The organism is Bacillus sp. R86525 (assembly GCF_042466195.1).
Classification (GTDB): Bacteria; Bacillota; Bacilli; order Bacillales; family Bacillaceae_G; genus Bacillus_A; species Bacillus_A nitratireducens.
In genome coordinates, this window is sequence record NZ_JAXHPX010000010.1 from 288357 (window position 1) to 346027 (window position 57671).

Here is a 57671-nt window from a genome sequence, read left to right on the forward strand (position 1 = left end):
TTATTCATAATGCAATTATGTATTCTCCGAATAGTGAGAATGTATATATACAGCTAACTCAGGACTCAAAACAAAAATGTATCTTAATTCAAATTATCAATACAGGTGTACAAATTAAAGAAAATGATATACAACATGTCTTCGAACCATTTTATCGAATTGAAAAGTCAAGAAATCGAAATACTGGTGGGAGTGGCTTAGGATTATATATTGTAAAACAAATTTTTGAAGCACTAGGTATAGAGTACTGTATTAATAATGTAGAACAAGGTGTACAATTTGTTGTTAGTATTCCAATATCTGAACAATAAACAACCTCCCCTAACAATTGGGGAGGTTGTTTATTATTGCTTTTTAAAATACCCTTATACAATACTTACCCAGTATTAGATGTATCCACCCTACAAACCAAGCTAAGAGTTTTGACTTTACCAGTTCCAGATGAGCCTAAAATAGTTTGGACTAGAATTGAATTCGTGTGTATATGATCAAAAAAGGTTAAATCAATTTACAGGAGTGATCTGTTCAAAATCAGACTACTTTTGCTCTGTTAATTTCACCATTTTTGTTATTTTTTCACCATTGCGATAAACTGTCACTTTAATTGTATCCCCCGATTTTTTCTTTTCATATAAATACTTGCGGAATTGAACAACGTTTTCTATTTTTTGTTCATCCAATGCAATCACAACATCATGCTGCTGTAATCCTCCTTTTTCTGCTGGTGATTGATTCAATATACTCCCCAACACGACACCATTTATTATCTCTTTTGGCAGTTTTAATTGATTACGTGCAGAATTTGTAATTTCCTCCACATTAAATAACTGTATACCTATCATTGGACGTTTAACCACCCCATCTTTTTCCAATGATTCTAGAACTATTTTAGCTATATTAATTGGAATTGCGAATCCGATTCCTTCAACTGCTTGTTGTGCAATTTTACTTGAATTAATTCCAATGACCTCACCTTGCTCATTAAATAAAGCTCCTCCGCTATTCCCAGGGTTAATAGCTGCATCTGTTTGAATCACCTGTGCCTGCCAATCCACTTGTTGATTTCCAAGTGTGCTAACAGGTATTACTCGATCCTTACTACTAATAATCCCCTTTGTTACACTTCCTTCTAGCCCTAATGGATTCCCAATGGCTATTACCGTTTCCCCTGTACGATTTTTATCTGAGTCTCCAAGTGTTGCGACTCTTTTTACATCAGTTCCGTCAATTTCTAATACCGCTAAATCTAATAATGAATCTGTCCCTACTACCTTAGCGGGAACCTTTTTACCGTTATTCAATTTCACTTCTACTTTATTCGCACCGTCTATCACATGATTATTTGTAACAATGAAAGCCTTATTGCCGTTTTTTTTATATATGACCCCTGATCCCGAACCAGCTTCTTCTGATTGGTCTTGCGTATTAAATGAATCTGCATTTTGTTTATAGTTAATGACGCCTACTACAACTTCTTTTGCGTCTTCAATCATATTTTGAAGACTATTCACACCTTCTGGTTTGTGCGAGACAGGAGTAACCTGATTCACCTCGTTATTTTTAGTGGATTGACCTGTACCTCCTTTGATCTCATCTATATATGGAGTGGTCAAGCCAATAGTAATTGACCCGATCATTGCACCAATTATTCCGATAAAAAAATAACCAGTTTTTTTACCGTCTCTACTTATGTTCTTTCCTGTTTGTTTTGTATCATAGTGTCCCATTATGAACACTCCTTTCTCCTTTTATGTCACCTTGATATTCCCAACTTAATAGTTTCACTATAAGCCCTAAATCTGGAGTGTACATGGAGATAATCAGTAGTTTATCAAGAGTTGTAAATCTGGTTCTGGTGCAAAAGCTTCAAAATATCTAAAAAAAGTCTTTCAGACTTGGACATACTGATACTATTACTCTAAAATGGAACAATAAAAAAACAATCTCAGTACATCAAAGTTGATGTAGAGCACATTATGGATACCTTAAAACCAGGACAAGTTTATGAAATAAAAGATGCTTATATTGGAAAGGATAAAAAATTATTTACTCGAGTAATTATGTATCGATTAACAGAAAAACAACTTCGTGAGCGTATGAAAAAACAGGTGTACACAGAAAGTAAAAAGGGCATTACTTATTCGGAAAAAAGCAAGCGATTAGCTGGCATGAACCTATATGTTACCAATACACCTTGGGAGATCGTTCCGATGGAACAAATCCATAGTGTTTACTCTCTCCGTTGGCAAATTGAAATCATATTTAAAACTTGGATATCCTTATTTCAAATTCATCATTGGCAACATATTAAACAAGAGCGATTAGAATGCCATGTTTATGGAAAACTCATTGCTATTTTTCTATGTTCTTCTACTATGTTTAAGATGCGATAATTAATTTTACAAAAGAAGAAACAAGAATTAAGTGAATATAAAGCAATTGGAATGATTCAAGACCACTTATCCATGTTGTATCAAGCCATACAACAAAACACCCAAGAGCTATCAAGGGTGTTACTTCGCCTGTTCAACCTCCTACTGCAAAACGGGCGGAAATCTCATCGATATGAGAAAAAAACGGTCTTTGATAAATTAGGTGTCGTTTACAATTGTACCCTGTCTGATAATCAAGCCGCTTAATTCAAAAAATTGAAACCCGTTAGGGTTTATTTCGTATGCAAATCTTTCAATCACCTACACTTGCCCTTTAGAAAAAAGAAACAATCTCGTCTAAAATTGATTTTGCATAAGCTTAGCTTGATAGCGATGGGGTAGCACCACATTCCCATCAACTTAAGAATTTTATAACACCCCCAGGATGAAAATTTCGTGTATTTTTGACAGAAAATAGCTTATTTTTTCGTTTTTGGGGTATTTTCTTTTCTTAGCTTGATGGTGATGGGGCCCTACCCCTCTAACAAATTTGTAAGATGCAAAAGAAAAAACCGATGAATCATCTTTCTTTCATCGGTTAACGAAATGCATACGGGAATACCATTCTAACTTTTGTCCCCTTACATATCTAAGATTCTAGTTCAATCCTATAATTTAATTTCCCACAAACTTCTTTAACAGGTTTTGTTTTCACTAAACTTAGAATTCTTTGCAACGGAACCAAAAATCCTTATTTTCTTCCAATATATCCCCATACGCCATATCCATTCTACAGGTCCCATTCTGAAGTACTTTAACCATATATTACTATAAATAATTTGTAAAACAATAAGGAATAGACCGATACCTAAATAGGTTAAGAATGATAATTTTCCATTTTCTAAATAGAAATAAACAAACGATGTGTGCACAATAAAGTTTGACATAGACATTCTGCCAAATGCTATTAAAAATGAAAACGTACGTCTTACATTGATATTCATACTTAAAATGCTAAAGCAAACGATATAAAATAGGCTCATTACTAAAGAATTAAAATTATTCATCCAGTCATAAGAATAGTATGTTAAAAAGAATAGGAGGACTACACCTGTTACAAGTAATCCCTTACATCTTTGTAGGTGATTGAAAAAAGATACTTGTCCTAAAAATATCCCTAAAATAACCATTGAAAACCCGCTTAACATGCTTACTAAAGATACAACTTGATTATTAATTGATTCACCTTCAATTAAAACCATGTTACGTGTGAACCAAGTCAATATCGCAATAGCGATAAAAACGACAATGTTAATCATCGGTGGCATACGCTGAAATATAAATCCTATTAGTCCATAAATTGCATACATAATAAATAATGCACCGGCAGGAATCCCTACAAATGTACATGTAATACCAATTAATAACAGCGTACTAAAACGCCGGATATATATTAAATTTGCCTTTTCACCCCTCCTCTTTAAATTTGACATTAATAATGCAGAAGATAAGCCTAGAAGAAACATAAATATATAAATAAATTTTGATACCATGAAAGTGTAGATGAAAGAGCTAACAGAAGGATTGGCATCTGTACTCACCATGCTAATGTTTTGAAATATATTGGTAAAAGTAATACCTATAAACGCAAACCCTCGTATATAATCAATTATTTCAATACGTTGATTTTGTATCATAATTCTCTTCTCCTTTTAGTTTTGACCTACATACAATGTACATATTTCATACGATTTTTCCTATCGATTTCCCTAACATTTATCTAACAAGTTTGTAAGATTCCAAAGAAAAAACCGATGAATCATCTTCTTTTCATCGGTTAACGAGATGCATATAGGGTAGCACCACATGCCCATCAATTTAAGGTTTTGAAATACCCCCAAACGAAAATTTTATCCCTCCACAGTTGTCTATAAGAATTCAGCTCATTTTTTCTTTTTGGGAAACAACAGATTTTTTAACTTGATAGCAATGTGGAGGGACCCCATTAAAGAAAAGGTATATAAAGTTTATCAAATCCATATGAGAATAGTTTCTTGGTTTCTATAAAACGCTGAGAACCATTACTAGTACCCATTACAACAGAAATCATCCTTTTACCATCTAGTTTTGCTGTTCCTGTAAAACAGTATCCTGCTGCATCTGTAAATCCAGTTTTTAATCCATCAACTCCTTGAAAATATAATCTTCTATTAGATGGATAAAGCATTTTATTGGTTGTATTTACAGTGGTTCCACGTAAATTAAAAGATGTAAGTTTGGATATTTCTAATATATTCGGATAATTTTTTATCAAATGTTGTGCTAATTTTGCTGCATCTAATGCAGTCATTCGGGATTCTTCATTTTTTTCATTAGCAAGGCCCGTTGCATTAACAAAGCTCGTCTGATTTGATAATTGTAATTGCTTTGCTTTTTCATTCATAAGAAGTGTAAAATTCTTTTCACTCTTAGAAATATGTTCAGCTAATGCAATTGCAGCATTATTTGCTGATGATATTACCATCGCATGAAATAGTTCTCTAACAGTTAAACGATCTCCATCTTTCACATTAATTTTTACACCCTCGCTATTCACAGCATTTGAGCTAATCGTAACAGAATCATCCCATTTTAAGCTGCCATTTTCGATTTGCTCTAATACGATATACTCTGTCATCATTTTCGACATACTCGCTGGTGCAAAAGGTATATCTTCATTTTTTTTATATATGATTTTTCCTGATTCGGCATCCATTAAAATCGCAGCCTTCGCTTGAATATTCAGCTCATTATTATGTGTTTGAAAAAAATAGAGGAATATAATTGCTGAGATACATAGTATAGGAATATAAATCTGTTTCTTTAAAATCTTCATTTTCTAATCTCCTTTTTTCTTGTGTAAAATTAGTTTAAAATAAAATATTAAATTGGAAGAAAAGAAAAAATAAAGATTTAATAAAGAAAGAAGAAGCTTCTTATAAAGAAGCTTCCTTTGAAAATACATGTAACTTTACTGTGAAAGTTGTTTTTTCTACATCACTGTATACTTCAATTGTTCCATCATGCAATTCCACAATACTTTTGGTGATTGCTAAACCAAGTCCTGAACCACCTGTCTGAAGAGCGCGAGATTTTTCAACTCGATAAAAACGTTCAAATATATAAGGTAATTCTGTAGTTGGTATAGAGCTACCGTAATTTGTAATATCTATCACAACTAAATTATCCTCTTCACGTGCTACAATATCTATATATTTCCCATCACTTCCATATCTAATTGCATTTGTAATTAGATTTTCAAACACCCTTACTAATTTGTCACCATCTGCAAGCACACTTAATTTTTTTGATGATATAGATTTCCGAACATTCATGTTGGCCTGCTTTATTTCAAACCGAAATTGCACTACTAATTGTTCAAGCATTTCAATGATATCGATTTTAGTTTTTTCTAAGTGAGTCCCTTTGTTTTGGAAACGCGTATATTCAAATAGATCATTTATCAGATTAGTTAGTCTTAAAACCTTATCATATACAATCTCTATAAAATAACGTAATTCAATCTCATCCCTATATTTATCTTGATGAATATAGGTTAAATATCCTACAATTGAGGTCAACGGTGTCCGTAAATCATGTGAAACATTTGTAATCAAATCTTTTTTTGTCTGTTCTATTAAACGTTCTTCTTCAATAGATATTTTTAATTGCTTTACTATGTTATTAATTTCTTTAGCCAATTCCCCTAATGGAGTATCAGGTATAATGACAATTTCATGTTCAAGATTGATGTTCCCAATATGCTTGATCTCATTTAAAATTTGATTGAAATATTCTTTGAAATATTTTCTTTTTTCATACACATAACATAGCGAAATATAAAAAAGAATAAAAACAAAATTAAAGAGATAGTAAAGATTAGCATACAGCTTTTCTAAGTGCCTAGGTCCATAAGCTTGTGAAACTTCTATACGCACCGTACGAAATGTACTTGACGTAGCATCTAATCCCCAATAAAACACCTTAATAATATAAAGTGTTCCATAGGATAGACATATTGCAAGAAAAATATATATACATATTTTCCATATAGGAATGGATTTAAGAATTTGTAAAGAACTATTTTTCAATTTTGTATCCCACTCCCCATACATTTTGAATTATCCTCTCCCCTTCTAAAACATTTTCTAATTTCTCTCTGATATTACTAATATGAACCATAACGGTTTTATTTGAATCACACGCTACATTTTTCCAAACCCGCTCAAAAATCTCTTCAGAACTATAGACTCTTCCAGGGGTAGATGCTAATACATATAAAATTTCAAATTCAATAGGCGTTAATTTTATGATAGTATTTCCCATTGTAACAATATGATTTTCCTTATTAATTACAAGTGATCGGATTTGTATAATATTTTTTTTAACATTTTGATTGGAAGTATTTTTCAAAAAGGATCTTCTTAATAAAGCTTTTACTCGAGCAACTAATTCTAAAGGATTAAAAGGCTTGATCATGTAATCATCAGCCCCTGTCATTAATCCTATTATTTTATCCATATCTTCAGCTTTTGCACTTAACATAAGAATAGGAACATCACTAAATTTTCTTATTTGTTTACATACCTCTATGCCATCGATATGTGGCATCATAATATCTAGTATCATTAAATTTATTTGTTCATGTTTCATGATATCTAATGCTTCTATACCATTAGAAGCCGTATGAATCGTATACCCTTCATTTCGGAGGTATAAATCGATTAACTGTACAATATCAGCTTCATCATCAACAATTAAAATATTCGTCTTCACACAATTACACCCTTCCTGCAGCTTTTGTTTAATACAAATTGTTAATAGTTTAAAATCCTAAATCATGTGAAAGTTACTTCTACTGACAAATTTCATTCTATAAAATCGTGTATTCGTTTAGAAAACATTTTAAAACTGTTTTCTAAACCCTTGTTATAGTCTGTCTGTTTCTCTGTCCATTGAACACCCTTATTCCCAGGCCAACCTGAGGTATTAGCAACATGTTTTAATAGCTCTAGTCCTTTTAATTTTTGCTGTATACCACGGTTATATGCATTTGTCATATTAGATATTGCAATTCGTGTATTGGTTTCTGCATTTTTTAGCTCTTCGTCCGTTAAATCTTCAGGTGCTAATCCACCTCGATGGAGTTGAAATAGTCCAAATGATGTGTCCTGATCTCCGACTGCATTTGAATCAAACTTACTTTCATGAAATGCAATAGATAGGGGAATCCATGATGGTATACCATATTCTATTGATATTTGTTTAATCGTGGTTCTTACTTTAGCTAGATTGGTATGTTGGTCATATGCGTATTTAAAAATGTATATCCCTACTGTTAAAACTAAAATAAATACTCCAATTTTTATTAATGTTCCTCTCATCCAGATCACCTCGCTTGTCCGTATCAAATATTGTCACTAATAATCATATTTTTTGGGGATATTAACTCGTAATCGTTAATCATTTGATGGTTCTCATTTTCATTAATTACTGCTACCCCCAGCCGATTTTACATTACTATTTGTTATGACTTTATCCTAATCTCCTTCACCAAATAAATAGAGAGTCCTGTTAGCACAGAGCTTCTGTATTATTGTCAGCCTACAAGCGTGCGTCTTTTTGGAAATTCAGGTGAAAATGGTCAGCATCCTGGTAAACACCAAACTCATATCCTTTTTCTTTATAAAATTTGATGATTTCTGGAAGTGCTTGTAAAGTCTGCGGCTTTTCATGCACAAGAATGACCTCCACGTCATCTGTTGTTCCCTTTTTAATATTTTCTACAATTTGGTTAGGATTATCTTTTAGCTCCCAATCATGAGAATCAATTGTCCAATCCCAAACTTTAATACCAGCTTTTACAATTTGGTCCCGGATTTGTTGGTCTTTCAATCCCGGTGCTGAGCCATATGGAGGACGCACCAATGTAGGATTTGTTCCTGTAATATTACGGATAAGCGCTAATGCTTCTTTCATCTCTGGTACAAATTGTCCATCAGTGTATAACTTCTTACTATCATGTGTCATACTATGTCCACCGATATAATGACCTTCTTTTATCGCTCGTTTGACATTTTCCTGGAATCCCGCATTTTGTAGGTTTTTTCCTATCATAAAAAATGTTGCTTTGGCTTCTTGCTCTTTTAATACATCTAAAAATTGACCTGTCAATGTACTCGGCCCATCATCGAATGTTAAGTACACTACTTTTCCTTCTGGCTTTCCATCAGGTTTTTTCTTTTTTGTATGCTCTACTTTTCCTTTCTCTTTTGGCTGCTCTATAACTCGTTTACTATTTTCTTTAGCTCCCGCTTTTGCAGAATTAGAATTGAATTTACCTATTGTAAAGTACACTAAAAATGCTGTTGTTAGAAGAATTCCTAATGATAGTACGATTTTAAATATTCTCTTTTTATTATTTTTTAATAGTTTCATTATTTATCTCTCTCCATCGGTTATATATGCAATATATAAATTTAAATTTTCTAAGGTGGCAATGAAAAAACGCCGTTATTATTATATTAAGTAGCGGTTTTTAATTGTAATTATTCGAGGGTTTTTTCCATATAACATCCGCATTTACTTTTGTAAGGGAAAGTTTTCTCCATTTGGTACATCCATTAAAAGCACATTTTTTTCTCGAATACCTTGCTTTCTTTTATTCGATCGAAAATAAAGAATAACTATATACATAGGGATAAACGCAATAAAAAGGTACTTAAATTTCTTTAAAAAACTCATTTTCTAGCCTCCATTTCTTCATAAAATTACTTTAAAACAAAATATTTAAAAGGAAAGAAAGATAAAATAAAGATTTTATAAAGATTGATAAAAGAAAAGGTATAGGTACACAGAGAGTGATAATTGTATTAAAATATGATCGAATTAAAGCCTTTCAAATAACGAATAGCACAACTGATTTTATTAAAATTCACATGTACAAATTGATTTAGAAAATCCATGTATTAGCTTGATTACCTAGATTACGATTTTTATTGTCCACATGATGGGATAATGAATATTTTTTCATTTAAACTAGCTTTGCAATAAAATTCTAATCACTTATATAATAAAAAAGGAACCTACCTTTTTAGTAGATTCCCTTCATAATTAGAAGAATTTTCAAGTTAGGTGAATAAGGAAATTATGCTCTTTCTAATGCAGGCTGTTTTCATATATACTTTCGTTGTATAACAAGAAATTTTTATTTAATATAATTTTTTTAAACACGGCATTTTTTTACTAACAAACAATAATACTACTGAAAAAATGCATGTTCCCAATAATATAACTATAAAATACAAGAAAGAATCTATACGGTACAATTTTGAGAAAAGGATTAGAAATAATCCGTGTGACACATACATAAGAAAACTCAATGGTCGTAAAATTTGGTAACTCGAATGATTATCTAAATTCACATTCAATAATGTCATAAATAGAAAATAAACAGTTGGTACTAGCATAAACCACATACCATTTCCTTTAGTAAAGGCTAAATGTTGCACATTAAATGCTTCAAATGTTAGTAACACAAATGATAGAAATAAACAACCTAAATTATATTTTTGTGAAAGTTTCTTTTTCGAGTAAGCAATGTACATTCCTAGGCTTACAAAAAAACTACCAAAAAACAAGCCATTTCTTGTTGTTAAAAATAGAGTGTAGTACCAAGAAAATAAATCCTTTGAACCGAATATATCGAAATAAGATTGAAAAATGGTACCACAAACAAATAGTATGAGAGTGATTCCTAACACTACCTGAGGTTTACATAATTTAAACAATACAAATGAGAAAGCCATTGCAAAAATTAGGCCAGATAGATACCAAAGTGTATAGTAACTACCTTCTAACAATGTTTTTTGAACATATACTAACCAATACCTCCACGACTCTCCACTTTTAACCCAACTATACATTTGTAATGGGAAGTATATCAGTATCCATGCAAAATAAAGTGTTATGAGTCTACTTACCACTGATATTACTTGTGGTAAGTCATCTTTGATAGAATGGTTTAGGCGGATCTTTTGAGCGAAAAAAAATCCAGATGTTACAAAGAAAAATGGAACGGCTAAACGGGCTAATACCGAGACTAAAAAATAATTACCGTCCTGTGAGTAATGATAAAGTGGGTCTGTGTGAACAGTAATTACTAAAATTGCTGCAATAACTCGTGTTATATCAATTGCAACATACTGTTTCATTTATGCAGACCTTTTCTATATAGTTAGAAGCCATTCCTGATAAAACACCACTATATGAAATTATTTTAAAATCCACCCAATCGCCAACAATAAAGTTTTGTAAGCTATTTGTAACATCTATAATGCAATGATCACTACTTCCACCCTCAACAGTAATATTCTCATCAATAGCTTTTAAGCCATTGATATCTATATCTTGCTTTCCAATAGCAACAATTGCTCTTTTACGTAAACCTTTATCACTTGGAGAAATAAGCTTTCCAAATGCATTCATATAAGCGCGTTCTCCTCGGGGTAATGATGGCTTAGTTTGAAGTTCGATAATTTCTGCGCGAAGTCGGATGACATCTGTTTCCCAATTATCTAACTTTTGGCCGTACGCTATTTCTCTCCCTAAAAATACAGATTGGTTAATTCGTAAATTATTAATACCTTTTGGGATCATTCCATCATTTAGCATTTGTAAACTACTAGAATTTCCACCTGATACAATTGGTAATGGTATATTGTATTTATCACGAATTTTTTGTGCTAAATCCGCTATGAAGCCATAATTTTCTTCTGTCGGAATAATTCCACCAAAACAAGTTAAATTCGTCCCAATTCCAGTTAGATTAATCCCTTTCATTTGTAAAACTTTTGATATGGTATCATGAATCTCTTTTTCATCTTCATACCATATCCCTTCTCTAAGGTCACCGACGTCAATCATGAGGATAACAGCGTGTTTTTTGTTCTGTTGTTCGGCTACCTCTGAAAGCTTTTCTATTATTTTCAGCTCAGAGTTTAAACTGCAATGAGCATATTGTATAACCTCATCAATTTCACTATATTTTGGTGATCTTAATAGCATTTTTTCAATTGGCAAGTGACTAAGCTTTTTTAAATTTTCAATTCGAGAATCAGCTAACGAATCGACTCCAGCTTCCATTAATACTTTAGCAAAATCTTCATTACCGCAAACGCCTTTCGTAATACCTGCGATAGAGATATTATACCGGTTTGCCTTTTTTACCAATTCTGACATATTTTTCTTAACTTTACTTATATCTATTTGTAATTGAGGCTTCATAGGGTCACCCGCTGCTCTAACAGTTCAATTAATTTTTCAAATCGTAAATTTCTTGAAGCTTTAAATAAAATAGTACATGGTTCTTTTGTATACTCAATAATACCCTCAATTAATTCTGTTTCTTCTTTAAAATGTATGGCTTTGTTTGGTAGAAATTCCTTTTGCACCCTAGCAATCGTGTGAAAAGTTAATTCACCATATCCAAAAATTGTATCTAGCTTCGCTCTTTTTACATACTCACCAACTTGTTCATGTAGCATTCTATCCTGACTTCCCATATCTAACATATCACCCATCACAAAAAGCTTTCTAGAGCCAACATCTAATGAAGCAAGGGTATCTATAGCTACTCTTACACTTTCTGGATTGGATTTATACGTATCATTAATAATTGTTATGTTACCAATTTGAATTACTTCATTACGTTGTGAAGATAAAATTACATTATCTAACCCCTGTTGAATCCATTTATCTAGCATATTAAGATATTTTGCTACGCTAATGGCTACTAAACTATTAACTGCTTGATGTTCCCCTATAAGGGGTAAACGATACTGTGCACTACTATGTGAAGCTGTAAATGCTATGGAAGATGAGAATGTCTTACATGAAGTTAGATAGATGTCATTGATCTCGCCTACCCCAAAAGTACATTTTTTATGGGGATAATTTTTCGCCTCTTCAACTAGTAAAGAATGATCACCACTGAAAAAAAGTATGCCTTCTGGATCTAGTCCAATCATCATTTCCATTTTTTCTGATGCAATGTTCTTTAGTGATCCAAGATTACTTAGATGTGCATGACCAATATTCGTGATAATGCCGATATGTGGTTGGACCATTTTACTTAGAAATGTAATATCGCCTATACGCCCCATCCCCATCTCAATTACCGCCATTTCTACATCTTCTTTTAACTCCAGCAAGGTTAATGGTACACCAATTTCATTATTGTAATTCCCTTGAGTTTTCTGGGTTTTATAACTAGTAGATAAAATACTATGCAGAATATCTTTTGTAGATGTTTTTCCATTACTACCCGTTATGCCAATAAAAGTAGCTTTTATCTGTTGACGATAAGAAGCTGCTAATTGCTGTAGCGCTACTGTTGTATCCTCTACAAAAATAACAGATATGTTAGTAGGATAATTGGGCTCTCCCTTTTTCCATAATGTTGCTGCTGCTCCGTTTTTAATAGCTCCTTTAATAAAATGATGACCGTTACTATTTGAACCAATAATAGGGATAAATAAAGAACCTTCTACCAGATTCCGTGAATCAATTGAAACACCTTTAATTACAACATTTTCACCCGTGAAATAACTTTCTTTAATCATTTTAGTAACTTCTGATATGGTTCTTGTAATCATAATTCTGCTCTCCTAAATTGAATATTATTTTTATTACTGTGTTTTAATAAACCTAATTGAATTAAGTGGTCTAACAACTCGGAATATTTCATGCCATCAGTTTTATCAAATAATAGAGGGAACATGCTATGCTTTGTAAATCCCGGAAGTGTATTAACTTCATTTAAATAAATAGTATTACTCTCCGTAACAAAGAAATCTATTCTCATCAGTCCTGAACCCTCTAAAGCTGCATAGGCTTCTTTTGCATATTTACACAATTCTAAATATGTTGTATCTGGAATAAGTGCTGGAATTTGTGGTGTTAAATGCTCATCTTCATATTTATCCTCAAAATTAAAGAAAGTTTGTTTTCTTTTCCATTCTCCTGCTAAGGAGCAATGTATCTCCTCATTTCCTATCACGCCAACAATTACTTCTTTACCTACTACTTCTTTTTCAACAAGAATTTTTTTATCATATAATAAGGCTACTTCAATGGCTTGTACTAATTCTTCTTCATTTTTACAGTAGCCAATCCCTATGCTAGAACCCATGTTTGCAGGTTTTACATAACATGGGAATCCAATTTGTTTAATAACCTTTTTTATACAGTTCCTTTTACTGTAGTTATATTGATTTGTATTGAAATATACATACGGTGTTTGTGGGATTAGATGTTGAGTAAACACTTTTTTAGACCAGATTTTGTCCATTCCAACAGCAGATGTTAATACATCGTTTCCAACATATGCGATGTTTAACATTTCTAACATTCCTTGCAACTTCCCATCTTCTCCATAGGTACCGTGTAACACTGGGAACACAATGCTATTTTCGTCTAGTTCCTGTAAAAATCTGCACATTGATTGTCCCAAGTTGTCTTTTGTATCTATGATTAATTGAGATTTCAATATTTCCCCATTACATGTTAGTCTTGGTTTGCTCCAATTTCCTTCTGGCGTAATATATACAGCAAATACATCATACTGATTTTTATTTAATTCATTTAATACATTTAAGGCTGATTCTAAGGAAACCTCATGTTCGGCAGATTTGCCACCATACAGCACGAATACTTTATGTCTCATTTTATTACCTCCGTAAATTTAATAAGCCTAAAAAATCTATGTTTAAGCAATGATTTGTTCACATTGCTTAATCTTTTTAATAAATTCTTTGTCAGCCCTTCTTTCTTAATTCATCTTGAGTTTAAAGCAGATTATTTAAATTAAAAGAAAGATAAATTAAAGATTTTATAAAGAAATAGGAAACTTCTATATAAGAAATTTCCTATTAAAAAATCACCTCTATTTTTTAAAAAGTATATAGCACCTTAATAAGGTCTACTCGGTTCTGGTGCAAAATTTTCTAAACTACGCTATACTTCCAGAAAAGAAAATGAGGTGCAATCAAATGAAATTACCTAAGATTGGACTTGTGAAGTTTGCAAAGAGCCGTTTTACTAGATCCGCAGGATTTCAAAATCTTCGTCATGCTTCACGTACGATAAAAGGTATTGAGACCATTCATTCCTTATATAAACAAAGGCGAAGCCTTCAAATAGACTCCGCCTTTTCGACATACAATGACCTCCAACAATTACTAGCCACTTCCTAAACATTTCTCAACCTGTTTATGCTTTTTTCAAACTTAGCAACAGAACTATATTGTATATATCGTAAGAAAGAGCTCCCACAATGGGGAGCTCTTAAAATCAACCTTTTACTGAATCAACTACACTATTCCACATGCTGCTAAAGAAACGTGTAAACCAATTTGCTTGTTCTACATCTGATTTTGTTACAAGGTCTACTTGTAATGATTTACCTGATAAGAACCCAGGATCGTTACTATCTTTAGGCGATATAATCATTTGACTAATTGTTACACCTTTTTTAATAGGCGCTTCTTGTTCCTTATTCGATACTTTAAATTCTTTTTTATAAACGTCTTTGCTGCCCTTTGGCATTGGAAGTGAAACACCTTGCTTCGTTTGAACTGCTACATCTTTACCTTTTGCATTTTCTACCCGCACTGTTTCATGTCCTTTTACTGTCGAATCTTTTGCATAGGCCTTCTTCACTTCAAAATTCGCAAATCCATAATCATATAATTTCTTTGTTGCATCAAAACGTGCTGTATGAGAGTTTGCTTTAATCACTACAGAGATTAGACGCATACCGTTTCTTTCTACTGTGCCAGTGAAACAATCCCCAGCTTCTGGAGTTGTTCCAGTTTTCAAGCCATCTACACCTTCATATTGCTTAATTAAACCTTTTAACATCCAGTTCGAGTTCACCATATCAATTGGATACTTTCCGCCTTTTTGGAATGTTTTTTTCGAGATTTTTGCTGTATCTAATATTTGTGGGAAATCTTGAATGAGACGTTGTGCTAAAATCGCACAATCTCTTGCAGACATTTTATTTTTCTCGTCTGGAGTTGTCCCTTCAGGATGCTGTCCTTTTAAATCGTTGTTTGTTAAGCCTGTAGAGTTTACAAATTTATAATTTTTCAATCCAAATTCTTTTGACTTATCGTTCATCATTTTTACGAAATCGACTTCTTTTCCAGCAATTGCTTCAGCTAAAGCAATTGTCGCACCATTGGCAGAGCAAATTGCCATTGCCTCGTATAGTTCTCTTACCGTATAATAACCACCGTTTTCTAGGGGCACATTTGATAATGAGCGATCTTGTGAAATTTTGTGTGCGTATTCAGAAACTTTAATTTTCTGATCCCACTTAAGTTTCCCTTTAGCTATAGCTTCACTAACTAAGTACTCACTCATCATTTTTGTCATACTAGCAATCGCTAATAGTTCATCCGCATTTTTTTGATACAAAATTTTCCCGGAATCTGCTTCTACTAATATCGCTGCACCTGCTTCAATATTTAAAGCAGATCCTGTTTCTGCTGATACACTTCTATATGTAACAAACATGCTACAAGCGAGTGTAAGCACTGTTACTATCGCAATGAACCTCTTGTAAAAAATCCCTTTCACTTCTGTTACCCCCAATAGCTTTCTACTTACACAATTATTATTCTAATATATTAAAAATTAGATAGAGTTATCAAATCCTATTCACATATAAAACATTAGGATAACTTTCACTCCCATCCTTTTCTACGCAAACACACATTCCTATTTGTAGTATCCTTGTACTTTTCAAAATGATTATTCCTTTCCGACTTTTAATACATAGAATAAATTTTAAATTGGATACAAAGTATCCAGTTTTGACACTAGTTTTTACCATTACACTTAATAGACAATCTTGGTAACAATATTGTTCCATAACTAAAAAAAACAATTTAACCTTAAGATAATATATATGGTTCTGTTGCAAAGTTTTCTAAGCGAAGACGAAGTTTTTTCGGTGTACTAAGAATTACAACAACCATTAGTAATTCCCTAAACTATCCCAGATTCATAGACCTATTTAGGCCTGACATGACTAAAAAAGAGAATTGTACGTTTAAGAAATATATTCTAGAAAATCCGATTTTTAGTTACGTAAATTCCATGGTGTTCTTTATTTTCACGAGTGAACCATCCCAATAGGGTCTACTCTATTAGGGCATTTCTATAAGTCTGGTATAATGACATCTAGGAATATCCCATATATCATTCTCCTTATTATTTTTTGAAATTTTATTCAAATCCCAAAAACTACACAACAGAACTAAATTATGGATTCAATTAAATTAAGCTTTCATGATAGAAGCATCGACTAGTACATAATTGCTATTACCATTTTTAACGTATGAAATACCATTAACTTTATAGGTCGTATTTCTCGGCAATAACATCTCCATTTCCCATGGAGATGGGCTTAACGAAGCAAGATATGCTCCATGATTTCCCTTAGGTACCGTTAGGCGAATCAAAATAGGTCGCCCACTAAAGCTTTCTGAAGCATCTTTAAGAATAGATGTACTCATATACGTATAATCTGTTTGATATTTCCCTTAGAATTTATTTTTAAATTTTAAAAATTCTTGTTTATTCAGTTTATTACCCTTTATGAGCGTGCCTTGCTCTAAGCCAAACGCACTTTCATTACTCCTACGATATACCACTATGTTATCAGGTACACTGGACACACTAAATGCTCGATCTAAATGCTTTATTTTTTGTCCCATATTAATATCTTTTCCTGGTAATTGACCTTTATTATCCTGAAGATAAGCATTTAAATGAAAATAGCCTAGATCCGTATATGACACGAATTCTTTTCCCTCTGCACTACTAACGTTTGTAATCCACTTATTATAGAATTTGTTTCCCCATGCAGTAGCAAGAGGTTTATCGGCCGAACGATTAAAATCTAAGACCTTTGGGATATTTTTTTGTACTACAGGTTCTGTAGCCGCATGAACTGTTGAATTTAAAAATACTGTACTTCCAGTAACCATTGTACTGAGTGCTAGGACAACTGGTAAAAACTTTGTCTTGATTTTCATATACATCCTCCTTACTTCTTTCTAGTAAAAATAGACATCCTTATACACCGATTACTCATTATAGAGACTATTTATTAAATAAAAAGAAAGATAAAATAAAGATTGTATAAAGATTCTGATGGATAGGAATCGTGTGCTATAAGCAGAATGAAGCTAGGAACTTTCTATTTGAACTGTATCCTTTTTTGCACTAGGTCCTTGTATCCTCCGTGTACACTCATTGCGATTTTTTGGCTCTGTTGCAAATAATAAAACGTAAATTAAAGAGCAGAGATTCCTGTTGGAATCCGGATTTAAGCGGTGAAACCGAAAAGGGTATGAATCAGTTGTATCTGATTTTGGACAGACTTCTTTCCTTGGAGGGTCTGTCCTTTTTTGATCATATGCATCACTTCAATGCCCGCCAGCTTTTTTGTTTCTGTCTGAAAAGACTGAAATCCTAGCATGATTCGTACCCGTTTTTTATGAAACGATGATCTTGTTCCACCATATTATTCAAGTGTTTTTTCTTCCTCAACTCTACGTTTACTGGAAGAGGTCACCATATCAAAAAAAGAAAATTGTACGTTAAAGAAAGATTGCATATAAAAACCCCGATTCTCATGTATTTAAAGAATCGGGGTTTTATTACTTTCTTTTTATTTTAGTTTTCCGTAATGGACGTAAATTATTTATACTCAAATAGGCTATTTTATTAGATAGTGTTACTTTCTTATGGAAAATAGGATTAGTTAATCATCGTACATCCATCACCTTTGCTGTCATTAATAGTAATATTGTAGTATGGTAATGAACTCTCTTCAACCAGGACAAACATGTGAAATAGCTGATGCTTATGTAGGTATGATTGATAAAGTGCCAGCTCGTGTAATTGTTCATCGATTAACAAAACAACAGCAACAAAAACGATTACAAGATCAAGCTGTAAGAGAAAAATTGACGTTTTACACCTTCACATTTTTAAGAAATGAGTCTTTTGTCAGAAATCGATAAAATCGCTCCAATTCCTATTCATATAAACTTAGTAAAAAATATTTCCCTATACCTTGGAATTAAATGTATCATAAGGCAGTCCTGCTTTTTTCCATGCAAGAAATCCTCCCTTTAAATTAACTACTTCCTTTATACCGGCTCTTTGTAACATGCTAGCTGCTATAGCAGACCTTAACCCCGTTCGACATTGTAAAACTATTGGACAATCTTTCGGTACATCATCTAGCTTCTCAAATAGATTACCTAAAGTGATATGTATTGCATCATGAAGGTGTCCTTCCTCCCACTCTTTTTTACTACGCACATCGATAACCCTAACACTTCCACCTTTTATATGCGGATATAATTCAATCGATGTTTTTTCTTTGTAACTTTCTAATCTATCAAACCTTTGTATTACTTTTAAAGGTGCAAAAGTAATACTATTATCTAGCCCAATAGATTCAAATTCTCTAATAACTTCCTCCACTTTAACCTTTTCCTCATCTAGAATTATTAAAGTTTCTGTTTTATAATCTAGTAACCATCCACACCAAGTTGTGAAAGAATTGTTATAAGGTATGTTAATTGACTTCTCAATGTGACCAGCAGCAAAACCCTCTACATCCCTTATATCAACTATTTGCTGAACGCGCCTCATCACTTCTTGAAGTTCTTCTACTGTATTAATAACAGTAATCTCTCTCTTCTTACGAATTGGTGGACCATACTTATTTAAATGCTTCATTAATGAAAAATACTTTGGAGGCTCTGGCTGTCCCGTCAATAAAGTCGATACAAAATTATCTTCTTCATTACACTGAAACGCCCAATTAAACATCTTTTCATAGCCTAATGTGGAAGTTGGAATTGATCCTAATGCTTTTCCACATGCACTTCCTGCACCATGTGATGGCCATATTTGCAAATAATCGGGGAGTAATTTTATTTTTTGTATAGAATCAAATAATTGTTTCGCTCCTATTTTTGCGCTATCTTTAATACCGACAGCTGTTTCTAATAAATCAGGTCTTCCTATATCTCCTACAAATATAAAATCACCTGTGAATATTCCTATCGGTTTATCATTCGTATAATTATTTTGACTTGTATCAGTTACTAAAAAGGAAATACTTTCAGGCGTATGCCCTGGGGTATGCATTACATTGAATTTTATATGACCAACTTTATACTCTGTGCCCTCTCTAACCAAATTGTATCGGCCATCGTTAAGATATTGATATTTCCATTCAATATCTCCTTCATCAGATACATATAAATTTGCATTATAAAGATGGGAAAGTTCTCTAGACCCAGAAAGAAAATCTGCATGAATATGTGTCTCAGCCGCAGCAATTACTTCCATCCCTTCTTTCTTAGCAAATTCTATATATTGTTCTATATAGCGGCTGGGATCAACAACAATTGCTACGCCTTCCTTCTGACAACCGATTAAATAGGAAGCATGTGCTAATTTTTCATCATAAAAATATTTTAAAAGCATAGCTTATTCCCTCCAAATAGTTATTTCAAATTACTTTTCAGTTTTAACAACAACTTTCTAACTTCCCTTATAGAATCCCTTTCAACATTAAATTCCAATACATATATGGCAACATATATCTTTTAAGTAAAAACATACTATACCGTTCTTTCGCTTGATTAAACGGAAACGTTTCTTGAGGCTCATGTTCATAGTTAAATTCAGCGAGTATAAGACTTTTATATCCTGTAATAATCGGACAAGATGTATACCCGTCGTATTTAGCCTGCAAATCTCTTCCATTAAGTACGTCCATAATATTCTGTTTTAAGACAGGTATTTGTTTTCGAATTGCCGCTCCAGTTTTAGAGGTGGGTAAATTGGTACAATCTCCAAGCCCAAAAATATTCTTAAACTGTACATGCTGCAATGTATAAGGACTTATATCAACCCAGCCTTGATGATCACTTATCTCATTCTCTTTAATAAAATTAGGTGGCCCCATTGGTGGAACAACATGGATCATACTATATGGTACTGTTTCTCTTTTCAGTGTTTGCGTATCTTCAAAAATTGCTTCTCTTTTTTCAGCGATAATTTCTACTAAGTTTTTATTATAATTCGTTATAATTTGCTTTCTTTCTAGTACTTGTTCTAATGTATCTGCATAACGTGGAACTTGAAATATGTTAGCATTCGCAGAATAAAACATTACTTCACTTCTGTTTCTTACACCGTTATTACAAAAATACTCTTCTGCTAAATACATAATTTTTTGTGGAGCACCACCACATTTAATAGGAGTATTGGGGTGGGTGAAAATCGCATTCCCTTCTTTGAATTTTTCGATTTCTCTCCAAGTAGAATCAACATATGTATAAGAATAATTGCTACAAACCCCATTGGTCCCAATAGACTCCTTTAAGCCTTTAATACCGTCCCAATTTATTTGTATACCGGCTGCTACAATAAGAATTTCATATTCAAGCAGCATTCCATCATCTAAAATTATCTTATTTTCATCTGGGAACAACTTAACGACACTTTTTGGAATCCATGTTGCTCCTTTTGGAATAAGTGATTCTTGATCACGCATCGTACATTCCTTTGAAACAATTCCTCCTCCAACTAAACTCCATAGTGGTTGAAAGTAATGTTTTTTTGATGAATCAATAATCGCTATACTTTCTTTCAATAGAGGTACATTTCGTAACAAATGTGCAGTAGAAGATAGTCCTGCAGTCCCAGCACCAATTACAACAATTTTATAACTATCTCTGGTCTTCATTATCCTCTTCCTATCTGAAATTGATTTTTAAATTAACTAATTAGTGGCCGTATTTTCATCGTAGTAACATTATTATAAGTTATAAACACCATCATTTTATCTGATTCAAATGAATATTTTGTTAACTCTATCCATTGACATTACTATATGCGTAAATCTCTTATGTTACTTCTTTAATTTGTTTCAAACACTACAAACTTTACATTTTTCAATGTTATCCGTATACTATGTCACTTTATTAACATTAAATTTCTAAAGATAATGAAGTGCAAGTTCCTTTGGTATGGTTTGTCCATCCTCCTTTTCAGGGGAGGGACAAAAACAAACTTATTCCAATAGCTCTGATTTTCCGAACGGGAAAGCCCACTACGGTGCGATAGCACCCACTTTAGGGGTGGGATGACGCGTGAGGTCAAATGCGATGTACAGATAAAATACCGAAGGTTTGTTCTGCAAATCAAATATTAGAAATAGTATAATTTTCATAATAGACAAGTAAAAGTCTCTAGAACAATCTTGTTCTCTGAAAACAGAATACATATGAGGGTGGAGTAACAAATTCTTCTACTCCGAAAAAATGTATTGAGTCGTCAAGCACAAGACGCTAAAACACAATTGAGAACTCACAATCTGACTCGTTTGGTAATAGAACGAGTGCCGTGTCTGCTATATGCATTGGATTTGGAGTGGTGATGGCACACCGCAATCATGCACGTCAGCGATACTAGAAATAGACTTCGCCCTTTGGTAGCAAGAATCCCACTGAAGTTAGTCAGCTTGTGGCTTTGGCCGTGGGAGTGTCAAATATATGTGCTTTATTCTTTAATTTTGTTTACACACTTAAACGAAACGAGCATATGATATTATATACTAATCCAAAAACCATATTGTTTACTTTCTAAGAGCACTGATCTGTGTTCTTTTTTTTTAGATAACGCTTTTGTTCAACTTTTTGCTACATTTTCAAACATCCATTTGTTACCCTTAACAAGCCCTTTTAAGAACAGTTACATGTAAATAAGATTTTTTTAGTTTTCTAGTTGCTCGAAATTCCCATCAATAGTATCGAAAACTTAAGACCTATATTTCATCGTATTCAAATACCATTCAGCATGGCCCCATGTACTCGCTATCTCCACTTTATCATTCCAATTCATATCATTTGGATCTTGAAATAGCTAATCACTAAATTATGTAATATCTAATTCATAAACCTGCTTACCATATTTTTTCAACCTTCATACTGTAATATTTAATAGTTATCACATTGATCATAAAGGAATAAGAGCGGAAAGTGACTTCTATTAGTCCAAGCACTTCATATTTCTACCACATACACTATAAAATGTTTGGAATTTAAAACATTATTAAAACATTTAATTAGGAGGGTTTAATATGGCAGCATGTGAAGGTTTAGCTTGTGTTATATTCTCTATATGGCCAGTGGGAACAATTGTTACAGTTACTACTAGATCAGGTCAAATTATTGGGCCTGCTACTTTTTCTCAATTCATTCCGAATACTTGTGCGGTGATTTTAGTTGAAGAAGATGTGATTACCCCCTCTTCTACCAATATTATATTTATAAGTTGTGAAGATATAGAAAGTGTGACTTTAACCACTCCTTAAAATGATTCATATGGTTCTAGCTTACTCCATATTTAAGACAATCTAATGAATGTCTTTTTTCATGAAAAATCTAATCTGTATACCCTAAAGTGCTCCCTTCTAATGTATCTATTATTTCAATAAGTTGCTTTAATTTAAATTTTTTCTCTTCTAAAGGTTACTTGTCTACACATCGTTCTACAAACTTTCATATGATATGGTATATTGTTTAAAGGAGGGATAAATTTGTTCTTATGCAATTTATTTGGTTGTTCAGGTGGAGTATGTAGTATTTTTAAAGATTTACAACCAGGCGAAATCGTTACTGTGACTGGTAAATCTGGAAATATTATTGGACCTGCTATTTTTACAAATTTTAACTCTAATACTTGTATCGTCACATTAGAAGAGGAAAATTCAATTACTCCTCCTACTACAAGTATTACTAAGATTAGTTGTAAAGAAATAGAAAGTGTTACATTTATCTCATAATATATTTTAAACCTAAAGCAGGGATTGAAATATGAAACTCTTATACATTACTTCTGGTTACTCAAAAATCTATCAATATTTAGATCAAAGCATACAGGGAACACTTATCGATCAAAATTTCGAATGGTTAGCAGTACAGCCGAGTGAATTAATACAGCAATTGGATTTCATTACAACAACGTTTCATCCCAATATTGTTTTCACCTTATTAGGTAATCGTCTACCACAAAAAGCAATCCAATATTTTAAAAAAAGGAATATTAAATTAGCTGTCTGGTTAACTGAGGATCCATTTTATATAGATACTTCTCTTCTTCTATTAAATAACTTCGATTTTATATTTACTATTGACAGTGAAGCACTTAAATATTACACAGCTTTAGGATATACCAATGTATATCACTTACCTTTAGCAACTAATATAGATGTATTTAAACCTAGTCTAAAAATCCCAAAATATAAAAGTGAAATATTGTTTATTGGATATCCTTATCCACTCCGGGTAAAATTGATACAGTTTCTTTTTGAAAAAACCCCTTATCACTATACTATTATTGGTCAACACTGGAGAAATAAGTTATTAAAAAAATGGAAGAATCACCGAAGAATTAAGATTATAGAAGAATGGATTCCACCTCAAGAAGTTGCACTCTATTATAATAACGCTAGTCTTATTTTAAATCCTCATCGTAGTCATCTATTTCCACAAAATAAAAATAATAATAAAGTAAAAAATAATACCATTAATAACCGTACCTTTGATATTGCCGCTTGCCAAGGCTTTCAAATTATTGAAGAAAAATCTGACCTTTCATCTTTCTTCAATAAAGATGAAATTATATCCTATAACAGCTTTGAAGACTGTTTAAATAAAGTATCTCTTCATCTATATGATACAATTTCAAAAAGATTAATGGTCGAAAGAATTCACACAAAAGTGATTACACAGCACACTTTTCATGAGAGAATCCACTTTATAACGACTATTTTACAATCACAGCTTCAGTAATTTACTAAATTAATAATATCTTTTCTTATATAATCATTCTGAATAAATTAAAATGCTTTTTCAATTTTATGAAGAGGCATTTTAATTAATCCTTCCCCTATAGATAGCTCTCTCTCAATTTCTCTGAAAGTTTTATTAAACTCGTTTTCAATTCTACATATTTTTTTTATTCTACTTATACTATAACTACATCTAAAGTAACATCACTGGTCGGAGCGGTTAACTTTAGCTAACTGCTCATTTGTTTTAAATCCATCATGAAATTTTGTTCTTATTTCTTTTTCACATCATATATTTCTAACCTAGACGTTCTGTTCAGAGAGTTACCTCCTATCTTAAAGAGCACTGATGCATGGTGCTCTTTTTGAGTTTCCTTATTTCTACAAAATGAAATTTTTATTATAAAAGTAATTATTAAATATCATAGGTATTTCGTTTAAAACAAACATTTTTGTATAGGAAGGGAATTGAATTTATGCACAATTTTCATTCCATTTGTGATCAATTTGCTACAATTCTTAAAGGAAAAAATAAAATAAGTCAAAGTGGTTGTGCGGTGTCTTTTCATCGTGATTTTAGGGTGCTAGTTCAAGGAAAACCAAGTGCGTATGTAGTACCCGTTGGAGTAAGTTTCGAATCAATGGATCAAAATGGTAATGCATTAAATTTAGGAGAAATTGCTATTCTACAAGAAGAGATCCCTTTATTTTTGAAATCAATTGTACAACAAGGAATTATCTTTAGTGCTTTACATAATCACTGGTTATACATGACCCCATTAATCATGTATATTCATATCCAATCAGTGGAGCCCCCGTTACATTTTGCGAAAAAATTAGCAAATTCCTTTTTATCTTTAAGTAGCTATCCTATTGCTAATAACAATGATGGGTAATAAATGAATTATATGTGTTTATTTTTTGTTAATAGTTTTATATTAAGCTTATTTCAATCATTACATATCACCTCATTTCAAAATAAAAAAGGACACCTATCCCTAAAATAGCTTTAATTGCTGCTCTAATGAATTTGCGTCTTCTAATTTTCTAACCAGAATTTATCTTATTTCTTTTTGTTTTCAGAAATTATTTTTTACAAAAACACCCCTAAACACATTCTTAACTTTTATTTCACTTGAAACATGTATTTTTTATAATTTTTATGCACCGATAAGATAAGCCCCATCATTATCATATTTGAAAACAGTGAACTCCCTCCATATGATAAAAAAGGAAGTGCAATTCCTTTTACCGGCATTATCCCAACAATCATACCGATATTTTGGAAGATTTGCAGTGTTAAAACACTAATTGTCCCCGCACACAATAATGCACCAAACAGATTCTCTGCTGAATAAGCAATTATAGTTACTCGATATATAAGAAGTAACAAGACCAATACAACGAGAGCCGCTATTATAAATCCACCTTCTTCAGCGATGGTAGCAAAAATAAAATCAGTATGCTTTTCAGGAATATACACACTCCCTTGACCGAATCCTTTTCCATGTAATTCACCACTTCCAACAGCTAAAAGAGATTGTTGTGTTTGATACCCTTGATCCGCATTTTCAGCTGGATTCAGCCAACCTATAATGCGTGATTGTTGGTGAGGTTTTAACTTAGTAACTAATTCTTTAAAGAAAAAATCGGGATATCTTACGTATGTAAATATTAATGTAGATAATAGAGTTACCGGAATGAATGTACAAAATGCAATTAATTTCTTTTGAACCCCTGATATAAATAAAATAAATGCAATAGATGCTGCGTATAAGAACACCATCCCTGTATCTGGCTGACTGTATACTAGTGCAATAGGAGGGATTGAAACTAACATAATTTTTCCAACCAACATGATATCAGTTTTATATGTCCGAGTCATATATTTGGCGTTATGATTCACTACTAAATTTGCGACAAATATAATTAGTGCAATTTTGAAAAACTCCGATGGTTGAATTTGACCGATAACAGGAAATTGAAACCATCTTTTTGCTCCTAATTTAACGGGAGTAAACGTTGATTCCGGTAGTATTTTTAATATAATAATTGACGCAGAACCAACAATATACAATGGCCAAGATAATTTTTTCCATTGATCCCAATCAATACTCGCAACAAATATTAGCAGTACAAAACCAATTATATAGTTCCTACCTTGCTGTAATGCAAAGTTTGTTCTTCCATACTGACCAGTTTGTTGACTACTATAAATTGCAGTGGTACTAATAATGCAAAATAGGCATAAAATCAAAATTAGTTTTGTATCTAAACTCCTTAATAATTCAATTATTTTACTCATGAAACCCTCCTATAGGACTCAATAAATTCCACACATCATAATAATCAATGGTAACTTTTATACCCTTACTATAAGTTTTCTTGGTATTCAATTAAAAATTATATTATTATGTTATAACAAGAAATTTTATTTTATCTAAACTTTCCCTTAAGGTTTCACTTTAAATAGTTAAAGTATTAATAAGTAAATCTTAATTTTTCTTAAACTAAAATGAACAATTCCTTTTTATCCAGAATTACTTAGCTTCTATCTTCTTTAAAATACAGAAGGCACTCTAAAAGCATTAATAACTCCACCTCTAGGCACCTGAATAAAACTCAATATTGCCTTCAATGCTGTAGGCAAAGATTTCATAAATCTGCCTTAAATTCTTCCCACTCTAACTCTCTTGGTCGAGAGCCGAGCAGTTAGCTTTTGTTAGCTGCTCTTTTATGTTTCATCGTCACATTATGATGAAATAGTCATATATTATCTTGAAGTAAAAACCCTAATTTACTTTTAATATCTCACTTTTTCCTTAAAGAGCACTTTTTAAAGGTGCTCTTTTTAGGTTTGTCAGCATAAAACTAAACATTCCGTCAATAATACAGATAGGCGAAAGCCAGAACTCATTTAACCGTCCCTGTAGTTCTTCTCTTTTCTGTATTGAGCAGTTAGCTTTTGCTAGCTGTTCATTTATTTACACTTATCGTATGACTTCGAATACATAATGTATGAAAGTGCTTTGCTTTATCAAAAGGCGATTCGCTATGATTGCCTTTTTTATTTCTCAACGCCCAAAATATGGTATAGGCATTCCAGTAATGGTAATATAAAGGTACCTTCAGTTGTTAACTGTCATGCCCTTTTTAAAGGCCCTGTCTAAAAACAGGGCCTTTAAAATTTATTCTCTACTAAAATATTTTTGTTATAAGTCTCCCTATAAACGATTTAATTTCCTCATTATTAAATTAAATCCCACGAAATAGGTGTTCCTTTTTCGATATCCTTACTTGCTTTCTTTCCAATAATTTTGGATAAGTGTTTTGGCAATAAACCATTCCCTGGTCTAATAGCTTTAATATTTTCGTTTGTAAAGACTTCCCCCGCCTTTATGTTTTCTACTACATATAATGACCTTCTAAATTTTAAAGAATCTTTTTCTATATCAGTAGGGCCATAATATACATTCCCCAAAGATTCCCATGCTTTTTCAGTTTCGCTTACTAATAATTTAAATTCAGCTGGTTCCATTGAAAATTTAGCGTCAACTCCTCCATCCGATCTCGAGAGTGTTAAATGTTTCTCAATTACTGTTGCACCCAAGGCGACACTCGCTACAGATACACCCACTCCCAGTGTATGATCAGATAAACCTACTTCACATTTAAATAACTCCTTCATATGAGGTATGGTAGCTATGTTTGTAGATGTTGGAGATGCAGGATACGTACTTGTACATTTTAATAGAATTAATTCTTTACATCCCTCTTCTCTCGCAGCTCTTACTGTTTCATCTAGTTCAGCAATCGAAGCCATACCTGTCGAAATGATTATTGGTTTTCCTGTTGCGGCTACTTTACGTATGAGGGGAATATCAGTATTTTCAAAAGATGCAATTTTATAACATGAAACATTTAATGACTCTAGAAATTCTACAGCTGTTTCATCAAACGGCGTACTAAATGGTATCATTCCTAACTCTATACAGCGATCAAAAATTGGTTTATGCCACTTCCATGGTGTATAAGCCTCTTTATATAAATTATAAAGTGATTTACCTTTCCATAAGCTTTTTGTATCGTGAATTAAAAAATCACCATTTTCTATATTTAAAGTCATTGTATCTGGTGTATATGTTTGAATTTTAAATCCTTTTGCTCCAGCCTCTGCAGCCGCCTCTACAATTTGTAACGCCCTATCTAATGATTGATTATGATTCCCTGACATTTCTGCAATAATAAATGGCGGCAAGCTATTACCAATCTCTCTACCTCCAATATATACATTACTCATTTTTTTCACCTTCAAGTTCTTTTTTTATAGCCTCTTTCCTTTCTGCCCATTTCTCACTAGACAGGATCATTGTAATGACATCAATGTAATCATCATCCCTGTAAATATAGTTTTCATATCTTCCATCTTCTTGGAACCCAAGTTTCTGATGGAAGTTTAAACTAATACGGTTTGATTCTATTATTTCTGCACATACTTTGTGTATGTCTTTTGTTTCAAAAATATAGTCTAATGCTAATAAACCTAATACAGTTCCGGCACGTCTTACACTTTGTTTTTCACCTATATAAAATCCCCAATAACAAGTCCGCTCCATTTTATCTATTTTTGTAAAATTAACAAATCCAATTGGTTTTTCTTTATATGTTAATAGTCTTGCAACCTTTGTATCATCCACTACTAGTTTTTCATACCACTTTAAATGTTCGTCTATTGTTATTTGATGATTTTCATACATAACCGAGCGAATTTCTTTTGTATTCCGCCACTGTAAAATAAGTTCTAAATCTTTCTTTTCTAACCTTTTCAATTGAAAATACCCAATATTTAACATACTATCCTCCTAAAATAATTTTTGCTATTTCATTTGAATTACTCGCACACTGTATAGAAAGAGCTTTATTAGACATTTCTTTCACTATTTTAGAATCTAATAAAAGTTTGTTTAGACATTTCGTAATTGCTTTATCAGAAACACTTTCAGCTGTACCAATATTCCATGTAGCTCCAAGCTTCGCTACAGTCTTGGTTACTTCGATTTGATTTTGGGCAGTTGTAATTGTTATTGAAGGTAATCCAAGAAAGCATCGTTCCCATGTGCTTGTGCCCCCAGCTCCTATCCCTAAATCCGCTCGTATGAGAAACTCTTCCATGTTCTCTATTTGACAATAAAATGAAACGTTAGAAACACTCTTACAATAAGTTTGAATCTCCTCTTTATGCGGATTTTGGCTTCCTACCACAACGTCTATTTTTAAGTTATCTTTATATATATTTTGTAAGGCTCTTAACGTTTTTAATGTCTCATTTGTTACATCATGCCCACCAAAAAATATAAAGATTCTCTCAATTTCTCCTGTTCTTTTTCGTGAAAATTTCTTAGCGGCATGAAACTCTGGCCGTAATATAGCATATTTAGGCCCCAATTTTACTAATGAGTGCTCAGGTATTAAATCTTTATAGCGACCATTAAGGTTATCGTATAAATTTTGGTCTAGTAACAAATCACAGTCGTGCATTCGATTTGCAAGATCATCGATTACCATTATTTTTCTTACATTTTTTCTTAAAGCAGACTCCCACTTATTACCTAATCCATAATGATCAACAATTAGCCAATCCAAGTTGGGAAGTTGCGATAAAATATCGTTGGTCTGTTGCGCATCAACAAACCAATGATATTTTAGCCAATTTAAATAACTCCCTTGTACTGTACTTAAGAAATTCGTATTTTCATCATCTGCATCTAATAAAAACACCTGGAATCCCTTAGTTAATATATATTGCTGCAAATCACCTTGCAGCTTACGACAAATGAAATAAACTTGAGCACCTTTATTCCGTAATTCATGGGCCAGTGTTAAACAACGCATAATATGACCAGTACCTATTTCAATAGATGCGTCGGCGCGAAAGGCAATTTTTTTCTTAAGCAAGATACTTCCTCCTCACTAAAGGCACTATAATTTATTAATTTATAATTTTGTTTCTTTATTTAGCTCATCTACTAATGACTGTTGATTTGCCCATTTCAATTTCACATGACTATTAATTTGAATAAGTTCAGGATTTCGAAGGATATAATCTTTTATTTGATGAAAAAATAAAGGTTTAGATTTTACATTCAAACTTTTATAAAGTTCATTGAACATATCTAAATCTGGTTTTTCGTCTAATGTTAACCTCCAAGTAGGGTAACAAAATGGTGGAGGGAGTTTCACTATATTGACCCGGAATAAATGTGGATTATTAATAAAATAAAACGGAAGGTATTCTGCATAGGTTAAAGGTTTTGGGGTTTGTAGTAGTCGTTCGATTGCCTCTAATGTAAAAATATCGCCTGCTGTTCCGACAGGTAACGTACTTAGCTCTGCCTGTGTATAATCTGCACCGCTTTTCAAATGTTCATCTAGCAAAAAAGTATTAATTTCTGGTGACACAGCTGGGCAATCTCCGGTAATCCGTATGACAATGTTTGCATTTTCTTGTTTTGCAGCTTGGAACATGCGATCAGCGGTATTTTCTGAATCACCTCTAAAAATTTTAATTTTCCCGTCTAAATTAAATTTTTCCAAAGGGTCATCTTGTGCAATATCTGAAGTAGCAAGTATGACCTGGTGCTTTCCTGGAATAGCAAATGTATTTATAAGACATCGCTCAATGGAAGGAACACCGTGTATTGGCAATATTGCCTTTAAAGGTAACCTAGTAGATTTTAACCGGCAAAGTACAATTATTACTACCTTTGGAGGCTCAATAACTTCTTTTGTTAATGGGGTACCTGCAGACAAATTATATAGAGCTACCTGAGGTAATAATTCCTCTGCTTCAAGCTCGTTCAGCGCGTTTTCTACAACATCTAATTCCATAGTTACTTTATTAGCTGTAATAATCTCTCCTTTTCTAATATCAACTTTTGTAACTGCTCTTAATAATTTTTGGTTTTGCAATTTTAATAACACCCCTTTCATTTAATTTTTAGCAACTCTATAAAACGAAAAAACTTTTCTCACAGCTTGTATTACATCCCACACATCAGCTTCTGTCATTTTAGGAAATAGAGGCAGCGTAATAATTTCCTCATATATGTTTTCTGCTTGCGGACAAATACCTTTTCCATAACCTAATTTTTGATAAAACGGTTGTAAATGTACGGGTATATAGTGTACATTCACACCGATATTTTCTCTTTGTAATGCCTCGTAAATTTCTTTTCGATTACATTTTAATAATTTAGTATTTAAACGAATAATATAAAGGTGCCAACTTGAATCGGTTTGAGGCAATTGCTTTGGTATTGTGATTTCAGATAAACAACTAAATTCTTTATTATAGATGTCTATATATTTCTTTCGAATCTTAATAAAAGAGTCTAATTTACTTAACTGTGATAAACCAAGAGCAGCTTGTATATCCGTTAATCTGTAGTTGTAACCTAGGAATTGCATTTCATAATACCAAGGCCCATGATTTTCAAGAAGTTTTTGAGGATTCCTTTCAATTCCATGCGTACGGAATTGAACAAGTTTTTCATAAAACAGAGGATTATTTGTGGTAATTACTCCGCCCTCTCCGGTAGTAATATGTTTCACCGGATGGAAACTAAACATTGTCATATCACCAATAGAACCAATCTTTTTATTTTTATATGTGGCTCCTAATGCGTGGGCTGCATCTTCAATGATAATTAAATTATTTTCTTTTGCTATTTTTTGTATTGCATCTAACTCTACAGGCTGCCCAGTAAAGTGTACGGGAATAATGGCTTTTGTTTTGTTTGTAATCTTTTCCTCTATAGATTTAGGACTAATGTTATATGTTTCATTGTCAATATCAGCGAATACCGGCTTCCCCCCCTGGTATAAAATACAATTTGCACTGGCTACAAATGTCATTGGAGTTGTAATTACCTCGTCTCCCTCAGTTATGCCGGCTGCATAGCAGGCAGCATGCAATGCAGCTGTACCATTTGAAAAGGAAACAGCGTATTTTGCTCCCACATATTTCGCTATAGCCTCCTCAAACTGTTGAACCATTGGTCCTGTTGTTAAAAAATTCCCTTTTAATACGTCTACAACAGCCTGAATGTCATATTCATCAATTTGTTGCTGACCATATGGTAAATAAGTTTCTCTAACAGGCTTTCCACCATGTAAACCGAGAATTCCCCTTACCATTACTCTTTCTCCTTAGGGTTAATTTTTAAAGATTTAATCCACTCTTCTGTTTTAATAACTCCATCTTCTAAAGAAACTTTCGGTTCCCAGCTTAATATAGTTTTTGCTTTTTCATAGTTACATAATAATTTTTGAATTTCACTTTGTGGATGGATATGAGTTACATGTTGGATACTTACTTTATTTCCCGAAATCAATTCTGCTAATTTATTAATAGATATATCTTTTCCTGTTCCAGCGTTGATAATATGACCATTTGCTTTTGCAGAGTATCCTGCTGCCACAACAAAATCTGCACAATCTTCAACGTATAAAAGGTCTCTTGTTTGTTTTCCATCCCCATAAATATTTAGTGGTACATTATCTAATTTATTATTTATAAAAATGGCAACAACCCCACCTTCACCACCTGTTTTCTGGAATGGGCCATACGTATTAAATGGGCGAATAACCACAACAGGTAGCTTATAAGCATAATAGTATGATAAAACCATGTTTTCAGCAGCAATTTTTGATCCAGCATATGGAGAAGCTGGTTTAATCGGGTCTAATTCTGATATCCCTTGTATATTAGTAGCTTTATCATATACCATACAAGTACTCATAAAGACCATTTTGACATGATACTTAAGACATTGTTCTAACAAATTAAAAGTACCTATTGTATCATTTTCAAAAGTTGTTCTAGCATCATCTATACTATCTTGAACATTAATACTCGCTGCTAAATGATAACAAAGGTCAAATGAATTATTTTCAAATAATTGAGCAACTAACTTTTTATCTTTAATATCTCCTTGAATACATTGCTTTAAATTTAGATTGTGTGCAAACTCGGTAATATTTGCAGTTGTTGAATTTGCTAAGTTGTCTATTATCCATACTTCATGCTTATCCTGCAATAATCTCTTTACAACCCACCTACCAATAAAACCCGCACCACCAGTTACTAATATTTTCATAGTTTCTCTCCTCCTGTTAGTAGTTGCTGGTTTAATATTAAATTTCTAAGCTCTTCTTTTGTAATTGCATTTTGATAATCAGAACGGTAAAACCCTGCCTTCGCCCTTTTTGCATTTTCATATTGAGTACCCTTTTTTAATGGGCTAGGAATGATAAACATTTCTGGTAATTCAAAAGCCTGTAAAGATTCATCATGTGTCATAAGTTCTTCATACATTTTTTCACCAGGTTTTAACCCAATTTCTTCAATTTTAATAGTCTCCTTGGGCAACCCATATAACTTTGTGACTTCTTCTATCATCACTTCACTTAAATGGTTTAATGAAATAACTGGCATTTTTAATATAAAAGTTTCACCACCCTTTGCTATTTTCATTGCTTCAATTGTTAACATAGTTGCTTGGTTCAGTGTCATCATAAATCTACTCATACTAAGATCCGTTACAGTTATTTTTTGGTTTTCTTTAATTTGTTTTTCAAATAAGGGAATAACAGAACCTCTTGACCCCATAACATTTCCGAAACGAACACTGGAAAATATAGTCTCACTCGAACCTTTTGAATATTCCGCTGATATAATCAATCTTTCAGCAGTTAATTTTGTTGCACCGTAATTATTTGTAGGTGAAATCGCTTTATCAGAGCTTGTAAAAACTACCTTTTTTACTTCCTGAGCAATTGCTGCTTTTATTACATTTTGTGTTCCAAAAATATTGGTCAAAACTGCTTCAAACGGATTATATTCACAAAAAGAAACATGCTTCATTGCGGCCACGTGAAACACATAATCAATATTTTCCATCGCACTAAACACTCGATCATAATTGCGAACATCTCCAATTAAATAACGAATATTTTGACTTCCCCCCCTAAATTCTTCTTGTAATAAAAATTGATTATATTCACTTCTACTAAAAATCCTTACCACTTTTGGTTTTTCCTGTAGAACATTAGAAAGAATACTTTTTCCAATTGTTCCTGTTCCACCAATAATTAAAACGTTTTTATCTTTAAAAAACATGAATATATACCTCCTCATATTGAAATTACTTTTAGCTAAGAAAAACCTCTCTTCAAATTGTGTGTAGTTCCATAGGCAAGCCATTTGTCGAGAGATAAACTAGCCTGAAGGATATTGAAACATACGTTTCCATTGCAAATTTATGATACATATTAATCATAGAAAACTGAGGAAATGATGTTGCTTTAGTAATCCTTTACTTCAAACATTAGTAAGTGGTGATGAGTTTAATCTTTTTCACTTTGAATTAATTTTATCAATCTTTTCGTGCATGCTTCTTGCGGATAGTTTTCAGTAATAAATTTTCTTCTTAATTCTTTCGCTAGATCTGATTGTAAAGAATCATTTAGAACTTTTTTAATCGTGCTAATCATATCCTCCATAGAATGATTTACAAGCCAATCTAATGTATCGTAATATTTATAATCCCTTTCCTCTAATAAAGATTTATAAACAACTACAGGTATATCTAATAACATTGCCTCTAACCCTACTGTTGAATTTGAAATAACCACAAGATTTGCATGTAAAATAACATCATACATGTTCACTTCATTTGTTATATATTTAACATTAGGATATACGTTACTTAACCTAATATATTCTCCTACTAGGTTACGCCCTTTTTCCCAAGGGTGAGGCTTTATAATAACCGTAATATTTTTGTCTTTCACTAACTTTTCTGTCAGTTCAATATAAAATGAAGTTTTAAATGGCTGGGTTGCAATAAAAACCACTTTTGTAGAGGGGTCTATTTTTAATTTATTAAAAATAGTTTTTTTATCTACATATGCTCTATTGAAGATTTCATCATATCTGGGGTGCCCTATTATCTCAATTTGAGATCCACAGACCCCTTTTTGAAGGTACCAATCTTGCTCATACTTTCCATATAAGACCTGCTTTGTTGCAAAAACCGGAAAGTATGCTTCCTCTCCCATTATTGCACCATGCTGCAGACAATAACTTGGCATCCCCTCACTTCTAGAAAGAAAAGTAAGAGCCCGACTTGTTATATCTTCCGTAGTACCAACAATCACACCAAAGATATCTTGTTCTTTAAAAATGAAATAGGCCATATTAAGTTTCTCAATCATGATAGGGAGATCACTGAGTAATTTTTTTTGAAAAAACATGTTTGAAAATAGTGGGTGCTTATTAAACTTTAAAAAGATTTCTTTAGCTTTTTCTATAAAAACATGTGCATTATTAGGGGCTTTATTTATATAATCTGGTGCACAAATTGTAGGAAGACCATAAAGTTCTGTTTTTTTTGATCTTGTTAATATCTTTGTTTGATTTGGATTAAAGTGGGTAAAATTACTTACTGAAAAACGGAGATAATCTGAATTTAGGAGGATTGCTCCATTTTGATTTTTTCTTTTTATTTTTGATTGAAATACAGAAATTATTTTTTCAAACTCTAACTGTAACTGTGTTTCCTCTATGGGCTCAATTGACAGTTGCTTGTAAAAATTATGATCTTTCATTTTATTTTTTATATCTTCATCTAAATATTGATAAAAATTACTTAGTAATGGTAAAGGAATGTTATAATGCTTTAACTCTGAAAAAATATTTATATATTCTAGATTTAATAACCAGTAATTTTTCAAATAAATTTCACTCAATTTTTCACCCTCTTTTTCTTCTTAAGTCTTCTCTTAATTCTTTACATGTTCTTTGTGGTGGTAATAATTGTACAAATTCATTTTTTTCTTCGGCAAATAACTGCGCATGTATTGAATGAGGAGTAATATAATTAATATCTAAAATTTCATCTAAGGGATAAAAATCCCAATAGTGATTTAATCTCCAAAAAAAGCGCGCATCTCCTATTCGATAAAACTGAGGATCTTCATCCCAGTAAGAATTCCACCTTTTTTCAAGAATTGGTAAAACAGAGGCTCTATGCATAATGGAACAATGATCAATTGAACATGGGGCATTATTCGTAATTTTTTTAGCAGGTCTTTCAACCGTTTTAATAGGTAAATCCGATTCATCTACATGAATCGTTTTTGATGCAGAATAAATAATTTGAACCTCTTTATTCTCATCAAGATAACTAGACATCTTTTTAAGGCGTTCTTTTTCATATTGATTATCATCTGTAATATAAGTTATATATTCCCCTTTCGCATGCTTAAGTGCTTCATTAATTAAAGCCGCATATCTGACTTTTTTTGTGCGTTCAGAAATATGAGCCACATTACTTTTATAAAAATGTACATTTTCCTTATTTATAAATGGTCGAATAACTTTCTGGGTCATTTCATTAGAATCATCATCCATTATAAAAAGTTCAAAATCTTGAAAGGTTTGGTTTAATACACTTAATATTGATTTTTCAACAAACGTAGGCTTATTGTAACTTGTCATTATAACTGAAATTTTAGGCAAATCTCCTTCTCCTCCTTATCAACAAATATAAAAACAGTTAAATTATTATATAAACAGAAAGGACAAACCGTTCCGATAATTTTAAAAAAGGTTTTTTTATCTATTAAAATTAATAGCAATATTTATATTCACCTATGTATCTTTTTCACTCCACTATAGTCCATACCATATCTATGAAAAGGTAATAAACTATTTAAGTATAAAAAGGTGTCGATAAAGTTTTAATTTTTAGATTTCACTAGATAAAGCACATCCTATATTCTCAAGAGAGGTGAGGACTTTGCAACCCAAAATATCAATTATTCTTACTAGTTATAATAAGCCATCATTAATTAATCAAGTAATTGAAAGTGTTCTAATGCAAACTTATAAAGAATGGGAACTTTTTATTATGGATGACAACTCCTGTCAAGAAACCATAAATGTCATAAAAGATTATCTAAATGACCCTCGAATTACTTATAAGAATAGTTTTATACAAGATAATGAGAGATATAAAACCACAAGATATGCAAAACTTATCAATGAGGCACTTCAATTAACTTGTGGGGATTATATTTGCTATTTAACGGATGATACTATATACCTTCCAAACAGATTAGCTGATATGTTATCTTTCTTAGAAGAACATCCTGAAATTGATGTAGTGTACTCTTCCCAATACGTAAAATATGTTGATTATAGCCTTCAACCTATAAATGAATTTGTGAGAGAGGCTTCGAAAATTTTATATACAGCTGCAAATGTTGTAGATCACTGTTCAGTTATGCATACTCGAAGAATATTATTAAAGGTCTATGAAAAATACTGTGAATATTGGGATACAAATCCTTTATATTGGTTTGTTGGAGATGCAATGTTTTGGAAACGCCTAAATACATTCCAACCTTTTTATCCCATTAGCAAAGTGCTCGATATTACTTTTAAAACACCTTTCTCCTTCCAAAACCTATATGCTAACCTCCCTTCTAAAAATTTAAATGGTATTTTGTTTAGTAATTCACACGGTGAAGTATTTTTAATTGATAATTTTAAACGCAGGATCATTTCGAAAGACATGCTTTCCTACTTCAAATATAATCAAAATGAAATTGTCTTAATCCCCGATCCATTTATCTACAAATATACAGAAGGTCCCCCCATAACCCTTACAGAATTAATTCCCAACCTACGGGTTGTACAAAATGAAAAAGGAGAGTTATTTTATATAGAAAATAATCAAAAACGTCCATTTATTAGCACCATAGCATTTCGCAAATTTAAATTTTCAATTCAGGAAATTATTAAAGTTTCACAACGCAGTTTAGATCAATTTTCAGATGGACCACCTATTTATCCCAATATATCTAATTACACGATTCTTCCGGAAGGAAAAGTATTTATTTATCATCACAATTATTTCATCATGACAAATCACATGCTCCATCCCATAGATAAAGACATATTGCAAAAACTATATTTATTAAAGAACTGTATACCGATTTCAAAGACCAATTTATCCTATTTTAAGATTGGCCCTCCTATTTCATCATATCCCTCTTACCTAGCCAAAAAATACTTAGAATAGTACCAAGAAGGAGTATTATCAAAAAAAAGGGAAATAGGTCCTGAACTAGGTTCTATGATTACTTACAGTATTATTAAAGAATAAAACGGAGTGTTAGAAAGTGAACTAAATAAAAATAGGTTAACTATTATATCTACCAACTCCTCATATGCAATATTACATGCGGAGAGCCTTAAATATTTTGTTATACTATGTATGTGGATTTTTCATCCAAAAATCCTCTCAAACGCATATTTATGTATATGCCACCCTAATTGATGAAAGAGAGAAGAATGTTTATCATTTTTCTCTCTTTTTTATTTAAAATGTGTGCTTGTACTTAATTCTTTAGTTATTTTACATTTCTAATCCATAAATGTGAATAACCTTATATTTAAAATCAAAAAGAGAAAATTTTTTCTAATTTTAACCTGTAAAATTATTTACTTTTAAAAAAAATCCAATATCTTTATCAACTCATTTTAGAATATTTAAACAATGATTTTATATACAATCTCTGCATAAATTATTCATTTTCATTTATATAAGACCTACCTTCTTACTTCTCATATATTATTAAACATTGGATTATTATACACAAACCCAAAAACATGAGGTATTTTGTAGAATTTTGTCTATCAATATGTATGTACACCCTTATGTAGTGGATATAGACTGTGAGGTGTAAGGGGATACCTTACAAAATAATGAAAAGGAGATTATAAAATGAGTAGATTAACAAAATCCTCAAAGTTAGTATTTGCAACATTAATTGCGGGAAGTAGTTTAAGCGTCTTTGTTTCGTCACACAGTGTACAAGCTGACACCTTAGATAATAATTACCAAGACACTGTCAAATTTGTACCATATTCTAGTGCTTCACAATTACTGGAGCGAAAAAACACTATTGTTCCTGAATCAAAAGTTATTAAAAACCATTATGTAAAGTACTTTAAATCACATTTCCAATCTAAAGAAAGTATACCAAAAAAAATTTATTATTCTTCAGAAGGCTTTAAGGGCTATATACAGGCAAGTACTGTTTGGGATATGGGAGATCATTTCATAACGCTATATTCTGGAACCGTTATTCGATGTTAGACTTTAAATCCTACCTCTCCAAATGCTTATAATAATCAATAGCGCACTGCCAATACTGTAAAATCTATTATTCAAAAAAATAAACCACAAAATCTCTCGATTTCATGGTTTATCAAATATAAAGATAATGCTAAACGAATACTCTAACATTACCTTCCCCAAAGTTAATTATAGAGTATTTTCCAAAAAAAGACACTATTGTAGTGTCTTTTTTATAGTATTTTTATTTACACCCAACTTACTTTTTTCTAAATTTGATAATTATGTAGAGCCCTTCCATTCAGACTTTAATATTGAATATTGATATTCATCAATCCATTGCCCTTTTAGCAATGTAAAAGCGATACATTCTGTAAAAGTCCCCCACAAAAACTTCTCCATCTTTTTCCTTCCTCTTTTATTGGTTTTCTTATCCTACATTATAAAGAGACTGGACTATTTTTTTGAAAAAATATTCATTTCTTAGCGATAGTGTGACTCTTTTTAATCTTTTTCATCTCTGATTTTACAATCACGTTTCTCTTTATACACATGCAGAATTCTCTCTCTCCTGTACCGAAACTCCAAGAAGAGCGCAATCCACTATTTACCAACCCTTTTCTTACTATTACATTTTGGAGGTTAAAACATGACAAAAAAACGGAACATACAAAAATCAGCACTTTCCTTTATCCTACTCTTTTCTTTAGGTGTTTCATCTTTCCCGCTTACAACAGCTATTCACGCGGATACACAAGGGGCAGAAAATGCAGAAAAGAAACCAGTCTCTTTAACGGAGCGTACGTCTTTATTTTTTGACTATCTCCAACAAGGTAACTATGCAGAGGCACTTCAGTTGACGTCTGCAGCTTTTCAATCTAAGTTTACAGCAAACATATTACAAAGCTGGTGGACACAAAGTGGCGGGAGCTGGATTACATGGCAATTAGCAAAGGTTTGTATTCCAATGAGTGAAATTATTGAGGTAACCGAAGATAATACGTATGCTGGTGTTGAAAAAGCAGAAGTATTCCGAATTGGAACAGCCTACGGTACAACTGATCGTAGTTTAATTAAAACCATAAAGTATACTTATCTATGTTCTGTTGCACAGTGTTTAAAACTAAGCTAAACTTTTGCAACAGAACCCATTTACTTTCCCTATTCAAAAAATCGTAACTTTATTTCAAATCCACATTTAACCCTTAAAACAAAAAGAACTTGTAGGAATCTCTACAAGTTCTTTTTAGTTTCAGGTGAATATACGGGACAAACAAGCTATCTTACAGATTCATCATAGAAACTACAGGGGTAATGCTTTGACAAATATATTATATAACAAATAATAACACCCACAGATTTCAATTTTGAAAATTATGTGAATTAAGAACAAAGGTAGCTTTTTTCTTAGCTATTATTAATTTCGTTTACTACTAACTTCTTTTTACTTAAATACACTGCTCGATCCGATTTTTTTGCAACTTCTTGTGAATGCGTAACAACAATTACACATTTATTCTCTTGATGAGCGAGCTCTTGAAACAACTCAATAATCTCTTTTGCTGTTTCTCCATCAAGGTTTCCTGTTGGTTCATCCGCAATAAGTAAATCAACATTGCAAGATAGTGCCCTAGCAATTGCTACACGCTGTTGTTGTCCGCCACTTAGTTGCAAGACATTTCGTTTCGCTTCTACTTCTGTGAGTCCTACCTTCTCTAATAATTCTAATGCTCTTGCTTTTTTATTTTGTACCTTCACACCTGTAATTTCCATTGCCGTTAGTACATTCTGAAGAGCAGTCATATAGGTAATCAAATTATAGGATTGGAAAATTACGGATACATTTTGATTACGGTATCGATCCAAGCCAATTTTCCGAATATCCTTTCCATTAAATAGGACATAGCCATTTTTAGGTATATCTAGCCCACAACCTAAGCTAAGAGTTGTGGTTTTACCAGATCCAGATGGCCCTAAAATCGTGTAGAAATGCCCTTTTTGAAAAGAAAAATTAACATTATCTAGTATCGTTACTTTTTTTCCGTTACTTTCATAGTAATAATCTAAGTTTTTAAATTGTAAAATCGTCTCCATGTCGAGCCTCCTTATTCATCTTTTAAAAGGATTTGTTTTGGATTTAAGCGTAGAATAGATAATGCTGGAAGAAGCGTTGCTAATATAGCAATAGCTAGTCCAATTCCCCCCATCTTCCCTACATCTTCTCCTGTTACACTTACATCAATTTTATCAATTGGATCTTCTTTTTGGTCTTGTAGCGTACCACCAGGTCCAGACATCATTACAGCACCATTTTGTGGGGTGTCTGTTTCTTCGCTTGCTGTAGCAATTTCACTCGAAAGTAAGTTATCCCCTACGAATTGAGAAACTTTAGCTCCTGTTGTTATGGATAATCCAAATGCTAAAATAGCAATACATACTACTTCTACTACGAACTGCGCCATCAGTTTCCATTTTTTCTCTCCAATGGACAATAAAATCCCCATTTCTTTACGACGTGCTTTAATCGATAACATAATGATTAATCCTAAGATAATCGCACCTGCAATAGATACCATATAGATAATCATTTGAGAAGTAGAAGCGATATTTTCGATAGGACCAATCATTTGTTTGTACAATGAATCATGTGCATCTAACTTAAAATAATTAAAATCAATATCAGATTTTTTTGCTTCTTTTTTAAATGCATCAATGTATTGTGGGTCGTTCAATAAGTACACAACTTGGATACTACTCATACCTTCATCTACTTCTAATTTTTTTAAAGTAGAGTAAGGCATATATAGTTTATTAGCTGGATTCATCATAGGAGGGGGATTTTGACCCATTGGTTGCTCATTCGTTTCGTAAATACCGATAATTTCAATTTCAAGAGTTTCCTTTTTATCCCCTGATTGAACTTTAACTTTATCTCCTACTTTCAAATTGTTTTGTTCCGCTAATCGTTTTTCCATTAAAGCTACATTCTGATCTTGCATCTGTTCTGTAATTGGTTTTCCATCAACGATTTTATTTTTTCCATTTTTAAAGCTTTCTTGTAATAAAGTCTTGCGAACTCCTTCTATCATAAGAGAAGAATTCATATCTATTTCTGTACCCGAACCTGATCCTCCCGCCGTTGCCACTCTAGCATTTCCATTTCCTTTTCCTTCTCCTTCTGAAACTCCTACTAATTTAAACCCATCCGCAATTCCGAAATTATTGGTCATATAATTATAATCTTTTACATACTTGGACTTCGCTAATTGATCTGTTTCTTTTGTATTGAGCTGCGGCGGATTAGGCGCTTCTCCCGTTTCCCTTGCTTGTTTTACTAATTTATCAAAATCAAGACTTAAAGTAACATCTGCACCGAGTTTTTTTCTTGCTGCATCAGCAGCTTTTTTTGATGCATTTTGGATTGTGAATCCTGCCAGCACTAAATTTGTAACAATCAGGAAGACTGCCATCAAAATTAATGATGTTCCTATTCTTTTTCTCATACTAAGAATTGCACGTTTTATAAAATTCATTTTTCCTAACCTCCTTGATAGTTGTTATTCTATATACGCTATCTGGAGTTTATATGAAGATATTCAGTAGATTATCTAAAGATATTAGGGCTTATCTGGAGTGTATATGTAGTGATTCGTTAATATGGTCAAGAAAAACTGGAACACAAATTAAAATACGTAATGAAAAAAATTTTAAAAGTTATTAGGCAAATAAAACCCAACGTTAAATCCACCGACTTTTGGGATATGTAAAAACTGGCTAACTAGAGTCAGTTTTATTTTTTATAAAAAAACCTTCATAACAGAACGCACATTCGTATATAATAAGAACAGACGTTCTTATTTAAGGAGGCATAACGGTGTATGACTACTCAATTTTGCCAAATCGAATTGTTTTATGTGTAGATCTTCGCAGCTTTTATGCAAGCGTGTCCTGTATCAAGATGGGCTTAGACCCACTGCATACTAAATTAGCTGTAGTAGGAGATGTTAACAGGAGTGGCTCTATTGTTTTGGCTGCAACACCACCATTAAAGGCATTAGGTGTTAAGAAAATGGCAAGGTTGTACGAAATACCACGGCGTAAAGACATTCTTGTGGTAAACCCAATCATGGGAACTTATATAAAATGCTCAAATTACATAACGAAATTAGCTCTACAATACGTTCCGATTGAGGATTTCCATCAATACAGCATCGATGAATTCTTTATGGATATTACAAATAGCATTCATCTGTTTGCGAATGAGCCCTATGAATTTGCATTAAAATTCAAACGCGAAATATATGAAAAAACAAGAATTGAATGCACGATTGGGATTGGACCTAATCCTTTAATGAGCAAAGTGGCATTAGATGTGGAAGCGAAGAAAACGAAAGATTGTATAGCATACTGGAAGTACGAAGATGTCCCTATAAAATTATGGCCGATACGACCACTTAGCAAGTTTTGGGGGATTTCGGGTAAAACAGAAGCGAAGTTAAACCGAAAAGGAATACATTCAATCGGTGACCTAGCTGTTTATCCTCTCAAATACTTAATACAAAGCTTTGGGGTTATTGGTGAAGAATTACACTTACATAGCAACGGCATTGATTTTAGCCGCATTGCAGAAAAATACATACCCGCAACAACTTCAATTGGTAAAAGCCAAATACTCATGCGTGATTACACAATAGAAGAATTTCCGATTATCCTTCTGGAACATATCGAGGAAGTTTGTTATCGGATGAGAAGACAAAACAAACTAGCTCAAACAATCCATTTTTCCATTGGTTATAGTAAAAATTACGCTGGTGGTTTCAGAAAAACTCACACTATGAACCGACCAACTAATTTAACAATGGATATCTATCATATTTGTACATATTTTTTACATAAGTTTTATACCGGGGAACCAATTAGATCTATCAATGTTTCTTTAACCAACTTAATCAATGAAGGTGAAGAACAAATATCTCTTTTTGACAATGTAATACAACGAGAAAAAGAAATGAAATTAACGAAGGTAATGGATGAAATACGCACTAAGTTTGGTAAGAACAGCATATTAAGAGGAATTTCTTATACAAATAGTGCTACAGCAAGATACAGAAACACATTGTTAGGAGGACACAAATCATGAACAACGCTAATATGCCAAAGGGAAGAGGAATGGTGAAATGGACGCAAACGGCTGCAATGACAGAACAATTTGACGGTATACGTGAGATTATTAAGAAAAAAAATAAAGTAGCACGTCCACTCTTAACTTCTGAAGAAAAAGAACTTATCGAGAACATGTTATTATGCTCATTACTATCTGAAGAAGAGGTGTTGATTACATATTACGAAGATGGCTATCTGCTTACTAACTACATGACCGTGACTGATATTGATCCATTGAATTGTTCTATACTATGTACAGATGCTTTTTATAACAGGATTACCCTTAAATTTATGGATGTTGTTGATGCAAAATAAAAGCATTCAATGCAAAGTATAAATACTAAATGTGATGATTGCGCTCCCCCCTTGAAATAAATGAATTCGAAGCTAAGGATATGAAACTATATTTTAAAGATATAATAAATGAAACATAAGTCAAAAATATCTTATAACAAAAGTGACTCTTGTTTTGTTAGCTTAATAGCGATGGGGTACCGCCAGCATTTTGGAAAAACCCCACGCTAAGCAAAAAATAAAATAAGCCATCCATTTGGACAGCTCATTTACATAATTATCGTTATTGGAAGTTAAGCATCTGTTCCTTGAGGAATCCAGCCAATATTTTGGCTCCATTTATCAGCTTTTCGTAGAATCTCCCATATCAGAGGATCTTTTGATTCGGTATACATGTGTCGATTATTTGTGTGTTTTTCAGTTAACCTATATTTTAATTCTCCATATTGCTTACAGTCTTCTGGATGAGTACGCATATAATCTCTAAATAAGAGAGCAAGTTGTTCAGGCCAACTCCCTTCACGTCTCACATGTATATGAGTTCTCTTGTTACCAGGAGTTTCGCGAAAATAACGTTTAGAACGGTCTGAATTATCTGCTCTATAAATAAATCCTAAACTTTCTAAGGGTTTCTTGAAAGAATCTAATAACTCTAGAGAATTTACGGAAATTTGTATATCAATAATTGGTTTTGCAGCTAAACCAGGTATTGATGTAGAGCCGATATGATCAATTCTTTTGGCAACGTCTCCTAAAACACTTCTTAATGAATCCCCTAGATTTTGAAACTCTTTTGACCATTCACTTTTATAAGGAACTACAATAATTTTATCTGACATTCATTTTCCTCCCTAAATCTCTCTTACAATCTAAATGATATCAGATTCTATTATGTATATCGTATTCATGTAAGGTTAACATAACGTCCTATTCTCGGTAGCAAAGAAAAGGAGGAACCTCACTCTCACAAGGGAACCTCTTTTTTTCGTTCTATGGACCTATGCATTTTTTTATACATTCCTATCCTGTCGCGGTTCTAGGGTTCTTGTTTATTACTAAATTAGCCGAAAATTCGCATGAAATTTTGCATGCTCTTAACCTGGGGGATCTAAAAACCTGACAATACCCCTCACATAATTATACACCTTTTTAGAGTAATAGTATCAGTATGTCCAAGTTTTAGAAATTACTTGTAATTACCTTGAAGTTTTTGCACCAGAACCAATTATAGAAAGAAAAAGAAATTTCATCTAAAGTTTTTTCATAATTTTTTAATCTGTATATATAATAACACTTAAAAATTTTTATATTGATGTTATACTAAGATTAATCGAGAAGCTTCTAATTGATTATGATTATTCAATACATTTTCTTAAATAGCATGTCAACGTATAAAAAGACACTTTAGATAGTGTCTTTTTATACGTTTTAGCCTAATGGGGGTCACCATACATGCCCCTATCTTTACTAGTTAGAAATATGCAAAAATTTCACTGTTTCTGATTAGAGATATCGGCATTGCTACTTTCACCATTTATACGTTGCTTTTTCAAATCAAAATATGCGTCTAAAATATCTTTTCCAATTAATGAGTTAATACCACTTTTATCATCATTAACCCATGGGACCACTACAGAAAAAGCTACTTCTGGATTATCGTATGGAGCATATCCAACTAGTGTTATATTGTAACACTCAATACGCTCACCTTCTGCATTCCTTCCAATTTCATTATCCCCACCATATACTGTTTGGGCTGTTCCTGTCTTACCTGCTGGCTTATATGGGGCATTCTTAAAATGCCTTACACCAGTTCCATCACCTTCTTGAAATACCAATCTAAACCCCTCTTTTACTCGCTCGATATATTCTTTCTCCATATCAACTCTATTTAACACAACAGGTTCTAAAGATTGTACAACTTTACCAATGTCTTCGGCTTTTGTTGTTTGTTCTCGAATCTCTTGTACAATTTGAGGCTTCATTCGATATCCACCATTTGCAATCGTTGAAACATATTGTGCCAATTGCATTGGTGTGTACGTATCATACTGCCCAATGGAAAAATCCAGTAAAAATCCAGGCTTGGTATCTTTCTGTCTCGTTTGTCCCGTTATTTCATTTGGTAAATCAATTCCTGTTGGAACTCCTAAACCAAATTGTTTAAAATAATAACGCATTGTGTCAAATGCTGTTTGTTTAATGTCTAATGAGCCATTTGGTACATAATTAACCCCAGCAATTTGTAAAGCTGTATGGAACATATATACATTAGAAGATACTTGTAAAGCTCTTAAATCATTAATATTCCCAAAACCAGATACATTCCATGACTTTTTAGCTTGTGTACCTTTAAAGTTCATAGGTGCATCATAAAATGTATCTCCTGGCTTTATAGCTCCTGTTTGGTATCCAGTTAATAAGGTAGCACCTTTTACAGCTGAACCTAACTCATAAGAAGTTACGATGTTACCCAAGGCAAAGTCTTCCAGCTCTGTCCCCCCATCTTTTTCAACTAATTTTTTTCCAGCCATAGATAAAATTTGTCCCGTTTTAGGGTTCATCATAACAACAAAAGCACGATCTAATAATGGTTCCGAACCTTTAAAGTCTCTTAAATTTTTCTCAATACTTTCTTCCACCTTCTTTTGCAATTCCATATCAATTGTTAATATTAAATCATTACCACTTTTCCCTTTCGACACTGTTTCTGTTTTGATTATATCTCCAAATTTATCAGTAATATTTGTCACTTCTTCTTTTTTACCATGTAATACATCTTCATATCTTTGTTCAATATAGCTTTTTCCAACCCGATCATTACGATTGTATCCACGCACTAAATACGAATCTAAGTGTTCTTTAGGCAATCCTTCTTCCCTGCTTGTTATATTCCCTAATACAGAACGAAATAAATCACCATTTACATAATTACGCTCCCAGTCAACTGTTGCGTCCACACCTGGAAAATCTGCTAGGTTTTCGCTTATCCGTGCATACTCCTGTTCTGTCGCATCGCTTTTAATAATTTGAGGGGTCATTTGATAGCCAGAACTCATCTTACTTTTAATCGCTAACACTTTTAAATCTTGCAGCGTTAATTCTGCTAATTCTTCTTCTGTAATACGATTTCGTCTTAACTCTTCAATTTTCTTGTCTAACTCTTTCCCTTCTATGCTCTTCTTTCTCAGATTTTCTTCATCTTGTTTAGTAACTTTTTCTTTGGCTTGCTCCTTATTTAATTGCATCCAAAAATCTTTTTTATCTATCTCAGTTAACTTATTTATGTCTTCGTCCGGAATTTCAAGTACATTTGCTAGATCTTTCGCTGTTTTTAGCATATCCTCAATTTTTATCCCCTTTAACCTTGTATACGTAATAGAACGAAGGGGGCGATTATCCACGACTGGTTTCCCTTCTCGATCAAAAATCTTCCCGCGAGGTACTGAAAGTCCTATTGTTTCATTGCTATTTTTTTTCACTTCTCTTTTGTAAGTCTCTCCATCAGCAATTTGTAAAATTCCTAGCCGGACAATAATAGCTGATAACAATAAAAATATACAAAGAAATAAAACGTTTAATCGGAGAGGTATATAGGGCTTTTTCTTTTCTTTTTGCTTTTTCATACATACTCCTTTTGTATCTTTAATGCGTTTCTTAAATGCAGCTTTTACATTAGCCCAAACTTATCTATTACAGATTTCACGATATGGGAAAGCCCATATCGGACTTTATTCCGCCTTTAGGCATGGGATGAAAGTATCGTTTTTTCATAGAAAAACAGTTGTGTTTTGGTTTTACTTGAACGATAGACAAGCACAAGTCTTGAAAACAAGACGCTAAACCATATGAACACGCAACGATCTGTACGGTATGGTTTATAGTACCGTAGCTCACGAACCTATATGGTGATGGCACACCGCAATCTTGCACGTCAGCGATATCAGAAATAGACTTCACCTTTGATAGCAAGAATCCCACTGACGTTTGTCAGCTTGTCCCTTTAGGGCTGGGAGTGTCAATATCTTTTACTATTAAATTCTTCTTGCTCAAATAAACTGCTCGATCCGATTTTTTTGCAACTTCTTGTGAATGCGTCACAACAATTACACATTTATTTTCTTGATGAGCGAGCTCCTGGAACAAATCAATAATGTCATTTGCTGTTTCTTCATCAAGGTTACCTGTAGGCTCATCAGCAATCAGTAAATCCACATTGCAAGATAGCGCTCGAGCAATCGCTACACGTTGTTGTTGTCCACCACTTAGTTGCAAGACATTTCGTTTCGCTTCTATTTCTGTGAGTCCTACTTTCTCTAATAATTCTAATGCCCTTGCCTTTTTATTTTGTACCTTAACACCTGTAATTTCCATTGCCGTTAGTACATTCTGAAGAGCCGTCATATAGGTAATCAAATTATAGGATTGGAAAATTACAGATACATATTGATTACGGTATTGATCCAAACCAATTTTTCGAATATCCTTTCCTTTATACAGTACATACCCATTTTTAGGTATATCCAGCCCACAACCTAAGCTAAGCGTTGTGGTCTTACCAAATCCAGATGGTCCTAAAATGGTGTAGAAATGCCCTGTTTGAAAAGAAAAATCAACATTATCTAGTATCGTTACTTTCTTTCCGTTACTTTCATAATAATAATTTAAGTTTTTAAATTGTAAAATTGTCTCCATACCGGGCCTCCTTATTCATCTTTTAAAAGGATTTGTTTTGGATTTAAACGAAGAATTGATAATGCTGGAAGAATCGTTGCCAGGATAGCGATTCCTAATCCAATTCCCCCTATTTTCCCTAAATCTTCAGTTGAAATACTTACATCAATATTATCTACTGGATCTACTTCTGCAGTAGGATTACCACTAAGTAGTGCTATAGGGTCTTCTGGTCTATCTTCATTCTTTGCTATTTCACTAGATAGCAGATTATCACCGATTTTTTGAGATATTTTCTCTCCTGTTGATAAAGATAAGCCAAATGCTAATATAGCAATACATACTATCTCAACTAGTAATTGGCCCATTAACTTCCACCTTTTCTCGCCTATAGATAACAAAATTCCCATTTCTTTTCTACGTTCCTTAATAGATAACATAATAATTAATCCTAAAATAGTTGCACCTGCAATGGAGGCAATAATTACAATCATTTTCGAAAAAGATGCAATATTTTCGATTGGACCAATCATTTGTTTATATACCCTATCTTGTGCATCCAATTCATAGTAATCTGGTAATCCTAATTTTTTTGCTTCCTCCTTAAATGCATCAATATCCTTAGGGTCCTTTAATGAATACATTGCATTTTCCAATGAATTCATTAAAGAATACGGTACATATATTTGATTAGCAGGCTCTAATAAAGCAAAAGATTGTCCTCCAAAAGATGAGGCCTCTTCTTTTGACTCATATATACCTATAATTTCTAGCTCTTTCGTGGTAAGTTCCTGATCCATTACTTCACCCATTTGCAGTTTATCACCCACTTTTAAATTGTTTTTTTTAGCTAGTCTTTTTTCAATCATAGCAACGTTTTTCCCTACTGTTTTTGGCGTAATTCCCTTTCCTTCAACTAGTTTTAATTTTTTGTCTTGAGCAGCTTCTAATAAAGAAAAATCTCTAACACCCTGTAAAGTGAAATTTAAATTATTATTTGGGCCAAATGATTGAGCTCCTCCAAGTGATTCGACATAATGGAGCTCTTTCAGCTCAGCATTAGCACTTTTTAGATAATTATAGTGAGCTAAATACTTAGAGTTCTTTAATTTATCAGCTTCTTTCACTTCGATAGCAGGTACTATTCCTGCTCCACCAGTATTTTGATCACTGTTTATATATTTATTTATATCTATTATTAAATTAACATTTGCTCCTAATTGTTGTCTGGCCGAATCGGTGGCTTTACTTGATGCACTGTTAATTGTAAATCCAGCAAACACCAAATTAATTACAACTAGAAAAATAGCAAGTAATATAAGTGCCTTTCCTTTTCTTAATTTTAAACTTAAAAATGATCGTTTGATAAAATTCATGTTTATAACCTCCTAGAGATTTAGCATAAAGTAGTAATCTGTAGGTGGTATGGAGCTAATCTGGTTCTTTTGTAAAGATTAAAAAATAGAAATAAATTGATAAATGGGTGTTTTTCCGGTTTTGATGCAAAAATATAAAATTTTATCATTTTAGCCAAGAAGACTCCTTCCTCAAGGAACGCGAAGTGAGTAGGTGGGAGATGAATTGGCCTCGGACAAGGGATGGCAGGAAGCCATCTTAATTGTTCGACATATATAAAATGTTACTTCACTACCATCGCTGACAAAAAATGAATACAAAGTATAAATTAAAATTAATATTCCATAGAGAGTGTCACTTTACCTATAAGTTGGCCGCAGTTGGAAGCATAAGTTGGCCAGAAAACACTTATTTTTGTAGGTGATTATCTAATTATTCAACGGAATTGGAAGCATAAATTGGCTGGGAGTTAATTATTAACCCATAAGCTTGCCGTGTGTTTTATTCATGTAGCTTTGGAATAATGTTTGGTCAAATTGATACGAATAACCTTAATAAACGAGCAAGTGGAACTGACACTTCCGTTAGTTAATAGGTCACTGCGCTCTCTTGATATGCTTTCTTTACCGGTTCAATTTGAGCGAGGTGTCCTTGTATATGTTGAAGATCTTTCAAATGAAAATAACCTAAATCTCGGATACATGAATATTTTTTAATAAAGTTGTTATTTAGAAGGTTTATCCAAATATATATAAAAATGTGAAAAAGTAAATATTAATATGACCAAAGGAGATGAAGAAATTGTTTAAAAAAAGCGGTATCGGAGTATTGTCTACAGCAATTGTCTTAAGTGCCAGTATAGGTTTTTCAGGTATTGTATCAGCAGATAGTTCATCTGCAAATGAACAAGTTAGGAATGGGGACTTTGAGGATGGGCTAAATAACTGGATTTTATCTAATCCTAATTCTTCTACCGAGAATATCGGCACTTCTGAACCAGGCAATCATTATCTCAAATTAATACATGCAGACACAGCCTATCAGCTTGTTACTGTAAAGCCGAATACAGAATATACATTAACATTTGATATAGCGGGGAGTATAGTTTCTCCCTCAGAAGTAACAGTAGGTAATCTGAATGCCAATCAAGAAATCGTTCCATTAACAAAAAAGCAATATACAGGATTTAAGCCGGAACATCATGAGATGAAGTTTAAAACAGGGGAAGATGTGTCAAACTTTGCTGTCAAACTTGCTTCTACAGCAAATGGGAGGGCTAAGTTTGATAATGTACAATTAAAGGAAAAGGAGAAATCTTATATTTTTAATATTGATTTTGACCACAATTCAAGTTTAGAACCTTTTAAACCATCATATGGCTCTTTAAATTACAATATTGAAGAGCATGCAGGAGTAAATAATTCTAAAGGACTTCATTTTAGTTCAGGAATCGGTCATCTTAAGGGAGACGTAACTTTGAAGCCTAATACTACATACATCATGTCCGCATCTGGAAAAGTATCGGGTCCTGAAAAAACCTTATTTGTAGGAGCACAATCTCCTGGGGGAAAAGACACACTTTATATGAAGTTTACTTCCACACAGTATGAACAAAAATCGGTTGAATTTACTACTCTAAATACTAATAATCCATATTCATTCTTCTTTCAAATTAATGGATATGTAATCGGTGATGCCTATCTTGATGATATCGTACTAGTTGAAAAGTAGCCATAATTAAAAATATATTTCTATCATTGACACATGAAAACAATTCTAGAAATGAGTCGCCATATGCCCATCAACTTAAGGGTTTTATAACGCCCCAAAACGAAAAAACACCATCCTTTCGAAAGAATGGTGTTTTTTCAGTAGGTACTTTCCTAAACTTTTGACACGAATGATAATGTAAAATGGTTATTTCCTATATTCCTCCATCCTCTTATAGTAATCAATTTTTTCTTCAATTTTCATCAGATTATCCTTCAACTCTTTAATTTCTTTAAGGACTTTGTTTTGATGTATTTCTAGCAATTCTCGTCTAGCACTTATTGTAGGTTCACCTTGACTTCGTAAATCAGAAAAAAGTTTCATGTCTGTGACTGACATTCCTGTTACTCTTAAACGGATTAAGAAATTGATCCAAGAAATATCGGCTTCCGAATATTGACGATAACCATTGATATCTCGGCTCACCTCATTAAGTAATCCAATTTTTTCGTAGTAACGCAAAGTGTGCACAGTAAGTCCTGTTATTTTTGAAATTTGCTTAATAGTAAATATATTTTCCATAAAATTCATTATAACACAATGAAAAGGGGTTGCTTTAGAGTGTACTCGAGGGTGTAACGTTTAATCAAGAGTTACTTTTTAATCAATTGATACTACGCAACATAGACATACTAAATGATTAAAAAATTAAAATTTATAAATTCTTAGGAGGCAAATGCAATGAATAATGAACGTTATCAGCGTGGCTGGCAAAAACTAATGGAAGTAGATGGAGAAGGTGGGCAACGTGTTATAGATTCACTAAAAGATATTGCTCCTGATCTCGGTAAATATGTTGTTGAATTCGCCTTTGGTGATATCTATCCTCGAGAAGGACTAGATATCAAACAACGTCAATTGGTTACAATCGCATCATTAACTACACAGGGTGGCTGTGAACCACAACTTAATGTCCATATTAATGCGGCACTTAATGTTGGTCTCTCAACAGATGAGATAGTCGAAGCAATTATGCACTGCATCCCTTACACTGGCTTTCCACGAGTCCTTAATGCAATCTTTGTGGCAAAACGAATTTTTGAAGAACGTAGGCTGAACTTAGTATAAGATACCATTAATAAATAAGCTCAGTCGAATCAATTACCTTATTTTTTTATAATAGGAAAGGATGGTGCTTTTTTATGAATCTTTCACTTTTAGATGAATTTAACCTCTTTTCCAAAGAACTACAACACTGTTTATCTCCTCTAGCTCTTCAAGAAGTTGCGAAAGAGGTTGGGTTTGTGAAACGGACCCGTAAATATCGTACTCAAGAATTAATAGCTCTGTGTGTATGGCTAAGTCAAAAATTCGCGAGTACTTCATTAACACAATTATGTAGTAATTTAGAGTCTTCGACAGGGGTTTTGATGACCCCTGAGGGGCTCAATCAACGATTTAATCCTTCAGCTGTCAAGCTCCTTCAACATATATTCTCTTCCTTGCTTATCCAAAAGCTATTTACTTCTCAGCGCTTTCTTCATCGCTATACTAATCGGTTTCAACGTATATGAATCTTGGATTCTACGACCTTTCAACTTCCAGATATATTCGCTTTAGCTTATCAAGGATCTGGAGGAAGTAGCCATACGGCTGGCGTAAAGATTCACTTAGAATACGAACTTCTAAGTGGACAATTCCTACATATTCATTTAGGGACCGGTAAACAAAATGATCGAACCTATGGTTCCACTTGTTTACAAACGGTAAAACCAAATCATTTATGTATACGTGATTTAGGTTACTTCGACCTGAAAGATCTCCATCAAATGGATGCGATAGGAGCCTTCTCTATTTCCTCAAGGTAAATAGACTCAATAAGTCATATAACTTTAGTTCGATAACGAGAACCTAACCGTTGCTTTCTACTCAACTATCTTACCCTTTCAAAAGCAAAGCTCCAAGACTACCTTCAAAGAATTCTAGCATTCGTTCTCTCAGCCAATGGGACGATTCTCTGTTTATTAGAATTCCCTTTTACTCCTTCTTTTCAACGCCATTATGTATTCAATTCATATAAAAACCCCCAAAATTTGATTTCTAAAAATCAAATTTTGGGGGTTTTTTGTTTATTTTAAAATATGGGTTTGTAAGGTATTTTTGATCAAACGTTATTTTAAAAATAAAACCAACGATTTCTTCATATTACTTATTATCCATTATCGGCTGAACCCTCTCCTGTATTCGCATCATTACTTGGTTGCTTTGGCGTTCCATGACCATCCCCATTGTTTGGCGGCGTTGTATTTCCTTCTCCATTATCATTGTTTGGTGGTGTTGTATTTCCTTGACCACTACCATTGTTTGGCGGCGTTGTATTTCCTTGACCACTACCATTGTTTGGCGGCGTTGTATTTCCTTGACCACTACCATTGTTTGGCGGTGTTGTATTTCCTTGACTACTACCATTGTTTGGCGGTGTTGTATTTCCTTGACCACTACCATTGTTTGGTGGTGTTGTATTTCCTTGACCACTACCATTGTTTGGCGGTGTTGTATTTCCTTGACCACTACCATTGTTTGGCGGTGTTGTATTTCCTTGACCACTACCATTGTTTGGTAGCTTTGTATTTCCTTCTCCACTACCACTGTTTGGCTCATTTTGCTCTTCTGGTTTCTTTAATTCCTCTTGTTTCTTTTGCTTTTCTTTTTGCTTATTTTGATTATTATTACTATGCTGTTCAGTCGTATTTGGTATTTTCGTATTTGGAGAAGAATCACGCTTCTCACCTTTAATACGTAATTCGCTACCTTCTTGAACTACACTGTTCGGCATTTTAAATTGTGACTTATCTGTAGCGAAATTGCTCATCATTTCTTTAAATATCAATTGAGCAATTTTCGTATTTTTACTACTAATATAATCGTCTTTACTATCTTTTGTATATCCAGTCCATACTGCCATCGTATATTGTGGTGTATAACCAGCAAACCAACTATCACGAGTTGCACTTTCTGGTAGATTATATTGTGCTATTTGTTCTAAAGAATAGTTTGTAGTCCCTGTTTTACCCGCTACATCCAAAGAACTTATATTAGCTGCTGTACCCAATCCAGATGAAACAAAAGTACGAAGCATATCAGTAATCATATATGCTGTAGAATCCTTCATAACTCGTTTTGGCTTTTGCTCAAAGCTTTTTGATTTACCATCTGGATAAACGACTTTCTTAACAAAATGCGGCTTCGTATAATTACCATCATTACCAAATGCCGCATAAGCACCTGCAATTTCAGTCGGTGACGCTTCATTTGTACCAATCGCTGTTGATTCCGTCGGTGCTACATTAAATTTAATACCTAGCTTTTCAGAGAAAGCTTTTGATTTATTAATTCCTACTTCTTTTGCAGTTTTAATAGCCGGAATATTTCGTGACGTTTTCAATGCATCTCGCATTGTAATTGGTCCTAAATGCTTTCTATCTGCATTTCTAACTTCTTGTCCTGTTGAATACTTAAATGGGGAGTCATCAATTTGATGATCAGTAGCCCATTTTAAATATTCAATTGCAGGAGCATAATCAAAAATTGGTTTCATCGTTGAACCTGCTGAGCGATTTAATTCGATAGCTATATTATGTCCTTTAAATACAGCTTTATTTTCACCACGTCCGCTACCAATTGCACGAACTTCTCCTGTTTTCGTATCCATAAATGTGAAAGCCCCTTGGAATTTCTCATTTGGATAATTAATAATATTTTTATTTAAAAGCTTGTCCGCAAAATCCTGTGCCTTTGGGTCTAATGTTGTATAAATTTCTAAACCGTCAGATCCAATATTAGCATCTGGCAACTCTTTTTCAACTTCTTTCACAACCGCATCCATAAACGCAGGATATGGCATTTCTTGTTGTTCAGTTGCTGTCTTAATCCCTTCTGTTACTGGAACTTTTGATGCTTCTTCCATTTCTTTTTTTGTAATATAACCATGTCGATTCATTAATTCAAGTACAACATTTCTTCTTTCTGTTGCCTTTTGAATATTTTGTTCTTTCGTTGGATCATAGTTATTAGGCGCTTTCATTAAACCCGCAAGCATCGCAACTTCTGGTAGTGTTAAATCTTTTAATTCCTTACCATAGTAATTTTGTACTGCTGTTGCGATTCCGTATGAACGGTTGCCTAAGTAAACCTTATTTAAATACATTTCTAAAATTTCATGTTTTGAATACTGTTGTTCTAGCTTATACGCTAAATATATTTCTTGCGCCTTTCGCTTTGACGTTTTTTCCATCGATAAGAAGTAATTTTTAATAACTTGCTGCGTAATCGTACTTCCACCTTGAGAGCCGTAATTCCCTTTTAGGCTGACTAAAACTGCACGTGCAGTGCCTTTAAAGTCTACGCCTCTATGCTCATAAAAACGTGCATCTTCTGCCGCTAAAAATGCATTTTCTACTAATTTAGGAATTTGATCATACATAATATTTGTTCGTTTTTCTTTCCCATACTCATATATCAATTTCCCATCTTTATCATATATTTTTGAGGATAACGGATTAACAAGTTTTGTTTTCTCAAGTTTTGGCGCATCCTTGATCATAACGAAAAAAGTAGCAACCCCTGCGACTAACCCTACAATACCAAGTAATAAACAACTAATTAAAAACTTACGAAAAAATGATGTTTTACCTTTTGGTTTTTGTTTTTTAGCAGCTGGCTGTTTTTTCTTTTTAACTTGTCGTCGCTCCTCTCGAGAACGATAATTTTCTGACATGCTACTTTCTCCTGCCTTTCAATTCTCCTGTTGATTTACTTAAATTTATTGAAGTCACCTTCAGAAATATACTTATATTTAAACAGTTTACTAATCGAAGGCAGTAAATATTTCCTAAT

At 32.9% G+C, this 57671-nt stretch carries 44 protein-coding genes and 8 pseudogenes (1 of these 52 only partly in view); 18 read left to right on the top strand and 34 right to left on the bottom strand.

Annotation, left to right across the window (positions count from 1 at the left end; all coding sequences use genetic code 11):
• Positions 1-311, top strand: partial view of a sensor histidine kinase gene (locus SJY24_RS31450; protein ID WP_151304101.1) — the 3' portion only. It extends 1114 nt beyond the left edge of the window; 311 of the gene's 1425 nt are visible here — the last part of the coding sequence; the start codon falls outside the window, past its left edge; the stop codon is at positions 309-311.
• 225 nt (positions 312-536) lie between these two features.
• Here SJY24_RS31450 and SJY24_RS31455 read toward each other — a convergent pair whose 3' ends face one another.
• Positions 537-1736 (bottom strand): S1C family serine protease, encoded by a 1200-nt coding sequence (locus SJY24_RS31455; protein ID WP_377867511.1) that lies wholly within the window; start codon positions 1734-1736, stop codon positions 537-539.
• Positions 1737-1922: 186 nt separating this feature from the next.
• Here SJY24_RS31455 and SJY24_RS31460 point away from each other — a divergent pair.
• Positions 1923-2639 (top strand): annotated as a pseudogene (locus SJY24_RS31460) (transposase); the annotation flags it as partial.
• Positions 2640-3067: 428 nt separating this feature from the next.
• Here the strand turns inward: SJY24_RS31460 and SJY24_RS31465 are convergent.
• From SJY24_RS31465 to SJY24_RS31510, 10 genes are all read right to left on the bottom strand, one after another.
• Entirely contained in the window at positions 3068-4069 is a 1002-nt protein-coding gene (locus SJY24_RS31465; RefSeq protein ID WP_377867512.1) for a DUF418 domain-containing protein, read from the bottom strand.
• Positions 4070-4377: 308 nt separating this feature from the next.
• Complete coding sequence (locus tag SJY24_RS31470; protein WP_377867513.1) at positions 4378-5247, bottom strand: D-alanyl-D-alanine carboxypeptidase family protein; 870 nt, start codon at positions 5245-5247, stop codon at positions 4378-4380.
• Between the two features lie 100 nt (positions 5248-5347).
• Positions 5348-6502, bottom strand: a complete 1155-nt coding sequence (locus tag SJY24_RS31475) for a sensor histidine kinase (RefSeq protein WP_377867642.1) — start codon at positions 6500-6502, stop codon at positions 5348-5350.
• A complete protein-coding gene (locus SJY24_RS31480) occupies positions 6492-7187 on the bottom strand; it encodes a response regulator transcription factor (protein WP_002090419.1) in 696 nt (231 codons plus the stop codon). Before SJY24_RS31480 ends, SJY24_RS31475 begins: the two co-directional genes overlap by 11 nt.
• A gap of 92 nt (positions 7188-7279) precedes the next feature.
• Complete coding sequence (locus tag SJY24_RS31485) at positions 7280-7795, bottom strand: transglycosylase SLT domain-containing protein (protein WP_377867514.1); 516 nt, start codon at positions 7793-7795, stop codon at positions 7280-7282.
• 220 nt (positions 7796-8015) lie between these two features.
• Positions 8016-8849, bottom strand: coding sequence for a polysaccharide deacetylase family protein (locus SJY24_RS31490; protein ID WP_377867515.1), 834 nt, complete (start codon positions 8847-8849; stop codon positions 8016-8018).
• Between the two features lie 773 nt (positions 8850-9622).
• Positions 9623-10624: an acyltransferase family protein gene (locus SJY24_RS31495; RefSeq protein WP_377867516.1), complete on the bottom strand. Its 1002-nt coding sequence runs from the start codon at positions 10622-10624 to the stop codon at positions 9623-9625.
• Positions 10602-11696 (bottom strand): alanine racemase, encoded by a 1095-nt coding sequence (locus tag SJY24_RS31500; protein WP_377867517.1) that lies wholly within the window; start codon positions 11694-11696, stop codon positions 10602-10604. Before SJY24_RS31500 ends, SJY24_RS31495 begins: the two co-directional genes overlap by 23 nt.
• Positions 11693-13066 carry a UDP-N-acetylmuramoyl-tripeptide--D-alanyl-D-alanine ligase gene (locus tag SJY24_RS31505; protein ID WP_377867518.1) on the bottom strand — a complete coding sequence of 458 codons (1374 nt, stop codon included), beginning with the start codon at positions 13064-13066 and terminating at the stop codon, positions 11693-11695. Before SJY24_RS31505 ends, SJY24_RS31500 begins: the two co-directional genes overlap by 4 nt.
• Positions 13063-14136, bottom strand: coding sequence for a D-alanine--D-alanine ligase family protein (locus tag SJY24_RS31510; protein WP_377867519.1), 1074 nt, complete (start codon positions 14134-14136; stop codon positions 13063-13065). Before SJY24_RS31510 ends, SJY24_RS31505 begins: the two co-directional genes overlap by 4 nt.
• A 352-nt stretch (positions 14137-14488) precedes the next feature.
• Here SJY24_RS31510 and SJY24_RS31515 point away from each other — a divergent pair.
• Positions 14489-14665: pseudogene (locus tag SJY24_RS31515) on the top strand (IS6 family transposase); the annotation flags it as partial.
• 97 nt (positions 14666-14762) lie between these two features.
• Here the strand turns inward: SJY24_RS31515 and SJY24_RS31520 are convergent.
• The 3 genes and pseudogenes from SJY24_RS31520 to SJY24_RS31530 form a co-directional block, all read right to left on the bottom strand.
• Complete coding sequence (locus SJY24_RS31520; RefSeq protein WP_377867520.1) at positions 14763-16055, bottom strand: D-alanyl-D-alanine carboxypeptidase family protein; 1293 nt, start codon at positions 16053-16055, stop codon at positions 14763-14765.
• A 704-nt stretch (positions 16056-16759) separates the two neighbouring features.
• Positions 16760-17524, bottom strand: a pseudogene (locus SJY24_RS31525) (ADP-ribosyltransferase).
• Positions 17525-17811: 287 nt separating this feature from the next.
• Positions 17812-18026 (bottom strand): annotated as a pseudogene (locus SJY24_RS31530) (DDE-type integrase/transposase/recombinase); the annotation flags it as partial.
• Positions 18027-18304: 278 nt separating this feature from the next.
• Between SJY24_RS31530 and SJY24_RS31535 the strand changes: the two are divergent.
• A pseudogene (locus SJY24_RS31535) lies at positions 18305-18454 on the top strand (IS4 family transposase); the annotation flags it as partial.
• Between the two features lie 103 nt (positions 18455-18557).
• Here the strand turns inward: SJY24_RS31535 and SJY24_RS31540 are convergent.
• Both SJY24_RS31540 and SJY24_RS31545 read right to left on the bottom strand, forming a co-directional pair.
• Positions 18558-19994, bottom strand: a complete 1437-nt coding sequence (locus SJY24_RS31540; protein ID WP_377867521.1) for an MBL fold metallo-hydrolase — start codon at positions 19992-19994, stop codon at positions 18558-18560.
• Positions 19995-20061: 67 nt separating this feature from the next.
• Positions 20062-21261: an FAD/NAD(P)-binding oxidoreductase gene (locus SJY24_RS31545; protein ID WP_377867522.1), complete on the bottom strand. Its 1200-nt coding sequence runs from the start codon at positions 21259-21261 to the stop codon at positions 20062-20064.
• A gap of 1395 nt (positions 21262-22656) precedes the next feature.
• On the opposite strand from SJY24_RS31545, the gene SJY24_RS31550 reads away from it, so the two are divergent.
• From SJY24_RS31550 to SJY24_RS31565, 4 genes are all read left to right on the top strand, one after another.
• Positions 22657-22890, top strand: coding sequence for a CGEA protein (locus SJY24_RS31550; protein ID WP_377867523.1), 234 nt, complete (start codon positions 22657-22659; stop codon positions 22888-22890).
• A 225-nt stretch (positions 22891-23115) separates the two neighbouring features.
• Positions 23116-23361: a CGEA protein gene (locus SJY24_RS31555; RefSeq protein ID WP_377867524.1), complete on the top strand. Its 246-nt coding sequence runs from the start codon at positions 23116-23118 to the stop codon at positions 23359-23361.
• Between the two features lie 31 nt (positions 23362-23392).
• The gene (locus SJY24_RS31560) at positions 23393-24370 is read left to right on the top strand and encodes a CgeB family protein (protein WP_377867525.1); all 978 of its coding nucleotides are present in this window, start codon (positions 23393-23395) and stop codon (positions 24368-24370) included.
• 475 nt (positions 24371-24845) lie between these two features.
• Entirely contained in the window at positions 24846-25265 is a 420-nt protein-coding gene (locus SJY24_RS31565; protein WP_377867526.1) for a DUF1259 domain-containing protein, read from the top strand.
• Between the two features lie 230 nt (positions 25266-25495).
• Here the strand turns inward: SJY24_RS31565 and SJY24_RS31570 are convergent, their stop codons facing one another.
• The 10 genes from SJY24_RS31570 to SJY24_RS31615 all read right to left on the bottom strand — a co-directional run bounded on the left by SJY24_RS31570 (position 25496) and on the right by SJY24_RS31615 (position 36952).
• Positions 25496-26674, bottom strand: coding sequence for an FtsW/RodA/SpoVE family cell cycle protein (locus SJY24_RS31570; protein ID WP_377867527.1), 1179 nt, complete (start codon positions 26672-26674; stop codon positions 25496-25498).
• Positions 26675-27619: 945 nt separating this feature from the next.
• Entirely contained in the window at positions 27620-28669 is a 1050-nt protein-coding gene (gene pseI, locus SJY24_RS31575) for a pseudaminic acid synthase (RefSeq protein WP_377867528.1), read from the bottom strand.
• A complete protein-coding gene (pseH, locus tag SJY24_RS31580; protein WP_377867529.1) occupies positions 28662-29222 on the bottom strand; it encodes a UDP-4-amino-4,6-dideoxy-N-acetyl-beta-L-altrosamine N-acetyltransferase in 561 nt (186 codons plus the stop codon). Before pseH ends, pseI begins: the two co-directional genes overlap by 8 nt.
• A 1-nt stretch (position 29223) precedes the next feature.
• A complete protein-coding gene (gene pseG, locus SJY24_RS31585; protein ID WP_377867530.1) occupies positions 29224-30324 on the bottom strand; it encodes a UDP-2,4-diacetamido-2,4,6-trideoxy-beta-L-altropyranose hydrolase in 1101 nt (366 codons plus the stop codon).
• 39 nt (positions 30325-30363) lie between these two features.
• Entirely contained in the window at positions 30364-31359 is a 996-nt protein-coding gene (locus SJY24_RS31590; RefSeq protein ID WP_377867531.1) for a cytidylyltransferase domain-containing protein, read from the bottom strand.
• Positions 31360-32565 carry a UDP-4-amino-4,6-dideoxy-N-acetyl-beta-L-altrosamine transaminase gene (gene pseC / locus SJY24_RS31595; protein WP_377867532.1) on the bottom strand — a complete coding sequence of 402 codons (1206 nt, stop codon included), beginning with the start codon at positions 32563-32565 and terminating at the stop codon, positions 31360-31362.
• Entirely contained in the window at positions 32565-33527 is a 963-nt protein-coding gene (locus tag SJY24_RS31600; RefSeq protein WP_377867533.1) for an NAD-dependent epimerase/dehydratase family protein, read from the bottom strand. The genes pseC and SJY24_RS31600 overlap by 1 nt, the downstream gene beginning before the upstream one ends.
• On the bottom strand, positions 33524-34549 hold the full coding sequence (locus SJY24_RS31605) for an SDR family NAD(P)-dependent oxidoreductase (RefSeq protein ID WP_377867534.1): 1026 nt from the start codon (positions 34547-34549) through the stop codon (positions 33524-33526). Before SJY24_RS31605 ends, SJY24_RS31600 begins: the two co-directional genes overlap by 4 nt.
• A 227-nt stretch (positions 34550-34776) precedes the next feature.
• On the bottom strand, positions 34777-36180 hold the full coding sequence (locus SJY24_RS31610; RefSeq protein WP_377867535.1) for a CDP-glycerol glycerophosphotransferase family protein: 1404 nt from the start codon (positions 36178-36180) through the stop codon (positions 34777-34779).
• Positions 36181-36184: 4 nt separating this feature from the next.
• Positions 36185-36952 (bottom strand): glycosyltransferase family 2 protein, encoded by a 768-nt coding sequence (locus SJY24_RS31615; protein WP_377867536.1) that lies wholly within the window; start codon positions 36950-36952, stop codon positions 36185-36187.
• A gap of 280 nt (positions 36953-37232) precedes the next feature.
• Between SJY24_RS31615 and SJY24_RS31620 the strand changes: the two genes are divergently transcribed.
• The 4 genes and pseudogenes from SJY24_RS31620 to SJY24_RS31635 all read left to right on the top strand — a co-directional run bounded on the left by SJY24_RS31620 (position 37233) and on the right by SJY24_RS31635 (position 40710).
• Positions 37233-38519, top strand: coding sequence for a glycosyltransferase family 2 protein (locus SJY24_RS31620; protein ID WP_377867537.1), 1287 nt, complete (start codon positions 37233-37235; stop codon positions 38517-38519).
• Between the two features lie 705 nt (positions 38520-39224).
• Positions 39225-39599: a hypothetical protein gene (locus tag SJY24_RS31625; protein WP_377867538.1), complete on the top strand. Its 375-nt coding sequence runs from the start codon at positions 39225-39227 to the stop codon at positions 39597-39599.
• Between the two features lie 628 nt (positions 39600-40227).
• Positions 40228-40518, top strand: a pseudogene (locus tag SJY24_RS31630) (alpha/beta hydrolase); the annotation flags it as partial.
• A complete protein-coding gene (locus tag SJY24_RS31635) occupies positions 40513-40710 on the top strand; it encodes a SunI/YnzG family protein (protein WP_377867644.1) in 198 nt (65 codons plus the stop codon). The pseudogene SJY24_RS31630 and the gene SJY24_RS31635, both read left to right, overlap by 6 nt.
• Before the next feature lie 275 nt (positions 40711-40985).
• On the opposite strand, the gene SJY24_RS31640 is transcribed toward SJY24_RS31635, so the two are convergent.
• Together SJY24_RS31640 and SJY24_RS31645 are read right to left on the bottom strand one after the other, a co-directional pair.
• Positions 40986-41672, bottom strand: a complete 687-nt coding sequence (locus SJY24_RS31640) for an ABC transporter ATP-binding protein (protein ID WP_002090397.1) — start codon at positions 41670-41672, stop codon at positions 40986-40988.
• A gap of 11 nt (positions 41673-41683) precedes the next feature.
• The gene (locus SJY24_RS31645; protein ID WP_377867539.1) at positions 41684-43111 is read right to left on the bottom strand and encodes an ABC transporter permease; all 1428 of its coding nucleotides are present in this window, start codon (positions 43109-43111) and stop codon (positions 41684-41686) included.
• Between the two features lie 159 nt (positions 43112-43270).
• On the opposite strand from SJY24_RS31645, the pseudogene SJY24_RS31650 reads away from it, so the two are divergent.
• The 3 genes and pseudogenes from SJY24_RS31650 to SJY24_RS31660 all read left to right on the top strand — a co-directional run.
• A pseudogene (locus SJY24_RS31650) lies at positions 43271-43345 on the top strand (transcriptional regulator); the annotation flags it as partial.
• Positions 43346-43452: 107 nt separating this feature from the next.
• The gene (locus tag SJY24_RS31655) at positions 43453-44718 is read left to right on the top strand and encodes a Y-family DNA polymerase (RefSeq protein ID WP_377867540.1); all 1266 of its coding nucleotides are present in this window, start codon (positions 43453-43455) and stop codon (positions 44716-44718) included.
• Positions 44715-45056 carry a YolD-like family protein gene (locus tag SJY24_RS31660; protein ID WP_377867541.1) on the top strand — a complete coding sequence of 114 codons (342 nt, stop codon included), beginning with the start codon at positions 44715-44717 and terminating at the stop codon, positions 45054-45056. Before SJY24_RS31655 ends, SJY24_RS31660 begins: the two co-directional genes overlap by 4 nt.
• A 272-nt stretch (positions 45057-45328) precedes the next feature.
• On the opposite strand, the gene SJY24_RS31665 is transcribed toward SJY24_RS31660, so the two are convergent.
• The 4 genes from SJY24_RS31665 to SJY24_RS31680 form a co-directional block, all read right to left on the bottom strand.
• Entirely contained in the window at positions 45329-45874 is a 546-nt protein-coding gene (locus SJY24_RS31665) for a GrpB family protein (protein ID WP_377867542.1), read from the bottom strand.
• A gap of 651 nt (positions 45875-46525) precedes the next feature.
• Positions 46526-48661 carry a peptidoglycan D,D-transpeptidase FtsI family protein gene (locus tag SJY24_RS31670; RefSeq protein ID WP_377867543.1) on the bottom strand — a complete coding sequence of 712 codons (2136 nt, stop codon included), beginning with the start codon at positions 48659-48661 and terminating at the stop codon, positions 46526-46528.
• A 364-nt stretch (positions 48662-49025) separates the two neighbouring features.
• Positions 49026-49730 carry an ABC transporter ATP-binding protein gene (locus SJY24_RS31675; protein WP_377867544.1) on the bottom strand — a complete coding sequence of 235 codons (705 nt, stop codon included), beginning with the start codon at positions 49728-49730 and terminating at the stop codon, positions 49026-49028.
• Positions 49731-49741: 11 nt separating this feature from the next.
• Positions 49742-51085: an ABC transporter permease gene (locus SJY24_RS31680; RefSeq protein ID WP_377867545.1), complete on the bottom strand. Its 1344-nt coding sequence runs from the start codon at positions 51083-51085 to the stop codon at positions 49742-49744.
• A gap of 781 nt (positions 51086-51866) precedes the next feature.
• Between SJY24_RS31680 and SJY24_RS31685 the strand changes: the two genes are divergently transcribed.
• A complete protein-coding gene (locus SJY24_RS31685) occupies positions 51867-52796 on the top strand; it encodes a carbohydrate binding domain-containing protein (RefSeq protein WP_377867546.1) in 930 nt (309 codons plus the stop codon).
• A gap of 186 nt (positions 52797-52982) precedes the next feature.
• Here the strand turns inward: SJY24_RS31685 and SJY24_RS31690 are convergent, their stop codons facing one another.
• Entirely contained in the window at positions 52983-53357 is a 375-nt protein-coding gene (locus SJY24_RS31690; RefSeq protein ID WP_377867547.1) for a MerR family transcriptional regulator, read from the bottom strand.
• A gap of 159 nt (positions 53358-53516) precedes the next feature.
• Here SJY24_RS31690 and SJY24_RS31695 point away from each other — a divergent pair, with 159 nt between their 5' ends.
• Positions 53517-53903 carry a carboxymuconolactone decarboxylase family protein gene (locus tag SJY24_RS31695; RefSeq protein WP_377867548.1) on the top strand — a complete coding sequence of 129 codons (387 nt, stop codon included), beginning with the start codon at positions 53517-53519 and terminating at the stop codon, positions 53901-53903.
• Positions 53904-53977: 74 nt separating this feature from the next.
• Positions 53978-54634, top strand: a pseudogene (locus tag SJY24_RS31700) (IS4 family transposase); the annotation flags it as partial.
• Between the two features lie 353 nt (positions 54635-54987).
• Here the strand turns inward: SJY24_RS31700 and SJY24_RS31705 are convergent.
• Positions 54988-57552 (bottom strand): PBP1A family penicillin-binding protein, encoded by a 2565-nt coding sequence (locus SJY24_RS31705; RefSeq protein ID WP_377867549.1) that lies wholly within the window; start codon positions 57550-57552, stop codon positions 54988-54990.
• Positions 57553-57671 lie beyond the last annotated feature (119 nt).

Excerpts from the sequence above, each read along its gene's own strand:
- SJY24_RS31645 (WP_377867539.1), bottom strand. The coding sequence starts at position 43,111 with ATGAATTTTATAAAACGTGCAATTCTTAGTATGAGAAAAAGAATAGGA.
- SJY24_RS31570 (WP_377867527.1), bottom strand. The coding sequence starts at position 26,674 with ATGAGTAAAATAATTGAATTATTAAGGAGTTTAGATACAAAACTAATT.
- SJY24_RS31505 (WP_377867518.1), bottom strand. The coding sequence starts at position 13,066 with ATGATTACAAGAACCATATCAGAAGTTACTAAAATGATTAAAGAAAGT.
- SJY24_RS31560 (WP_377867525.1), top strand. The coding sequence starts at position 23,393 with ATGAAACTCTTATACATTACTTCTGGTTACTCAAAAATCTATCAATAT.
- SJY24_RS31675 (WP_377867544.1), bottom strand. The coding sequence starts at position 49,730 with ATGGAGACAATTTTACAATTTAAAAACTTAAATTATTATTATGAAAGT.
- SJY24_RS31565 (WP_377867526.1), top strand. The coding sequence starts at position 24,846 with ATGCACAATTTTCATTCCATTTGTGATCAATTTGCTACAATTCTTAAA.
- pseI (WP_377867528.1), bottom strand. The coding sequence starts at position 28,669 with ATGAGTAATGTATATATTGGAGGTAGAGAGATTGGTAATAGCTTGCCG.
- SJY24_RS31510 (WP_377867519.1), bottom strand. The coding sequence starts at position 14,136 with ATGAGACATAAAGTATTCGTGCTGTATGGTGGCAAATCTGCCGAACAT.
- SJY24_RS31600 (WP_377867533.1), bottom strand. The coding sequence starts at position 33,527 with ATGAAAATATTAGTAACTGGTGGTGCGGGTTTTATTGGTAGGTGGGTT.
- SJY24_RS31495 (WP_377867516.1), bottom strand. The coding sequence starts at position 10,624 with ATGAAACAGTATGTTGCAATTGATATAACACGAGTTATTGCAGCAATT.
- SJY24_RS31540 (WP_377867521.1), bottom strand. The coding sequence starts at position 19,994 with ATGCTTTTAAAATATTTTTATGATGAAAAATTAGCACATGCTTCCTAT.
- SJY24_RS31490 (WP_377867515.1), bottom strand. The coding sequence starts at position 8,849 with ATGAAACTATTAAAAAATAATAAAAAGAGAATATTTAAAATCGTACTA.
- pseC (WP_377867532.1), bottom strand. The coding sequence starts at position 32,565 with ATGGTAAGGGGAATTCTCGGTTTACATGGTGGAAAGCCTGTTAGAGAA.
- SJY24_RS31485 (WP_377867514.1), bottom strand. The coding sequence starts at position 7,795 with ATGAGAGGAACATTAATAAAAATTGGAGTATTTATTTTAGTTTTAACA.
- SJY24_RS31660 (WP_377867541.1), top strand. The coding sequence starts at position 44,715 with ATGAACAACGCTAATATGCCAAAGGGAAGAGGAATGGTGAAATGGACG.
- SJY24_RS31625 (WP_377867538.1), top strand. The coding sequence starts at position 39,225 with ATGAGTAGATTAACAAAATCCTCAAAGTTAGTATTTGCAACATTAATT.
- SJY24_RS31695 (WP_377867548.1), top strand. The coding sequence starts at position 53,517 with ATGAATAATGAACGTTATCAGCGTGGCTGGCAAAAACTAATGGAAGTA.
- SJY24_RS31690 (WP_377867547.1), bottom strand. The coding sequence starts at position 53,357 with ATGGAAAATATATTTACTATTAAGCAAATTTCAAAAATAACAGGACTT.
- SJY24_RS31465 (WP_377867512.1), bottom strand. The coding sequence starts at position 4,069 with ATGATACAAAATCAACGTATTGAAATAATTGATTATATACGAGGGTTT.
- SJY24_RS31605 (WP_377867534.1), bottom strand. The coding sequence starts at position 34,549 with ATGTTTTTTAAAGATAAAAACGTTTTAATTATTGGTGGAACAGGAACA.
- SJY24_RS31550 (WP_377867523.1), top strand. The coding sequence starts at position 22,657 with ATGGCAGCATGTGAAGGTTTAGCTTGTGTTATATTCTCTATATGGCCA.
- SJY24_RS31705 (WP_377867549.1), bottom strand. The coding sequence starts at position 57,552 with ATGTCAGAAAATTATCGTTCTCGAGAGGAGCGACGACAAGTTAAAAAG.
- SJY24_RS31680 (WP_377867545.1), bottom strand. The coding sequence starts at position 51,085 with ATGAATTTTATCAAACGATCATTTTTAAGTTTAAAATTAAGAAAAGGA.
- SJY24_RS31470 (WP_377867513.1), bottom strand. The coding sequence starts at position 5,247 with ATGAAGATTTTAAAGAAACAGATTTATATTCCTATACTATGTATCTCA.
- SJY24_RS31545 (WP_377867522.1), bottom strand. The coding sequence starts at position 21,261 with ATGAAGACCAGAGATAGTTATAAAATTGTTGTAATTGGTGCTGGGACT.
- SJY24_RS31670 (WP_377867543.1), bottom strand. The coding sequence starts at position 48,661 with ATGAAAAAGCAAAAAGAAAAGAAAAAGCCCTATATACCTCTCCGATTA.
- SJY24_RS31590 (WP_377867531.1), bottom strand. The coding sequence starts at position 31,359 with ATGAAAGGGGTGTTATTAAAATTGCAAAACCAAAAATTATTAAGAGCA.
- SJY24_RS31640 (WP_002090397.1), bottom strand. The coding sequence starts at position 41,672 with ATGGAGACGATTTTACAATTTAAAAACTTAGATTATTACTATGAAAGT.
- SJY24_RS31500 (WP_377867517.1), bottom strand. The coding sequence starts at position 11,696 with ATGAAGCCTCAATTACAAATAGATATAAGTAAAGTTAAGAAAAATATG.
- SJY24_RS31665 (WP_377867542.1), bottom strand. The coding sequence starts at position 45,874 with ATGTCAGATAAAATTATTGTAGTTCCTTATAAAAGTGAATGGTCAAAA.
- pseH (WP_377867529.1), bottom strand. The coding sequence starts at position 29,222 with ATGTTAAATATTGGGTATTTTCAATTGAAAAGGTTAGAAAAGAAAGAT.